This window comes from uncultured Metabacillus sp., from assembly GCF_947503125.1.
GTDB lineage: Bacteria > Bacillota > Bacilli > Bacillales > Bacillaceae > Metabacillus.
The window spans coordinates 288,358-344,552 of record NZ_CANNCR010000001.1 but is presented as its reverse complement, the minus strand read 5'-3'; the positions used below and the strand labels follow the sequence as shown (position 1 = coordinate 344,552).

The following is a 56,195-nucleotide window of genomic DNA, read 5'->3' as shown; positions in this document are numbered from 1 at the left end:
CATTCTTTTAAAAACTTAGAAATGTAATTAATTTTTGATTAAATGCATGACCTGAGAGAAGGTATGAATAATTCAGGATTTAATTATAAATTCTGCTATAACAATGATAAAAACTGGTGTAAATATTATTTTCATATAAGGATATTCTTTTAAAAATGATATTAAAAAAAGGGCAATTATGCCCTTTTTTAATCATCAAGTAAATCCAATTCTTCTTGGCTTTCTTCTGGTGAAAGAACTTCTTCATCTAACCCGTATTCCTTGCGGATTTTGTCTTGTATCTCTAAACGAAGAGATGGATTTTCTTTAAGGAATTGCTTCGCATTTTCACGCCCTTGACCTAAGCGCTCTTCGTTGTAAGAATACCAAGAGCCGCTTTTTTGAACAATGTCAAGCTCTGTTCCTAAATCGATAATCTCTCCTTCTTTAGAGATCCCTTCACCGTACATGATATCTACTTCTGCAACCTTGAAAGGAGGTGCAACTTTGTTTTTGACAACTTTAATTTTTGTCTTGTTACCAACCATGTCATTTCCTTGTTTAAGTGTTTCAGCACGACGCACTTCTAAACGAACGGATGAATAGAATTTCAAAGCGCGACCACCTGGAGTTGTTTCTGGATTTCCAAACATAACTCCAACTTTTTCACGAATTTGGTTGATGAAGATGGCGATTGTTTTCGATTTGTTGATTGCGCCAGATAGTTTACGTAATGCTTGTGACATTAAACGAGCTTGAAGACCAACATGTGAGTCACCCATCTCGCCCTCAATTTCCGCTTTTGGCACTAACGCCGCAACAGAGTCTATAACAAGAATGTCTACAGCCCCGCTGCGGACAAGCGCCTCTGCGATTTCAAGTGCTTGCTCACCAGTATCAGGTTGGGATAGCAGGAGCTCATCAATATTTACTCCAAGCTTTTGTGCATATACAGGATCAAGTGCGTGTTCCGCATCAATAAATGCAGCTTGTCCGCCCTGCTGTTGAACCTCTGCAATCGCATGTAGAGCAACAGTTGTTTTACCTGAACTTTCTGGTCCGTATATTTCTATAATTCTACCGCGAGGGTAACCTCCTACTCCTAAGGCAGCATCTAGAGCAAGGGAACCGCTTGGTGTAGTTGAAACTTTTCGATCTGTCTGTTCCCCGAGTTTCATAATGGAACCTTTACCGAATTGCTTTTCTATTTGTTTTAACGCCATATCTAATGCAGCTTGACGATCGCTCACAAATTTTCCTCCTTTAAATGAATCTATATTAAATATACCGCTTTTTCAACAGTTTGCCAAGCAATAATCGAACATTTATTCGATTATTTTCCATCGTAAAATATTCTTATATTTTCACTTTTCTTTTTAGAAAAACTTCTATTTTAGCTATATGAACTGTTGTAAAAATGAATTTTATATATTTATAGAAAGAAAATAGGATCTGCTTAAATCAGATCCTAGAAAACATATTATATCATTCTATTTCCGATAATAGTTTGACTAAATAATGACATCCATACTTTACCGTTCTTACACGAATGCCATTTCTAGATCCGGCAAAATGAAATCTATAGACCTGTGTTTCTTTTCCACTAAACGAAATACCCATAAAAACAGTACCAACAGGCTTATCTTCCAGCGGCTGTGGTCCGGCAACACCGGTAAAGCTTATGCCGATGTCGCTGTTTGATAATTTCCGAATTTGGTCAGCCATTTCCTTCGCACATTCCTCACTGACGGCTCCATTTTTATCAAGTGTTTGTTTTGAAACATTTAGCAGCTGTTCCTTCATCTCATTTGTATAGCATACAATACTGCCTTTAAATAACTGTGAGGCACCATCAAATGCTGTTATTTGTTCAGAAAACATACCGCCAGTCAGGCTTTCAGCTGCTGATACCGTCTTTTGCTTTGCAAGTAACAGTTTTTTTAATTCTTGAGGTAAAGTTGTTTGTTCATAACCATAAAAAAACTCGCCAACACGAGATTGGATTTTTTGCTCAAGTTCATCAAGTAGCTGATTTGCAACATGTTCGTCTTGATGCTTAGCTGTTAAACGCAACGTTACTTCACCATCAGCAGCTAATGGTGCAACAGTAGGATTTAGCTGCTCATCAATGATATCCTGTATGTCGGTTTCAAGCTGTGATTCGCCAATTCCAAAGTATCTGAGCACACGAGAAATAATCTTTTCTTGAAATCCAAGCTGTTTTTGAAAATATTCCCGTCCATAGTTTTGAAACATTGGTTTCATTTCACTAGGTGGCCCTGGCAGCAGCATATAAATCGTTTGATCCACATTTAAAGCCATTCCAGGAGCCATACCATAATCGTTTTTTAATATGAATGAATCCTCTAAAACAAGTGCTTGCTTTTTATTGTTTTCAGACATGATCCGTTTCGTTTGAACAAAGTATTGTTCGATGCTATCAAGGGCTTCCTGGTCAAAGACAAGCTTTTTACCGAGTGTCTTTGCAATGGTTTCTTTCGTTAAATCGTCTTTTGTAGGTCCTAAACCACCTGTAAAAATAATAACATTTGAGCGTTCCTTGGCGATTTTAAGCGCTTGCTCAAGCCGTGTTGGGTTGTCACCAACAACGGTGTGATAATAAACATTCATGCCAAGCTCGGCAAGCTCAAGTGATAAAAATTGCGCATTGCTATTCACAATTTGCCCTAACAATAATTCAGAGCCGACCGCGATGATTTCAGTGCGAATACTCATCAATATCCTCCTATGGTTTCAAGATTACTTGGAATTAACAAACACATGTTTATTTTTATTTAAATAATCCCAGCCAGATATGACAGTGAAAAAGGTAGCAACCCATAATGCGATCATGCCAAAGGGCAAATTTATGAACTCAAATGGAAGGTTATGAAGCAATAGCGCTGAAATGGCAACAATTTGTGTCCACGTTTTGATCTTACCTAGCATATTAGCTGCAACAACTTCACCTTCACCTGCTAAAATAGCTCTTAATCCTGTCACAACAAATTCACGGCTGATAATAAGAATGACCATCCAGGAAGGCGCCAGCTCCAGCTGGACTAAAATAATTAAAGCAGCTGAAACAAGAAGTTTGTCTGCTAACGGATCTAAAAACTTCCCAAGATTTGTCACCAAATTAAGTTTACGGGCATAGTAACCATCAATCCAATCTGTTGTTGAAGCAATAATAAAGATTAGTGCACCAACAAAATGGGTGACTAAAATTGATTCAGTGCCGAATGTTAATTCGCCCCAGTCCAATGGCGCAAGCATGATCACCATGAAAACAGGTATTAAGAATATTCTCGAAATCGTTATTTTATTAGGTAAATTCATCAATTTTCCCTCCAAGTAACTGTATTATGTACTAAAAAGTGAGCGTGATTAGGTCATCGGTTTGCGAAGAGAATTTCTTACTTTTAACATGTAAACAGAAAATGGGACGACCCAAAATAATGCCTAGAACCTCCTCCAACATAATAGAAGGAAGAGGTGCTTGACACGTAAACATGAATCAATCCCTATTCTTTGCTATATATAATCGTAATGTTTTGAGGTGTTGTCTTAGCATCTTCATATTGTAAAAGCTGGCCATTGATTTTTAGCTCCGTACCCGGAACATTTCCAACCCTTACTGTTATTTCTGATTCAGCTGTAAAATCAAAGGTTTGTGACTCTCCTCCAGCAATTTCTGCACCAAAGAAGCTTTTACCTTTTCCATTTTTTATACTGACCCATGTTCTGCCTTTAGCAATCACTTCTAATTGAAACTTTGCAGCACCGGAGAGATTATATGTTGTTGTCGTACCCTCTTTCCCTTTTACTGTTAAAGTTTGTGCAGGAGTTTCCGGTTCCTGTTTAACTTCTTCCTCAACAGGTGGTGTTTCTTCCTGAACCTCTTCTTCTGGGTCCTCATCTTCATTGCCTGCTGCCGTATTTTCTACATTGTTTGTATATTCATTTCCATTTTCGACTTTCGTTGCCTCTTCACCTGGATTACTATCTGCAGCGTTTTGTCTCCATACCCAAAAAACAATGGCAATAAGAATAACAGCTGCCACAATTAATAATCTTGGAAGCAGATCAAGAAACTTGGATGCAGATTTTGGTAGTTGTTTATGTGTTTTTACTCTTGAAAGCTGTTCTGGTAAATCATCATTATATGTACTCGGGATTTCATTTTTATATTCTTCAAAGATCATCTCTGGATTTAAGTTCACCGCTTCAGCATATTGCTTAATAAATGCGCGAACATAAAATTTACCAGGGATCATTGAATAATTCCCTTCTTCGATACCAAGCAAATACCGTTTTTGTATTTTGGTCATTGCTTGAAGGTCATCCAAGCTAATGTTTTTTTCTTCTCTTGCTTGTTTCAGTCGATTTCCTAATTCACTCAACCGTAACACCCCATATTTAAAAGTCAAAGCCTGAAAGACTTGAGGAATCAAACATCATATGTGGTTCTTCAGCATCTTTATATGTAATTTCCTCATCAGGCTCATTACGAATTTCTATTATATAATCAAAATCATCAATTGTATATTCTGTATTTTGTACAAAAATATCAGGATGCTCTACAACTTTCGTTGCAGACAGCCTCATAATTTCCCTTACTAGCTGAAGATGCTGCTCAGAACCTCTTCGTGTAGAAACAATTCCATCGATAATGAACACATTATCCTCACTGTATTCATCTGCAATCAACTGGCTGCGAATCGTTTGCTTTAACAAAGTGGATGAAACAAAAAGCCATTTTTTATTCGCACAAACGCTTGCTGCCACAATTGATTCTGTTTTACCAACTCTCGGCATCCCGCGAATTCCGATCAATTTATGACCGTCCTGCTTATATAATTCTGCCATAAAATCGACTAATAGTCCAAGCTCATCCCTGACAAATCGAAAAGTTTTTTTATCATCAGCATCACGTTGAATATAACGTCCATGTCGTACGGCTAATCTGTCCCTAAGCTTTGGAACTCGAAGTTTTGTCACAGTTATATGATCCATGGTGGCTAGAATCGATTCAAGCCTGCGAACTTGATCATTGCTTTCACATTTTAATAAAAGGCCGCGACGTGAATCATCTACTCCATTTATGGTGATGATATTAATAGAAAGCATCCCTAATAAAGAAGAAACATCCCCGAGAAGCCCTGGACGATTTTTTTGAATTTCATATTCTAAATACCACTCATATGGCATAATTAAGCCCCCTTTAACCAACCACTATAACCTATAATATATGATTTTCCCGAAAGAAGAAAGAACAAAAAGAAAAGGGAAGTCGTCTTGCTCAGCGACGGAAAAAAAATAATAAATTCAAGAAAAAGAATAGTGAAAAAGAGAGGATTAGCTCCTCTCTTTTTTAATGTGAACCGTTATTTTGAACAAGTTTTACCATCATACTTGCAATTGCATGTTTTTCTTGCTCTGAAGCAACACTCCAAAGATCTGCTAATACTCTTTCTTGAACGTTTTTAGGGTCAACTTGCTTAGCTAAATAGTCACCAACTTCGAATGCTAAGTTATTAATAACCTGTTCGTTCATTCCTTCGTTCTGAGCATGATGTAAACGGTCACCAAGGAAATTTTTCCACTCATCCCAATTTTCTAAAACAGACATAGGAGTACCTCCTTTATAATTGTTACAGGCTTATTGTTCCTTATGGAGGTTTATTTTATTCCGGGATTCCTCGGAAAAACAAAAATATTGTTTTCACTAATACCATCCTCCATCAACCGACAATACCTGTCCTGTAATATAAGAGGCTTTTGGTGAAGCTAAAAAAGAAACCGTTTGGGCAATTTCGTGAGGAAGACCTAATCTTCCAAGGGGAATTTCATCCTTTAGCTGTATTAATTCCTCTTCAGTAAAAGTTGAAAGCATTCGGGTATCAATCGCCCCAGGTGCAATTGCATTTACACGAATTTGACTAGGAGCAAGCTCTTTTGCCAGTGCTTTTACGAACGAATTTTGTCCACCCTTCACCATAGAGTACAACACTTCACACGATGCTCCAACAATCCCCCAAATAGATGAAATCACAATAATGTTGCCTTTTCTGCTCTTCAAGATCGGAATCAGTCTTTGAGTTAACCGAAATGGAGTTGAGATGTGCAGGTTAATCATTTGGTCGATCTCATCATCATTCATATCAGTCACTAAACCGTAATAGCTCATACCGCTTGTTAATACAAGCAAATCAATTGGCATTTGAATTTTATTTACTACATGATCACAACCATTTGGTTGAGCTAAATCTGCATGGATCGGAATAATCATTTTATGATTCCCAGATGTTTCAATCAATTGTTTAATTGCTAGTTCATTTTGATAATAGTGGACGTATACATGATAGCCATCTTCCATTAGCTGTTTCGTAATGGCTGTTCCGATTCCCCCGCTTGCACCAGTAATTAAAGCATATTTTTCCATTTTTCCCCTCTCAAAAAAGAGGCGGTCTCAATAGGCTCTAACCTCTCCAAAAAACATGAATATATAGGAATGATAGACAATTTTAGATCCTATATATTGTATTGTTGGGGGCTAACCAATTATTTTAAGACTGCCTCTTTTACTATCTTCCTTACTTAGGAATAACCTGACAAACTGTAAATAACTCCTTATCAACAGCATCCTGAAGAATCGTAGTTATTTCTTCTTTTGTTAATGATTCAAGTGTTGGTACAACGTCAAAAAGCTTCATCTCATTAAAGGCATACCTTGTAAATTGATTGGCAATATATTCAGGTGAGTTAATGGCTCTCAAAAATGCACCGATCTTTTTATTTTTTGCTGCATCAAATGTAGTGAAGTCAACACCTTCAGCTTTTGCCTTTAATAGGATGTCTTGAATACGCTCTGCAAGTTTATCTGGATCCTCGGTATCTCCGCCAATCATAGCAAAACCAAATCCTTTTTCTTCTGTATAATCATAGCTGAAGGTATCATCAATAAGTCCTTCACTGTATAGATTTTCATAATTCTTTGAGCTCTTACTAAACAACATATCAAGAATAATATTCATGGACAGCTCATATTTTAACAATTCCTGACCAGATCGATTTGGATTTTTTGCTTTTAAACCGACTAAGCATTTTGATCCTTGAACATTCATCTTTAATTTATCTATTTTTTTATAAACTTCAACAGGTTCAGACGGGAATTCTCGCTTAATCTCCGATTGAGCAGTAAAATCCTTTTTCTGCTGATTTTCCCTAACTTGCTTTAAAATGGCTTCAGGTTCAACAGCTCCAACAATAAATAACAGCATATTGCTTGGATGGTAAAACGTATTATAGCATTCATATAATGAATCTTTTGTAATTTTAGCAATCGAATCAATTGTACCAGCAATGTCAATTCTCACAGGATGATGCTGGTAAAGATTTTGAATTAAACCAAAGTATAATCTCCAGTCAGGATTATCATCATACATATTAATCTCTTGTCCGATGATGCCCTTTTCTTTTTCAACCGTTTGCTCAGAGAAATAAGGTGTTTGTACGAAATCAATTAATGTTTCCAGATTCTGTTCTACATTGCTTGTACTCGAGAATAAATAGGCCGTTCTAGTAAATGAGGTAAATGCATTAGCAGATGCACCTTGTTTACTAAATTGCTGAAACACATCACCATCTTCTTTTTCAAAGAGCTTATGCTCAAGAAAATGCGCTATTCCATCCGGAACTGTGATCATTTCATTTTGATCTAACGGTATAAAGCGATTATCAATTGACCCATATTTCGTTGTGAAGGTTGCATATGTTTTGTTAAAGCCTTTTTTAGGTAATACATAAACATCAAGTCCATTTTCCATTTTTTCATAATATAGCTCCTCTTGAAGCTGCTCAAAACGAATAGGATTTGTCATTGAGTCCCCCCCATTCCCTTTAAGAAATAAATTGTATCAAGCTCTACCTTTTCTGCAAGTTTTACAACATCCTCTTTTGTTACCTCTTCAATTCCTTGTAAATAGTCATCAAAAGGCCGATTTATTTGAGCAATAACATTATGGTAGACAATCTCAACTAATCCATACGGCGTATCAATTGTTTCTAATAATTGATTGCGGATAACGGCCTTAGTTTGTTCCAATTCTTGCTCTGAAAAATCCCCTTTTTTCATAGCCGCCATTTGTTCACGAATGATGGTGACCGCTTTTTGGTAATTTTCAACCTCAATACCTGACATAACCATGAGCAGACCTTTATGGCTCTCTACCCTTGATGCTGCATAATACGCTAAACTAGCCTTTTCACGGACATTAATAAAAAGCTTTGAATGGGAAAAGCCTCCGAAAATACCATTAAAGATTTGTAAGGCATAATAGTCATCATCACGGTACGTACTATTTGTACGATAACCAATATTTAATTTTCCTTGCTTTACATCCTGTTCTTCAATGACTTCATTTTCTTCAATCGCTTTTTTTGCAATAGCTTCACTAACGGTTTTTTCATTATTTTCAAAAGAAAAATATTGTTTTACATACCCTTCTACCTCTTGTTGATCAATATCGCCAACAACATACAAATCAATTTTATCGGAACTTATTGCTTTTTGATAATAATCGTATAAAGATGTTGCTGATATCCCTTCAACATCATCAATTTCACCATTGACATGTAATGCATATGGTTCATCTTTACACATTTCCTGGACAAGACGTAAATTTGAATACCTCATCTTATCATCATAAACAGACTGGATCCGTTGTTTTAATGTTCGTTTTTCCTGAGCTACGATTTCTTCTTTAAATGCGTTACCGTCAAGCACGGGTTCTAACAAAATTTCTGCTAACAGCTTCATTCCTTTTTCTAATAAAGGAGTTGAATCAGTAAGAAATTTTTCATTCGCTATTTCCATCCGGAAAGAAATAATATGGTTTTCTCCTTTTTTTGCAAGGTCTACATAAAGTGTTGCACCGTATAATGTATCTAAATGCTGACGCAAGCTTATGCTTGTAGGAAAACTTTTTGTCCCTCGTTGGAGTACATAAGGAAGTAAGGCTCTATATGTAACATCTTGTTTATTTAAAGGTGCAAGCATTTTTAATACAATTGTATTCGTTTTAAATTTCTTTGTTGGTACAGAATGAAGAGAAAGCCCATTTACTTTACTGAGCTGTTCATCAATAAATGCCATTTTGACCCTCCTTTTATGGTAGCTAAATTCCTTTTCATATGCTTGTAATTATATCAATACGAGGATAATAAAGGAAATAATACACATTTTTCTACTATTTATTCTTTCACTAATCGAACGACTATATACAATGAAAGGAAAACATGCTGATATAGGGAATAATCCGTATAATCAGCATGTTATGCTAGTTTAGGCATTTGCTTCGAATCAGAACCCTTTTGCGGATCATTTTTCGGTTTTATAAATAGCATGACGATCATAACAGCTAAAAAACTAACCCCTCCTGAGATATAATAGATGAGATGCTCAGAAACCGTCATGAAATAAGCATAAGCCGGGGGGCCTGCAGCTACCCCAATAAATCTCATTGAACTATAAATTGAGGTAATTGTCCCTCTATGCTCTTTTTCAATTCCTTCTGTAATGATGGCGTCAAGGCTTGGTAATGTGATCCCAATGCCGATCCCTGTGATGACTAAAAACGCAAATAAAAAAAGAAAAGAGTGTTGGACCCTTATTGCAACAAATGAAAACGTAACAAGACCCATACCGATAAGAATCACTGTTTTCATTAACTGTTTACTTTCTCCAATTTTTTTCCCCGCTACATATGAGCTGACAGAAAGAGCTAATAACGGAATGGCTAAAACCAGCCCTTTTCTAACACCATCAATTTGATAAATCTTTTCAAGCATATCAGATAAATAAAAAAGAACTCCAAATAGCACAAACATGATAATACACCCTACAATAAAAATGGCAAACAGCCACCTGCCATTTTCTTTAAATATATCTTTTATACAATGAGCAAATTTTTTAAATGATTGTTTTTCGTTCTTCTTGTTCTTTGGTACCTTTATAAGAAAAACAACTAATAACACGCTAATGAAACAAAAAAAAGGAATAAACCAAAAAGGCATAAACCATATAAAAGCAGCTAAAACAGCCCCAATTATCGGACTTAATACTTTCCCCGCTGTATTAGCTGTTTCCGTTAAACCTAATCCTGCACTAACCTCTTCATCGTCTTTGAACATATCGCCAACTAACGGTATGACAACCGGTGCGGCACCAGCAGAGCCAATCCCCTGTAAAACCCGTCCTAATAGAATAATCATAAACGGATGATCCATTTGCCAAGAAGCCCATCCAGATACTGCTCCTCCAATACCCGCTATTATTAGACATGGGACCATAACCATCTTTCTACCGAATCGATCTGATAAATAGCCTGCTATTGGAATTAATATAATCGCAACAATTGAATACACTGTTATGATTAACGAAACTTGAAATGAACTTATATATAACTTCTTTGAGATTAAAGGTAGAACTGGTATTAACATTGAATTACCTAATGTCATAACAAGTGGAACAGATGATAATGCTAATAAATCGAGCTTCTTTCCTGCTTCCATCTATGCTTCACCTTATCTGCTTTTATTTTTATTCTTTTACATTTTGTGTAGTTACGATTTAACCTATACTGGGATAAAGTAGCAACTAAAAAAAGGAATAATTGGCGTTTTAGATATCAACAGAAAAGGCTGTCTCAAATAAGGTCAAACTACCTTTTTGAAACAGCCTTTCAAAAGTATATTTAACGTTTTCCTTTTTCATAAGGAGACCCTAATGCTTTAGGAGAATCCGCACGACCGATAAATCCTGTTAACGCCAATATAGTCAATACATACGGGAGGATAAGTAGGTAAACAGATGGAATATCAGCCAAGAACGGAATTGTTCCTCCAATGATACTTAATCCTTGTGCGAGTCCAAAGAACAAAGATGCACCCATGGCTCCGAGCGGATGCCATTTACCAAATATGACAGCAGCAAGCGCCATAAATCCTTGTCCGCTTATCGTTGCATGGCTGAAATCCCGAGAAATAATCGTTGCATAAACAGCACCGCCAATCCCAGCCAAAGCACCGCTAAGCATAACTCCAATATACCTCATTTTTGTAACATTAATCCCCATTGTGTCTGCAGCCATCGGATGTTCTCCAACTGAGCGAAGTCGCAGGCCAAATGGTGTTTTGTAAATGACATACCAAACAATAACCGCTAAAAGAATGGCAATGTAAGAAGTAATATATCCACCAGAGAAAAAGATTTTCCCTATTACCGGAATATCACTTAATAATGGTACATCAAATTTATTAAAGCTTATGCTGATCCGATCTGTTTGTCCTTTTTGGTAAATGTTTTTAACCAAAAACAACGTTAGTCCTAAAGCCAAAAAGTTAATGGCTACACCGCTAACTACCTGATCAGCTTTAAAGGTAATAGAAGCAACCGCATGAAGCAAAGAGAAAACAGATGCAGCAATCATTGCAGCTAAAATGGCGAACCAAGGTGTCGCGCTGCCAAAAATTTCAGCGAAATGTAAATTAAACACAATACCGACAAATGCGCCAATGATCATTAAGCCCTCGAGACCAATATTTACTACACCTGAGCGCTCACTAAATACACCACCGAGAGCAGTGAAAATAAGTGGAGCTGCCACAAACAACGCGGTTGGAATGATGATTTCTAAAGCTTGTAAAATGCTCACTTATTTCCCCTCCTTTTTAAAACGAGATAAAATCCATCTAATGAAATAGCTTGAAGCTACGAAGAAGATAATAAGCGCAATGACGATTTCAACAAGCTCATTGGGAACACCTGCTTCTGAAGGCATGTTTAAGGCTCCGACTTTTAATCCGCCAAATAAGGCGGCAGCAAAAATTATACCTAGCGCTGAGTTTCCTCCGATCAGAGCAACTGCGATTCCGTCAAAACCAATCCCTGTAAAACCGCTTTTTACAGAAACATATTCAAATGTCCCTAAACCTTCCATTGCTCCGGCCACACCAGCAAATGCTCCTGATATAACCATGGAAAGAATAATATTACGATTTACATTCATCCCAGAATAATGTGCAGCATGATGATTAAAACCAACTGCACGCAGCTCATAACCCTTTGTTGTTTTTTCTAAAAGAAACCACATAATAAAAGCAGCTATTAGTGCAATGAAAATTCCATAGTGCATCCGTGAATAATCCGTAAATAACTCAAAAGATTCAGATCGCAAGGATGCAGTCGGAAATATGTTTTCGGTTTTATCGTCATTATCTGTAATCACATCTCGAATAAGCGCATTTGTTACATGAAGTGCAATGTAGTTCATCATAATCGTGACAATAACCTCATGTACTTTAAATCTCGCTTTTAACAACCCAGGGACAAACCCCCACAAGGCGCCAGCTAATCCAGCAGCAAGAATCGCAAGTGGAAGATGGATAATGGCAGGTAATTCAAATGCTACTCCAACCCAGACTGCTGCAAGCCAGCCAACGATTACTTGCCCTTCAACACCGATATTAAAAAGCCCAGTACGAAAAGCAAACGCCACGGCTAAACCTGTTAAGATATATGGGGTTAATTGTCTAATCGTTTCCCCAATATAATAAGATTCACCAAATATTCCATACCATAATGCACTATACCCTGCAATTGGATTGTACCCGCTAACTAACATGATGATCGCTCCGCAGATCAACCCTAATAAAACGGCGATTACCGGAATTAAGATGTTCATATACCGAGTTAGCTTCATGACCTCTCACCTGCTTTCTGACGCTTACTACCAGCCATAAGTAATCCCAACTCTTGTTCAGTTGTTTCTTTTGGATCAACAATATCGACAATTTCGCCTTCATATATTACAGCAATGCGGTCACTTACATTCATGATCTCATCTAATTCGAAAGAAATGAGAAGCACTGCTTTTCCATTATCTCTCTGCTCAATAAGACGACTATGAATAAATTCAATTGCCCCAACATCAAGACCCCGCGTAGGCTGTGCCGCAATTAATAAATCAGGATTTCGATCCACTTCTCGCCCAATAATAGCCTTTTGTTGGTTTCCACCTGACAACGCTCTTGCTAAAGTAGTTGAACTAGGTGTCCTGACATCAAATTCCTCAATTAATTTTTTGGCTTTATCATAAATCGTTTTAAAATTTAAGACACCGTTTTTAGAAAATGGGGGCTTGTAATAGGTTTGCAACACCATATTTTCACCGATCGGAAAATCAAGCACTAACCCGTGTTTGTGACGATCCTGCGGAATATGGCCAATACCTGATTCGGTTATTTTCCTTGGATGTGTATTTGTAATATCTTTATTATTTATTTTTATACTTCCAGACTCGACTTTTCTTAAGCCTGTAATCGCTTCAATTAGTTCTGTTTGTCCGTTTCCATCTACTCCGGCAATACCGACTATTTCACCTGCACGAACTGATAAATTTAATGAATTGACCATCTGCACCTGGCGATTATCTTTTACAACTAAATTCTCAATTGTTAAAACATCTTCCTTTGGTGTTGCAGGAACCTTTTCAGTTGTAAATGAAACCTCCCGGCCAACCATAAGAGATGCAAGCTCATTTGGATTTGTCTCAGCAACATTTACTGTACCGATCCCCTCACCCTTGCGAATAACTGTTACTCTGTCACAAACCTCCATAATTTCCTTGAGTTTATGTGTGATCAAAATAATCGATTTTCCTTCATTAATTAATGTTTTTAGAATTTGAATCAATTCCTTTATTTCCTGTGGTGTCAAAACAGCGGTCGGTTCATCAAAAATCAATATTTCTGCACCACGGTACAATGTTTTTAAAATTTCAACTCTTTGTTGTGCACCCACAGAAATATCAGATATTTTTGCTGTCGGATCAACAGCAAGTCCATATTTCTCGGAAATTTCTTTTACTTGTTTTTCAGCTTCTTTAATATTAATTGAAGGGCCATTTTTCGGTTCATTTCCTAATATAATATTTTCCGTGACTGTAAATGTATCGACAAGCATAAAATGCTGGTGAACCATCCCAATCCCAAGATCATTTGCTATATTTGGATTTGTAATCGCGACTTTTTTCCCTTTTACTCTAATTTCCCCTTTTTCAGGTTGATAAAGACCAAACAAAACATTCATTAAGGTTGACTTACCAGCACCATTTTCTCCGAGTAAAGCATGAATTTCTCCTTTTTTTACTTGAAGGGTAATGTTATCATTTGCGATAATGCCAGGAAATTCCTTACGAATATTCAGCATTTCAATTACATATTCCAAACTTGCTCACACTCCTTTTCCAGAACAAACTGTAATTAAAAACCATTCATTTTTAAGATAGCTGGTATGAAAATCACCAAATGCAAATTATCTAATTAGTTAGAAAATTTGCATTTATTGATTTCAGGAAGAAAGGGGTGACTCTTCAGGTGAAAACCTACTCTAACAAACTTAAATATAGGACTTTTACACTATACCCACTTAAGTTAGAGAGGTTGCACCTTTTTTAAGCCATCCCCTTAGTCTGTTGATCTTTATTTTGTTGGTACTTCGATCTCACCATTAAGTATTTTTTCTTGGTATTCTTTTACTTTTGCTTTTACTTCATCTGATAAATGTTCATCATGTGGAGCAGGCGCAATACCGATTGCTTCTTCCTCAATACCGTATTCGATCACTTCCCCACCTGGGAAATCACCTGTTGCAGCCTTTTCAGCAAGGTCTTTAACCGCAACGTCAACACGTTTTACCATTGATGTTAAAGTTATGTTAAATTCTTTCCCGTCTTTGGTTTTACCGTTCCCTTCTTCATATTGGTCTTTATCAACACCAATTACCCAAATTTCACGATCCGGATTTTCTACTTTTAAATCAATTGCTTCAGAGAAAACTCCATTTCCAGTTCCACCTGCAGCATGATAAATAATGTCTGCTCCGGCACCATACATGCTAGATGCAATTGCTTTTCCTTTATCAGCCGCATCGAATGCACCAGCATATTGAATATCTACTTTTGCTTCTGGATTTACAGCCTTAACACCTTCTACAAATCCTACTTCAAACTTTTTAATTAAGTCTGATTCTATACCGCCTACAAAGCCAACTTTATTTGTTTTTGTGGTTAAACCCGCAACGACACCAACAAGGAATGAACCTTGATGCTCTTTAAATGTGATGCTGGCTACATTTGGCTGATCTACAACACTATCAACAATAGCAAAATGTACATCCTTTTGTTGCTGAGCTATCTCTTCAATTGCCCCCTGCAATTTGTAGCCAATTCCATAGATTAGGTCATAGTCCTTACGAGCAAGTGTATTTAAGTTTGTCGCATAGTCTGCGTCACTTTGAGACTGCAGATAGTCAAAACCTTTGCCTTTTTCAAGATTATTTTCTTCACCATATGCTTTAAGCCCTTCCCAAGCTGATTGGTTGAAGGATTTATCATCTACACCGCCAACGTCCGTTACCATTGCGACAGAAAAGTTATCATCTGCAGCTTCTCCGCCGCCTTCTCCAGCTCCCTCATTTTGGCCGCCACCACAGCCTGCTAATAATGTACCTGCAGCCAATATTAAGGATAATGCAAGTCCAAATTTTTTCTTCATGTTAAAAACCCCCTAAGATTTAATGATGTTTAGTTGTTAACTAAACTTTCCTATCAGTGTGCAAATCACCTCCTCACAGGTTAAAATACCCACCATCGTCAGAAATCAACATCTAGGAGATAAGCACTAAACTATATAGATTTTGTATCAAACATTATGTACGAATTATAGGCATTTATGTATTGTTTTGTTTCGATCGATAGCCTATATCCGCTTTCTTACTACATGGAAACTAAAATGATCTGCTCTAAAATAATTTAATGAGTATAAAACTGGACGGTCTTGATTATCAAAATGCATTTGCTTTAATAAAAGCAGTGACGTTTCCGGATCACATTCTAAAATAGGTGAAATTTTTTCATGATATCCAATCGGGTCAATATGTGTGACAGCATAACTAATATATATATTAGCTTTTTCTTCCAATAATTGAAATAAGGATTCTTGCTCATGATCAAAGGTATCCGGTAAAATTTTTGTCGGAATTTTGTCAATACAATACACAACTGGCTCACCATTTGCTGTTCTTACTCTTTCCAGTAGGAATATTTCCTCTTCCTTGCCACATTTAAACCTTTTTACATCATCGTCTGTTGCTCCTGTAATAGAGGAAGAAAGAAAAATTGTACCAGGTTTATGGTTTCCTTTTTCTATCATTCCAGTTACACTGTTCAATTGTTCAATACCTGAAGTAAACCTTGGCTTTGAATTAACGAAGGTCCCTACCCCATGCCTTCTTATGATAACGTTTTCTTCCTCAAGGATGCGGAGTGCTTCCCTTAATGTTGCTCTACTTACCCCTAATCCTTTAGAAAGTTCAAATTCAGAAGGCAATTTTTCTTTTTCCCGATATATCCCTTTTTCGATATCTTCTTTAATTTTATCTATAACTTGTAAATACAAGTGACGATTGTCAGATTTAATACTCATTGGCCCGCCCCCTCCTCATTGTATAAGAGATCAGACATCTGATGTTATACACCTATCTCTAATCGAAAATACTATATCATGTTTTAATAAAGAAATAAATAAAAACTATTTAATTTTGTCGAAATTAGTAGAAAACTAAAATAAGTTCCTAAATTTAGTCTTGCACTTCAAGTTTAACGGTATTTGAAATTATTATGATCTCTTTTTATGACATTATTCTTTGTACAAAAATCATTTTACTCGATGCATGCCTTTTCTCTTTTTAAAAATTTAAGTTATTCTTAATGCATTAAGTTCATTTTTCAGGGAAAGTATAGTTTACATAATATTTTTATTGTAAAATTGGACAAGACAAACTTAAAAAAAAGACTAAACAGGATTTTAATTTTCAAAACCTGTTTAGTCTTTAACTTAACGATCAAGATGTTAGTTCTTCATGTTTTTCTTTTGATAGAAGAACATCACGAGGTTTACTTCCCTCATATGGGCCAACTACTCCCCGATCTTCCATTGCATCAATCAATCTTGCCGCACGTGTATAACCAATCCTAAATCTGCGCTGCAGCATCGAGACAGAGGCTGTTTGCATATCAACAACTAGCTGTACAGCCTCATCATATAAATCATCCTGTACTTCACTGGTTGTTTCAACTATTTCAGATGGAATCATCTCTTCTTGATATTGCGCCTTCTGTTGTCCAATAACAAAGTTAACAGTTTGTTCCACCTCTTCGTCAGATAAAAAGGCTCCTTGCACACGGACTGGTTTTGATGCACCTACAGGTAAGAAGAGCATGTCACCTCTGCCTAAAAGTTTTTCAGCGCCTCCCATATCAAGAATTGTTCTTGAATCTGTTTGTGATGATACGCTGAATGCGATTCTTGAAGGGATGTTGGCTTTAATCACTCCTGTGATAACATCAACTGACGGCCGCTGAGTCGCGATGATTAAATGAATTCCTGCGGCACGAGCCATTTGTGAGAGCCTTGTAATGGAATCTTCGACATCTGAAGAAGCAACCATCATTAAATCTGCAAGCTCATCAACGATTACGACGATATACGGTAGCTCAGGATGTAAGGCTGCTTCCTCGTGATTATTCCGTCTGATAATTTCATTGTAGCCTTCGATATTTCGTGTACCGGTATGTGAAAATAGCTCATACCGGCGTTCCATTTCATTTACGACTTTTTTAAGTGCTTGTGAAGCCTTTTTTGGATCAGTTACGACAGGAGCAAGCAAATGTGGCACACCATTGTACACATTTAATTCAACCATTTTCGGATCTATCATCATCAATTTCACTTCATGCGGCTTCGCACGCATCAGAATACTGGTAATAATCCCATTTATACACACACTTTTCCCGCTTCCGGTTGCACCTGCAACGAGTAAGTGAGGCATTTTATTTAATTCAGCTAAAACCGCATCCCCGGAAATATCTCTTCCTAAACCAATTAACAGCTTTGCATCAGGGCGATCATTTGCTTTAGACTCCAATACTTCCCGTAGAGATACCATGGCTATTTCTGAATTTGGCACTTCAATGCCGATTGCCGATTTACCTGGGATAGGCGCTTCAATTCTAATATCCTTTGCTGCCAGAGCTAAGGCTAAATCATCACTTAAATTAACAATTTTACTTACTTTTACCCCAACATCAGGATAAACTTCATATTTTGTCACTGCTGGTCCAAGATGAACTTGGGTAACCTTTGCTTTTACCCCAAAGCTTTGAAAGGTTTTTTCAAGCTTTCTGGCATTTTCATAAATATTTTTCTTATCAGCTTGTTGCGAGTTATGTTTTGGTGCTTTTAATAAATCTAGCGGCGGCAATTCATAATCTTTGTTTTCTACCTCAACAAATGTCATCGGCTGAAGCATTACTTCTTCTTGTGAAGATGGTTCTCCAGCTGATTTCTTTGCTCTTTGTTTCCGCTCTTGTTCCTCAGCAACATCTACTTGTAGTGAAGGATTGTCCATTGTATGTATAACCATTTCCTGTTGTTCTCCACGTTCAGAGAAGCTAGAGATGATTGGCTGCAGCTCTTCTTCCTCTTCAATAATATCTGAATTAAGTTCACTTGTTTCTTCCCTTTTTCTCTCTTTACGTTTTTGTTTTTTCTTCTCATGTCTTTTTTTCATCGCAGAAGGGATGCTTTTCATATCATTTTTAAACCCAATTGCCTGAGACTTAATAAACCTTCCAATTGGCACTAATATCTTGGCTAAAGTTGCTTGCAGAGAACGACCTGTAATTAAAATAATTCCGATTACGATTAAAACGATCGCGATTATTTTAGAGCCAGCTTCCGCAAAGAGGTAGTAGGATGCAGCAAATAGCAGAGCCCCTAACATACCTCCACCTAAATCAACGGTACTTGCTTCACCTCTTACATCCATCCAAAATAATTGAAGTGTATTAGAGAGTACACTCGGGGAAGCAAATGTCCCGTTATGTGAAAGCATTTTGAAAAGCGTGACATGACTTAATAATAATAAAGAAGCCGTCACACAATAAACCCCAACCATTTGTCTGTTAAATAATGAGGGAATTTGCCTTTTCCATATTAAATAAAATGAAAAAAGAACAACGCCAATGAGAAAGAGCATGTACCATTCTCCACTAAAAAAACGAAATAAATGGACGAATGTTACACCAACAAAGCCCAGCTTTGAAATGGCGATGAGAGCAATCGCCAAAATAATTAAACCTGCTAACTCATATTTTAAGATCTTTTTCCAATCATCCTTTGACTTCCTTTGTTTTCTTTTTCGTTTCGCCATAACTAATCACCTATGTATCATAAATTTCTTTAGAAATGAAGAAAGCAGCCGAAAAACTGGCTGCCTCATCGTTGTCTTCTTATTATACCATAATTCCCCTCATTGGTAGAAACGGACATGGTAATTTTTTGTCCAGGACAATATTGACTATCAAGGAAATGGCGGGGATCACTGCTTAAAACTCGTACAATTTCATATTGTGCGTTTGAACCTTCTTGAACAAGAAGCTGAACACCATTCATTTCAATGACAGTCTGTTTTTTATATTCGTCCTCTTGTGTTGGAAACATTAACTGCTCCGGCATCATTGTATAAAAGATCATTGAAGCACCTGCTTTTCACTCGTTTTTTCAAGCATGCTATTTAGCTTTTGCATCGCTTGACCAACGCCGCCGACCTCATCAATTAATCCGTATTGTACGGCATCCTTTCCAACGACATTTGTTCCAATATCACGTGTTAAATTGCCTTTTGAAAACATTAGTTCTTTAAATTTCTCTTCACTAATATTTGAGTGCTTTGTGACAAAATTAATGACTCGATCCTGCATTTTATCTAAGTATTCAAAGGTTTGCGGTACACCAATGACTAAACCTGTTAACCGGACCGGGTGAATAGTCATTGTTGCGGTTTCAACGATAAAGGAATGATCACACGAGACAGCAATTGGAACACCAATCGAATGCCCGCCTCCCAAAACAATAGAAACTGTTGGTTTAGATATCGTGGCCAGCATTTCTGCAATCGCCAAACCTGCTTCAACATCACCGCCAACCGTATTCAAAATAACCAATAATCCTTCAATGTTTGGATTTTGTTCAATTGCAACGATTTGCGGGATCACATGCTCATATTTCGTAGTTTTATTTTGCGGTGGAAGCTGAATATGTCCTTCAATTTGCCCGACAATTGTTAAGCAATGAATTTTTGACTCTTGTCCCATTTGCGGGACATTCGTTTGCCCTAATTGCTGAATTTTATCGACAATTGTGCTTTCTTTTCCTTCTTGCTTTTCACTGCCTTCATTTTGATCGTTGCCTTGTATGTAATGATCATGAGTTGCCATGTTTCATCACCCTTTCTTTTCATTCTTATTGTAGTATTTACAACCATTTGCATTTCATGCGAATGAAAGAAAATCCTACAAGGTTTCTTTTATAAAAGATGTTGTTTTTGAATAAGGCTTTTAAAATTGGCTGTTGCTTTCCTCTGCAGGCACTCATCTTAGCTGAAGAGCCTTCTTACTGCTTCCACATCTGCGGGATCTCCCCTATTCTTTTTCTACTAAAAAGAAGCTGACACCTTTTGTCAGCTTCTTTTATTTATTCACCATTCTATTATAAGCGTTTTCACCAGTATAGAATGGAATTTTGCTGAAAAAATTAAATTTCCATAATAATTGGTAAAATCATTGGTCTTCTTTTCGTTTTTTCATATAGGAATTGATTGAGTGCTTCTCTTATACTAAGCTTTAATGCTGACCATTCAATGGTATACTCCTGCATGCTTTTTTCCACGATAGAAGTAACAATTTCATTGGCATGGCCGATCAGCTCTTCTGATTCTCTTACATACACAAACCCTCTTGTGATAATCTCCGGACCAGAAATAATTTTCTTTTTCTGTTTATCCAACGTGACGACAACAATTAAGATTCCATCCTGGGATAATAAACGACGATCACGAAGGACGATGTTTCCAACGTCACCGATGCCTAGTCCGTCGATTAAAATATTGCCCGAAGGAACCTTCGCACCAGTATTTACATTATTTCCTTTAAACTCAATGACGTCGCCTTTTTCGACTAAAAAGATGTTTTCCTCATTCACCCCTACTTGCTTTGCTAGTTTAGCATGAGCCTTTTGCATTTTATATTCTCCATGAATCGGAATAAAGAATGTTGGCTTAGTAAGGTTGAGCATCATTTTTAATTCTTCTTGGTGACCATGGCCTGAAACGTGGATTTGCTTTTGCCCAAATACGACATTGGCACCTGCTCTAAATAATAAATCAATTGTTTTTGAGAAAACCAGTTCATGTCCAGGTATCGGTGTTGCCGCTACCAGAACAGTGTCCCCATGTTTTACATTTACTTGTTTATGAGACTGCTTCGCCATTCTTGATAATACAGCTAACGGTTCTCCCTGATTGCTAGTTGTAAGGATGGCAATTTCATTTTTAGGGTACTTGTCTATTTCATTAACAGAAATGATTATGTCTTCTTCAACCTCAATATATCCTAGATTAATAGCTAAATTAAGGATATTTTTCATGTTTTTCCCAACTATTGCCAGTTTGCGATTATTTTTCAATGCAGCGTTTATGACTTGCTGAATTCGATAAAGGTTGGAAGCAAATACTGCAATAATGACTCTGCCTTCTGCATCATACATTACATCAGAAATTTCACTGCCGACAATCGCCTCTGATCCTGAATAGCCAGGTTTTTCAGCGTTGATACTGTCAGATAATAAACATAATACGCCCGCTTCACCAATTTTAGCAATTGTTGCAATATCCATTAAATTTTCACCAATAGGTGTTTGATCAAATTTAAAATCTCCTGTATGAACAATCGATCCCATCGTCGTTAAAAAACTTATTCCTACTGAATCAGGGATGCTGTGATTAGTTTTAAAAAAAGAAATCTCTGAACTTGAAAAACGCAATAATGTTTCACTATCAATTTCTTTCACTAAAACATTTTGTTTTATACGGTTTTCTTTTAATTTTTCACTCAATAAAGCCAATGTTAGTTTAGTCCCGTAAATAGGAACACTTAAATTATTTAATAGATAGAAAATTCCTCCGATATTCTCATCATGACCATGTGTTAAAAAAATACCTCTTACACGTTCTTTATTTTCTTTTAAATATGTAATGTCAGGTATAACCATATCAATTCCTAACATTTCACCCTCAGGATACATCAACCCTGCATCTACGACAAAAATATCCGTGTTAATTTCCACTACAAACATATTTTTACCGACTTCACCTACGCCCCCCAAGGCAATTAATTTAATCGTTTCTGTCTTTTCCATGATTTAATAAATCCTCCCCACTGAAGTACCCGTTCAACGTCACTTAGAAACATTATAACTGATGAAAGAAATGGAATACAAGGAAATTTTGGCCGTATAGTTTTTATGTAAGTTCATTGTCAAAAAATTTCCAATAATTAATTCAGGGTCTGATCCAAGAGGATCAGACCCTGAGAAAAAGACAAACATTAATTATTTTAGATAGGTATTCATTACCTCAATTAACTCATTGCGTTCGCTGCTTGTCAATGGCACCAATGGCAAGCGCACAGATCCAACATCAATCCCTTTAACCTGCAGAGCTGTTTTTACTGGTGTTGGATTTGGAGAAGCAAATAACTGCTTTACAACCGGCAACAATGTGCGATGTTGTTTTGCTGCTGCAGCATAGTCTCCATTAATAAATGAAGAAATCATTGATTGCATTTCTGTTCCAGCAATATGGGAAGCAACAGAGACAACTCCGACTCCGCCAATTGATAATACTGGTATTGTTAATGCATCATCACCAGTATAAAGGGCAAAATCATCTTTCGTTCTTGAAATAATTTCTGACATTGCATCTAAATCACCGCTTGCTTCTTTTATTGCCACAATATTAGGAAGCTCTGATAATCTTACAATTGTATCAACGGACAAATTAATTACACTTCTGCCAGGAATATTATAAAGCATAACCGGGAGTTTAGTTGATTCAGCAATTGCTTTAAAATGTTGATAAAGCCCTTCCTGACTAGGCTTATTATAATAAGGGACAACAAGCATAATCGCATCAACGCCAGCTTCCTCAGCTTTTTTCGTTAAATGAATGGACGCTGCCGTATTATTGCTGCCCGTTCCTGCAATGACAGGAACTCTCCCATTTACTTCTTTAACTGTATGTTTAAAAAGAGCAATTTTCTCTTCTGTACTTAGTGTAGGCGATTCACCAGTTGTACCGGCAATAACCAATGAATCAGATCCATGATTGATCAAATAGTCAATTAATATTGAAGTTTTTTGAAAGTCGATATTTCCATTTTTATCAAACGGCGTGATCATCGCTGTAGAAAGCCTTCCAAAATGAATCATTCTAAACTCTCACTCCTCTTTTTGCCAACTCTTAATTTGAAAGATCGAACGCTTCGTGTAAAGCATTTACTGCTTTTATCATATCCTCTTCTTTTACCAATACCCAAATTGTCGTATGACTATCTGCGGATTGCAGAATTTGGATGCCTTTTTCGGATAATGCTGTTACAATTTTAGCTGTTACACCAGGAACCCCCATGATTCCTGCTCCAACTGTTGACACCTTTGCACAATGTCTATTTATAATTGGCTCATAACCGAGAGATCTTAATATATCAACTGCTCGATCTGTTACCTTATCTGGCACTGTATAAATGACACCCTTTGGAGTTATATTGAAAAAGTCAACACTTATACCATCCTTGGCCATCGCTTTAAATACTTCCGTCTGGACATCATATTGCCCTTCCTTTGCGTTCACTTTTATTTGAGTCACATCGGAAACATGTGCAATTCCGGTTATAAGACGCTCATAAACATCGCTTCCTCGTTTTTTCGAATGATTTGATGTTACAAGAGTTCCAGATGACTGTGAATAAGTAGAACGGACTCTAATCGGTACTTCTGATTGCATCGCAATTTCAACAGCACGAGGATGGATGACCTTGGCCCCTTGATAGGCAAGGTTAACAATTTCTGTATAAGTTACTGTTGAAAGTGGTTTTGCATTTTCAACAATTCTAGGGTCAGCGGTCATTACTCCTTCAACATCTGTGAAGATATCGACAAATTCAGCATCCAATGCCGCTCCCAATGCTGCAGCTGAAGTATCACTTCCACCTCGTCCAATTGTTGTTATATCACCTGTTTTTATAGACGCTCCTTGAAATCCGGCGACAACGACAACATCATGGTCACCGAGTGTTTCAAGAAGGCGGTCACACTTCATTTCAAGGATCTTTGCATTCGTATGCTCATTACTGGTTACAAAACCTGCCTGAGCCCCATTTAAAGCTGTAGCTTTTATTCCATTTTGATTCAACATGCTTGAAAAAACGATGGATGAAATTATTTCTCCACAGGAAAGAAGCATATCCTGCTCTCTGTTAGAAATCATCTCGACATCTCCATATAGTAATCCCAGCAATGTATCGGTTGCATATGGATCACCTTTTCTGCCCATGGCAGAAACAACGACTACTACCTTATATCCTATTTCAATCGCTTCCTGTATATGGGCTAAGGCCATTTTTCGCCCGTGGTCATCCTTTACGGACGTTCCTCCGAATTTTTGCACGATAATTTTCATTGTAACACCTCTACTATAGACGTGAGAGAAGAGAGCTGGTTATCCATGCTCTCTTCCTGATAAAGATTAAACTAATTGTAATTTAACTAGACTTTCTGCAATTTGTACTGAATTCCATGCTGCACCTTTTAAGAGATTATCGGAAACAATCCACATATGAAAACCGTTTTCGCGGTCTAAATCTTTACGAATTCTGCCCACAAAAACATCGTTTTTACCTACGCAATGAGCCGGCATTGGATAAATCTGCTGTGATGGATCGTCTTGCAGTGTTACGCCGTCTGAATCTCTTAATAATTCTTTTACCTGATCTACAGAAACATCGTTTTGATCAAGTTCTACATATACAGACTCTGAATGTCCCGTTTCAACTGGTAAACGAACACAAGTTGCCGCTACTTGCAGCTTTGGCATACTCATAATTTTTTTTGTTTCATTTATCATTTTCATTTCCTCAAATGTAAATCCATTGTCTTGGAATTTATCAATTTGCGGAATCGCATTAAAGGCAATTTGATAGTGTTTTTCATCACCTTTTACTGGAAGAATTTCCGGAGTATATTCTTCGCCATTAAGGATCGCTTGTGCTTGCTGTTTTAGTTCATTAATTGCTGCAGCACCTGCACCTGATACAGCTTGATAGGTTGAAACAATCACTTTATTTAAGCCATATTGCTTACGAAGCGGTTCAAGTGCAACAACCATTTGGATTGTAGAACAGTTTGGATTTGCAATGATTCCATTGTGGTTTCTTAATTCTTCTTCGTTTACTTCTGGTACTACGAGAGGAACATTTTCGTCCATGCGGTATGCACTTGTGTTATCAACAACAATTGCACCGCGTTTTACCGCTTCAGGTGCAAGTTGTTTTGATACACTGCCTCCCGCACTAAATAAGGCAATTTGCACTCCTTCAAAGCTGTCCGGTGTTGCCGCTTGCACAATATATTCTTCGTTTCTGAACGTAATTTTTGTCCCTGCAGAACGTTCAGACGAAAGCAAAGTTAGTTTTGAAATTGGAAAATTACGTTTTTCCAGAGTTTGAAGCATTTGCTGCCCTACTGCTCCAGTTGCTCCGACTACTGCTACATGATAACCTTTTGCTTCCATTAACCACTAGCTCCTTCCAGCTACCTTAATCAGTCATATTAAAATAGCTTCAAATCATTTACGTACTATTCTATCACATTAATTGTCGAATGGACTCATAAATTTATCATTGTTTTATTGAATTTTTAAATTATTTTTCTAAATCGCGATATTTTTCTACGACAACAGGCTGTAATTGCTTCCCCTCTAATGCTGCCAGTACAGTATCAAGCAATGAGTCCATTCTTGCAACCATTGAATTAGGTTTTTGAAGCGGAGCATCCTGACCAAAAGGAACAAAATAGATATCTTTTGTTGCCATTAACCTCATAAGATTAACACCATTTAATCCAAGAGCATCATTTGTTGAAATCCCGACTACGACCGGGCGATGAGTTCTTAATGTTGCTTTAGCAGCCATTAATACCGGTGAGTCTGTCATCGCATTTGCAAACTTACTCATAGAGTTCCCTGTTAATGGTGCAATGACCATGCAATCAAGCGGAAGCTTTGGACCTAATGGTTCCGCCTTTACGATTGAATCGATTACTTCATTCCCTGTAAGTTGCTCAATTTTTTCAACCCATTCACCGGCAGCTCCGAAACGAGTTGTTGTATTTTTAACAGTGAATGATACAACAGGGATCACGTCTGCACCTTCATCTAAAATTGATTTAATTTGCGGATATACTTCTTCATATGTGCAATGAGAACCCGTAATGCCAAATCCTATACGTTTTCCTTTTAACTTCATTAAGAAGACCCCTTTCCTTCTAATAAATCATTCAAAAGCTGTGTGAGAACATTCGCAATGATTTGGCCTGCTGTTTTAGGGGCAACAATTCCAGGTAAACCTGGTGCCAAAAGTGCTTTGATTCCCCGTTTTTCTGCATAACGAAAATCAGTACCTCCTGACTTTGATGCCAAATCAACGATTAACGTGTGTGCCGGCATACTGGAAATCACCTGCGCCGTAATGATCAAGTGTGGGATCGTATTAATACATACATCAATGTCTTTTACTTCATTTTTTAAATGTTCTAAGGAAAATGGAGTTAGCCCCATTTCCGTAATTCTTGCTAAGTGGGCAGTATCTCTTGCACCAACCTTTACATTAGCTCCTAGTGCTGAAAACGTTCTAGCTACACTCATCCCTACTCTGCCAAGACCTAAAACTGCAATTTTTGAGCCATGGATCGTGATATCAGTGTGTTGGATGACCATCATGATCGTTCCTTCAACGGTTGGAATTGAATTGTATATAGCAACATCATCTCGTTCAAAAAGCTGGATTAACTTGCGATTTGTTGTTTGAACAAGCTTATCTAAGTAAGAATTTGTTATACCGGAATAAATTACACAATGTGGCGGAGTTTGTAAAACTAAATCCTCCGTTAGCTTAACCTCTTCATTTGAAAACACTGTTTCAATAATCCCCTCTTGATTTGTTCCAGGGATAGGCAGAATAATTGCATCTATTTCTTTAAATATAACCTCATCTATCTTTGCTTTCGTAGCACCAGTAAATCCGTGGTCTAATTGGTCAAAACCGATGAGAAATAGCTTTGCGTCTAGTTCAGTTAATTTTCGGATCACTTCAAGCTGCCTTGCATCGCCACCGATAACTGCTACGTTTAATCCTGTTAACATGTTGATCGTTCACCTTCTTTTCGGCATGTTATCTGTTTTGAGTTCTTTGATTTCCTAGAATAACTTACTTCAACATACTATGTAGAAACTTCAATATGGGTGAATAACATGAGGAAATTTGATGGGAGGGACTTCGTTTATGCTCTTTTAAGGAAGACGCTTCATTTAAAAGCGATCTTACATGAATGATGAAAAGTGTTGTGTAGAAGTTAAAAAAAGGCTGTCTCAGTTAAAAGGTTTTATCCTTTCTGAGTCAGCCCAATATGGTTCTATTCAACATTTTCATTCTGATCATCTGGAATATCAAGGATGATCATATCCGTACCAATTTTTTTTATATGCTGCCATGGAACACGAATCTCCTGGCCCTGTTTCCTAAGACCAAACCACTTTAATGAAGGGATAATTAAGGTTGTGATTTGACCAGTCTGTTCATTTATTTCAAGATCTGTTTGGCCTAAAACTCCTAATCGTTCAGCACGCTTAACATCGACAATTTCTTTTCCGCTTAACTCACTTAATCTCATGGCCATTCCCCCTTTTTACTATCATATCGTTTAACATCATAAAAAAATGCCTACAATTTCTATAAAATTGCAGACATTCAATCATTTATTTTAGTTTTTCCGGCAACTGACCATCCGGACTTATTAAGGCAATCGAATAAGCATCTGAAAATAATTGATTTGCGAGCTTATTCACACTATCTTCAGTAACCTCATTGACCTTTTCAATGATCGAATCCAGTGAACGGTGGCGACCAAGCAAAAGCTCATTTTTTCCATTTCTGCTCATCCGGCTATTTGTACTTTCAAGACTAAGCATTAAGCTCCCCTTCATTTGCTCCTTGCTATTGGCTAATTCTTTTTCCGTTATTCCTTCTGCTTTTAAAGTAGCTAATGTTTCTTGAATGGTTTCAAATAACATATTCAACTGGCTGTTTCCAGTACCGCCATAAATCGTAAGCAGACCATTATCCTCATAGGATGAGTGATAAGAAAATACGGAGTATGCAAGGCCCTTTTGTTCTCTCACATCCTGGAACAAGCGGCTGCTCATACTTCCGCCTAAAATATTATTTAGAACAATCAAACTGTAAATATTATCATGTCCTACCTCCAAGCCGTTAAAGCCAATACAGAGATGCGCTTGTTCCGTATCTTTTTTTCTCGCAAGCTTTTGATCCATAAAGCTCGGCTTTTCAAATTCACGTTTTTTCGAACCAGTTTCATAAGCACCAAAAAGCTTTTCAATTTCTTTAATAAAATCTTCATTAACATTACCGGCCACTGAAACAACAACATTATCTGGTGTATAATAGTTATTCATGTATTCTCTTAACATATCGCCATTAAATGTTGCCAGCGTTTCTTCCGTTCCTAAAATAGGGTATCCAAGCGGATGATCACCATATGTAGCACGACTTAAAATATCATGTACAATATCATCTGGAGTATCTTCATACATTTTGATCTCTTCATAAACTACATTCTTTTCTTTTTTAAGCTCTTCTTCATCAAAGGTGGAATGAAAAAACATATCTGCTAATACATCTAATGCATATTTGGCATGGTCATCAAGTACCTTTGCATAATAGCATGTATATTCTTTAGAGGTAAATGCATTGACCTGGCCACCAATACTATCAAAGGACTCAGCTATTTCTCTTGCTGTTCTTGTTTTGGTTCCTTTAAAAAACATATGCTCTAAAAAGTGGGAGATCCCGTTATTTTTCAAGTTCTCATTACGGGATCCAGTCCCGATCCATATACCAATTGCAACAGAACGGACAGTTGGTATGTTTTCTAATACTATTCTTACTCCGTTTTGACAAGTATATTTTTTTATCACACTTGTTCCTCCTTCATAGGTGCTACAATTCTTCATTCGTCTAGTTTGTTATTTTTTCCAATAACTGATAATCTTTTTTCGTCAACAAGCATTGAGACAGAACCGAATGAATAGCCTTTTTCCTTTATGGATAAGATAAGTGTTTCTAAACTTTCAGCTGTCGAGGAAGTTGGATGCATCAAGATTAATGCTCCGTTATGAACCTTACTCATAACTCTTTGAACTAAAACATGTGGTTGAGGCCGCTGCCAATCTATTGTATCCACACTCCACATAATTGTACCCATATTCATTTCGTCTGCAATTTTTACAACTTCATCTTTGAAGCTACCGCTAGGCGGTGCAAACCAGGTAGGTGTTACATCTGTTACTGACTTAATCACTTCATTTGTTTTTAGCAGCTGTTCTCTAATTTTCGCCTGTGACAACTGACTCATATCAGGATGTGTATAGGAATGATTTCCAACCTCGTGTCCGGCATCAACGATCATTTTCGCCATTTCCGGATTTTCTTTTGCCCACCTTCCTTCTAGAAAGAAGGTAGCTTTTACATGGTATTTATTCAACGTCTCTAACATATCTGGAATATACTCATTTCCCCAAGCGACATTGATGATAAATGAAACCATCGGCTTATCAGGATGTCCCCGATAGATCGGCTCTGCAGGCAGATCTTCTAAATGTACAGATGGTTCAACCTGACGATAGACAAGAAGGTTTTCATCAAAGACTCCCTTTGCCTTCATTTTTTTATAGGATTGATCAAGATCTACCTCTATACCATTATAGCCTGGTGTAGCCTTCCATACTTTATGTATTTCCGCATTTTGGGCAGGGATATTATATTCTATCGCTCTTTTTGCAATCTCTTCGTACAATTCATCCTTTTGCTTTGAGACTGTTACACTTGCTGTCTTCATTTGCTCAACATAAGAAGATGTAAATGGATTTTCAATAAACCCTATGCTAACCGTCAAGATTATAAGAAATCCAACGAATTGAATAATTTTCCTTTGCATTATGTATCCCCCTTTTTACTAAAAAATATGTAAAAAGGGGACAAGGTAGAACCGAAATGCGTATGTGCCTTGATTAGGTCCGAAAATCATAAGACGAGCATGAATAGAAGGTGTACTTTGCCTACTATTCATGATTGGCTAGACTTTCGAACCTAGGCGATGGATCTAGACACCAAAAGCATTTGCAATAATTACCTATTCATAGTGAAAAATCTCATACTAAATCTCTCTATGTAAAATCGCAATACCTTCATAACCGAAAAAGAAGCCCGGTTACCCCGGCCTCCACGATCAACCTTCTTGCTTTTCTTGTTCCTTTTGTTCTTTTAAGACTGCTTTACGAGATAAATTAACACGGCCTTGCTTATCGATTTCTGTGACTTTTACTAGAATTTCATCACCAATAGAGACAACATCCTCAACCTTGCCAACACGTTCTAAAGCAAGCTCGGAAATGTGAACCAGTCCATCTTTTCCGCTAAAAATTTCAACAAATGCACCAAACTTTTCAATACGTTTTACTTTTCCGAGATACATTTGACCAACGACAACTTCACGAACGAGGTCTTCGATGATTTTCTTAGCTTTTTGATTCATTTCTTCATTAATAGATGAAATGAAAACAGTTCCGTCCTGTTCAATGTCGATTTTAACGCCTGTTTCTTCAATAATTTTATTAATTTGTTTTCCGCTTGGTCCTATGACATCTCTAATTTTTTCAGGATTAATTGTCATCGTTAAAATTTTAGGTGCATATTGTGAAAGCTCCTGCTTAGGTGCCTGGATTGTTGCAAGCATTGACTTTAAAATTTCCATACGGCCTTTCTTTGCTTGCTGTAATGCCTCTTCTAAAATCTCCCTGGAAAGACCTTCAATTTTAATATCCATTTGTAATGCAGTTACCCCTGATTCGGTACCTGCAACTTTAAAGTCCATATCCCCTAACGCATCTTCCATACCTTGAATATCTGTTAGCACTGTATAGTGTTCACCAGATTTTACAAGCCCCATTGCAATACCTGCTACAGGAGCTTTAATTGGCACACCTGCATCCATCATTGCTAATGTACTTGCACAAATACTTGCCTGTGACGTTGATCCGTTTGATTCAAGTACCTCTGACACTAGTCGGATTGTATATGGAAAATCCTTTTCAGAAGGTATAATTGGTTCTAATGCTCTTTCACCCAAAGCACCATGACCGATTTCTCTACGTCCTGGCCCTCTCATTGGTCCTGTTTCCCCGACACTAAATTGCGGGAAATTATAATGATGCATGAAACGTTTTGATTCTTCAATTCCCAAGCCATCTAAAATTTGCACATCACCTAGTGCACCAAGTGTACAAATACTTAACGCTTGAGTTTGTCCGCGTGTAAACAAGCCTGAACCATGAGTTCTTGATAAAAGCCCTACCTCTGATGATAAAGGACGGATCTCATCGACACCACGGCCGTCAGGTCTTACCTTTTCTTCAGTAATGAGACGGCGAACCTCAGCTTTTACGATTTTAGACAGGATTTGCTTTACCTGTTTTAATGTATCTTCATCAGCTTCATTCTCTTCAAATTTCATGACAACTGCATTTTTTACTTCATTGATTGCATCTTCTCTTGCATGTTTTTCTTGAACTTGAATGGCTTTTAGTAAGTCATTTTCTGCGATTTCACGAATTTGTTTTTCTAGATCAGCATCTAACTCAAATAATTCAATTGCCATTTTTTCTTTTCCAACAGCTTGAGCGACTTCTTCTTGGAAAGCGATAAGGCGTTTAATTTCTTCATGTCCAAACATGATCGCTTCTAGCATCGTTTCCTCAGGTACTTCTTTTGCACCCGCCTCAACCATGTTGATGGCATCCTTCGTCCCAGCTACCACTAGATGAATATCACTTTGTTCAGCCTGTTCAACGGTCGGATTAATGATAAATTCATTATTGATTCTTCCAACTGTTACACCAGCGATTGGCCCTTCAAACGGGATATCTGAAACACAAAGTGCTAAAGATGAACCAAACATAGCTGCCATTTCAGATGAACAATCCTGATCAACACTCATCACAATGCTGATAACTTGTACTTCATTTCGAAATCCATCTGCAAATAATGGTCTGATTGGACGATCAATTAACCTGCTCGCCAAAATCGCCTTTTCACTTGGACGACCTTCTCTTTTTATAAAACCGCCTGGGATTTTCCCGACCGCATATAAGCGTTCCTCATAATTCACTGTTAACGGGAAGAAATCAAGTGGCTTTGGATCCTTTGATGCAGTTGCTGTACTTAATACAGCCGTATCACCATAACGAACCAGAACAGAACCGTTTGCTTGTTTGGCTAATTGTCCAATTTCAACGGTTAAATTTCTGCCGGCCCATTCTATGGAAAATGATTGCTTATCTTGTCCCATAAAGTTAAAAAACCCCTCTCATATAATAAAGATTATGTATTAGTATGAACCATTTAAATTCAACATATCAATGTTGTTATTGTATGTAAATAGGTTTGTAAAAAAACGTAATAAGTTAGTTGTTAGCTTATATCATTTTTGCCTATTTATATTTAAATACACTAAAAAAGCGGGAAAAATCCCGCTTTTAAAGGTATTATCGACGTAAACCAAGCTTGTTGATTAACTCACGATAACGAGTTACGTCCTTATTACGTAGGTAAGTTAGTAAGTTACGACGTTTACCTACCATTTTTAATAGACCGCGACGAGAGTGGTGGTCTTTTTTGTGAACACGTAAGTGATCATTTAAGTTATTGATGTCCTCAGTAAGGATAGCAATTTGAACCTCTGGTGAACCAGTATCAGATTCATGTGTTCTATAAGTAGCAATTAGTTCGTTTTTACGTTCTTGTGTGATAGCCATCCTTTTCACCTCCTTAATTTCAAAAAACCCCAATTACCGAGCAAACGTTGGTGAATCGATTTGCCAAGCAATGGTTTTAAGTTACATCCATTAGAATACTATTTTTCCAAGCAAATTGCAAGGACTAAACGGTTTTTTGTCCAAAGAATTGTTCAACTGCCGCTTTGTCTTTCGCAATTTGACTGATTAGCTCCTCAACATTATTAAACTTTTGTTCACTTCTTATACGTTTAAACCATGATATTGAGATAGTTTGATCATATATGTCCTGTTGGAAATCAAAAATATGCACTTCTATGCTTGGTTTAGCAGCTTTTTCTTTATTAAACGTAGGCTTGTAGCCAATATTGCACATTCCTTTATATTCTTGGCCATTAATTAAAGCAGAAACCGCATAAACACCTGTTGGAGGCATTAAATATATATCAGGGACATCTATATTTGCTGTAGGAAAACCGATTGTTCTCCCCCGTTTATCACCATGAATAACTGTACCGGTAACAGTATGAGGTCTTCCGAGAAGATTATGTGCATATGAAACATCACCGCTTCTAATAACCTCCCGTATGAGCGAGGAGCTAATTTTACGATCACGGTCAGTTTGCTTTTCTACAGTTGTTTGCAAAAATTGCTCCCTGGAATGGAATGGCATTGTTTCCATCGTACCCTTTCCTAAGTGGCCATATGTAAAATCAAAGCCTGCAACAACATGCTTAACATTTAAGTTGATAATATAGTCATCAACAAATTGCTGTGGCAATAAAGCTGCAAACTCCTTTGTAAATTCTACAACAAATAAAATATCCACATTTAATTGACTAATTAAATGTATTTTTTCTTCAAGAGGTGTAATATAATCAATTTCCTTTTGGTTTCGCAGGACAACAAGTGGATGGGGATTAAAGGTCATGACTGCACTTTTCCTCCCAAGTCGATCAGCAATCTCTTTTGCTTTTAGGATTACTTTTTGATGTCCTTTATGAACTCCATCAAAATACCCCAATGCAAGCACCATTTCATCAAAATCATCTTTGTTAAAATGATGTGGTTGAGACAGTTTTATTAGTTTCACGGTCACTTCACCTTTTCTCACTTATAACATATTAAGTTTCATTATATAGCACCTTCACAGGCTTCATTAGATAATCCTTGGCAGGGTGCTTAGAATAGATAGCAATACAGCGGCCATCCTCAGCATAAATGGCAATAGGAGAGCCTGCTTTAATGTCTTGAAATGTTTCAGGCAATTCAAGTACTGCTCCATTTTTAACTTTCTCTGCTAGCGTATCATGGATAACTAGATTCGGCAAATCTTTTAATGCCTGACCAATTGTCAATAATTCACGTTGAAGTGTACCTTTTTCGATTGCAGCTTCGATTTGCTCAAAGGTTAAACAATTGGACAAATCAAATTGCCCGGATTTCGTACGAATAAGATGTGACATATGCGCCGGATATCCAAGTCTTTCGCCGATCATGACAGCCAACGTCCGAACGTATGTACCTTTTGAACAAGTGACACGGAACTTGAATTTAGTTAAACCGGCATCGTTCGTAATGCCACTTATAAGCACTAGTTCAGTAATTGTAATCTTTCGTGCTGGTCTTTCCACCTCAATACCCGCTCGAGCATACTCATAGAGCTTTTTTCCGTTCACTTTTACAGCAGAATACATCGGTGGTATTTGCTCGATCGTACCAACCATCGCATTTAAAACCCGTTCAATCTCTTCTTTTAAAATAGGTGGATTTACAGGTTTTCTTACAACTTCTTCACCTGAAGCATCTTCCGTTGTTGTAGAATAACCAATCGTTATTTCAGCTTCATATGTCTTTGAAGCTGCTGTTAAATATTCAACAATTTTCGTTGCTTTTCCCAGACAAATTGGCAATACACCTGTTACATCCGGGTCAAGTGTACCCGTATGACCCACTTTTTTCGTTTTAGCAAGCCTGCGCATCTTTGCAACACAGTCATGGGATGTCATGCCAACTGGTTTATTTAATAATAGCACACCTTCCATTTAAAAGACCTCCTAGGGCATCTTTTCATTTTTACATACAGAAAGGGATAGACGAAGGTGTCTATCCCTTTAAAAAAGGAGTTATTCCTCCTCTTTATTTTGAACATTTAACTCATGAATAAGTGTCTCAATACGATTTCCGTAATCGATTGATTCATCAAATTCAAATTGAATTTCAGGCGTTTTTCTTAGTCGAATGCGCTGTCCGATTTCAGAACGAATAAAGCCTTTTGCCTTTGCTAACCCTTTTAGTGTGTTTTGTCTTTGTTCTTCGTCTCCCAATACAGAGATATACACCTTTGCAATTTGGAGATCACCAGATACATTTACATCTGTTACTGTCACAAAGCCAATACGCGGGTCCTTTATTTTTCGGCCGATAATATCGCCCAATTCTTTTTTCATTTGTTCGCCGACACGGTTTGCTCTTAAGCTCATGTCATCACCTCTTCATTAAAACCATTCAAACGAAGTAACAGTTCTTTCAATTTCAGGAAAGGAATCGATGAATTGCAATACCCTTTGCAATTCCCTTTCAGTTTGAACCTTATTGGAACTTACGGCAACAATTCCAAATTTTGTATGCTGCCATGTATCCTGAAAGTCAATTTCTGATATTGACACATTATACTTTTGTTTGGTTCTTGTTAATACTCTTTGTAAGACAGATCTTTTATCTTTTAATGAATGTGAGTCATAAATCATGCATTCACACTCTACATATCCGATCATTTACGTTCGATTTCCTCCATCACAAATGCTTCAATAATATCGCCTTCTTTAATATCATTAAAGTTTTTAATTGTGATTCCACATTCATAGTTGCGCGCAACTTCTTTTACATCGTCTTTGAAGCGTTTCAATGTATCAATTTCACCCTCATAAATGACTATTCCATCACGGATTAATCTTATCCCACTGTCACGGGTGATTTTACCTTCTGTTACGTATGCTCCTGCAATTGTACCGATTTTAGATACTTTAAATGTTTGGCGAATCTCAACTTGACCGATCACTTTTTCTTCAAATTCAGGGTCAAGCATTCCTTTCATTGCCGATTCAATTTCTTCAATAACCTTGTAGATAATACGGTGTAAACGAATATCAACTTCTTCAACGTCTGCTGTTTTCTTCGCACCACTATCAGGGCGGACATTAAAGCCAATGACAATTGCATTTGAAGCAGCTGCAAGGATAATATCAGACTCAGTTATCGCACCTACACCAGTATGGATAATTTTTACGCGAACACCTTCAACATCAATTTTTTGTAAAGCTGCAGTCAAGGCTTCAACAGAACCTTGGACATCTGCTTTCACAATTAAATTAATGTCTTTAATTTCACCTTGTTTAATTTGTTCAAACAAGTCATCTAGGCTTAGTTTTGAGCCTTCACTTCGTTGAGCATCAAGCTGCTTTTGCGCTCTTGCTTCACCTACTTGACGTGCTTGTTTCTCATCTTCAAATACCATAAATTGATCCCCAGCTAAAGGTACATCATTTAAACCTGTAATTTCAACAGGTGTTGATGGTGCAGCCTCTTTAACACGACGGCCAATATCATTTACCATTGCACGAACACGTCCATAGGTATTACCTACTACAATTGGGTCACCAACTCGAAGAGTACCGTTTTGTACAAGTAGTGTTGCTACTGAACCGCGGCCTTTATCTAATTGCGCTTCAATTACTGTACCAGTTGCTCGTCTGTTTGGATTTGCTTTAAGCTCTTCAACTTCCGTCACCAATAGGATCATTTCTAGAAGCTCATCAAGTCCTTGACCTGTTAGTGCAGAGACAGGTACAAAGATAGTATCTCCACCCCAAGCCTCTGGTACTAGACCATGTTCTGTTAATTCCTGCATAACACGATCAGGATTTGCTGTTGGCTTATCAATTTTATTTACGGCAACAATAATAGGCACTTCAGCAGCTTTGGCATGATTTATCGCTTCTATTGTTTGCGGCATTACTCCGTCATCTGCTGCAACAACTAGGATCGTAATATCTGTTACTTGAGCACCGCGAGCACGCATTGTTGTGAACGCAGCATGTCCTGGTGTATCAAGGAACGTAATTTTTTGATCATTCGCAACGATTTGATAGGCACCAATATGCTGAGTGATTCCGCCAGCTTCTCCCTCAGTTACTTTTGTATTTCTGATTGAATCAAGAAGTGTTGTTTTACCATGGTCAACATGACCCATGATCGTTACAACCGCAGGTCGAAGCTGAAGATCCTCTTCACGATCTTTTTCTTCATATTTTTCAAATTCTGTTTTTTCAAATACAATTTCTTCCTCTACTTCGACACCATACTCACCGGCAATTAATTCAATTGAATCTTTATCAAGCTCCTGATTAATTGTGGCCATTGTGCCTAGGAGAAGCAGCTTTTTAATAATTTCAGAAGGTTCTTTACCAAGCTTTGATGCTAATTCACCTACTGTCAAACTGCCTGTAAATGTAATTTTGCTTGGCAGTTCCTTTTTAGGTTTAGGCTGTGCCTGCTGTTGGAAATTCCCTTTATTTTTCTTATTATTTTTCTTGCCTTTGTATTGGTTAGAAGGTTGATTAGTTGGTTGATTTTGCTTTTTGTTATTTGAATGATTTGGAGTATGCTTTAGTGATTTGTTTTTAGCAGGTTTTTCTCCATTATTTGATCTGACATTTTCTGTATTATTTTGTTTTGTTTTATTCACTTGTTTCCCCAGTTTCTGATTTGATTCATTATTTTTTTTCTCTTGATTTGCTGTTTTGAATTTTTTGTCAAGCTTAATAATCACATCATCTTCAATTGTTGACATGTGATTGTTAACCTCTACATTCATCTCTTTTAACGTAGAAATAATGTCTTTACTAGATACATTTGTTTGTTTTGCATATTCATATACTCGCATTTTTGTCATACGTTCACCCCCAAGAATATTAATCGAGCAAGGTTTTTAACTTTGCAGCAAAGCCTGCATCATTTATCGCTACAACGACTCTCGCTTCTTTACCAATTGCTTGACCTAACTGGTAGCGATTTTCTACTATCATAAAGGGGACCTGATAAAACTTACATTTATCTGTTACCTTTTTCATTGTGTTAGCAGATGCATCCTGAGAAAGAAGAACAAGCTTAGCCCGTTTTAGCCGAACCTCTTTTACAACTAGTTCCTCTCCTGAAATAACTTTTCGTGCTCGATTTGCTAAGCCCAATAAGGACGTCCATTGTTGCTGCTGTTTCATGTTATCGATTATTTCTCCTTCTCCGCCAATTGAAGAAGCTCTTCGTAAACTGAATCTTCAATATTTGCCTTTAAATGATTAGCAAGTGTGTTTTTCTTTTTTGCTTGGAGAATACACTCCTTATCGAGTGTGATATATGCACCGCGTCCATTTTTTTTGCCGGTCAGGTCGATAGAAACATCGCCTTCTTTAGAGCGAACAACACGGATTAATTCTTTTTTTGCTTTCATTTCCCCTGTTACAACACATTTACGTAAAGGAATTTTGCGATTGTTCATGTGATTTCACCTCTTATTCAGCAAGCTCATCATTTACACTTGTTAAAAGTGGTTCATCATCAATATCGGATCCAGATGATTGAAGCGGATAAATCCCGGCTTTTTCAGCATCTGATTCGCTTTTAATATCTATTTTCCAACCGGTAAGTTTAGCAGCAAGACGTGCATTTTGTCCGCGCTTACCGATTGCTAAAGATAATTGATAGTCAGGAACAATGACCGTTGTCGCTTTTTCTTCTTCATTGACAAGAACCTCCACTACTTTAGAAGGACTTAAAGCATTAGCAACAAATTCGATCGGATCCTCTGACCAGCGGACAATATCAATTTTTTCCCCTTTTAATTCATTTACAATTGCTTGTACGCGTTGGCCCTTAGGTCCCACACATGAACCAACCGGATCAACTTCGGGATTATCGGAATGAACAGAAATTTTAGAGCGATCCCCTGCTTCACGAGAAACGGATTTAATTTCAACTGTTCCATCATAGATTTCCGGAACTTCAATTTCAAACAACCTTTTTAAAAGACCTGGATGTGTTCTTGATACGAAAATTTGCGGACCTTTTGTTGTTTTTTCTACCTTTGTAATAAAAACTTTAATCCGATCATGCGGCTTATACGTTTCGTTTGGCATTTGCTCACTTACAGGTAATAATGCCTCGATTTTTCCTAAGCTCACATAGATAAATTTTGAATCAATGCGTTGAACGATTCCTGTCATAATATCTTCTTCACGGTCAATAAATTCGCTGTAGATAACACCACGTTCAGCTTCACGAACACGTTGGGTAACAACCTGTTTAGCAGTTTGCGCTGCAATCCGGCCGAAATCCTTTGGTGTAACCTCCATTTCAATGACATCATTTAACATATAATTAGGATTGATTCCTTGTGCCTCACTAAGGGAGATTTCAAGACGAGGATCATAAACCTCTTCAACAACATCTTTTCTTGCAAAAACCCTCATGGTGCCTGTTTCACGATTTAAATCAACGCGTACATTTTGCGCTTGATTAAAATTTCGTTTATAAGCAGAGATTAATGCAGCTTCAATTGCTTCAATAATAACTTCCTTGCTAATGCCCTTTTCCTTTTCCAATATCGTTAAGGCATCTAATAATTCACTACTCATTTCAACGGCTTCCCCCTTAAAAAATTAGCTAAATAAAATTTCTATTTGCTTCTCCATACTTCTTTTAGATAATGATAAGAATGATTCATTCGCAAGATATTGTGACCGTGAGCGGATTTGTAAGTCAGATCCCTGGAGATAACAATTTCATTAGTTGAATGTGACGGCTAATCTTGCTTTGGCCACTTTCTCATAAGGGATTTCAACCTGTTTTTTTCTAGTCTTTACCGTTACTGTAACTGTAACCGTTTGACCGTCAAAATCAGCTAAGACACCTTCTAAGGTCTTTTCTCCATTAATTGGTTCATATGTTTTTATATGGACATGTTTTCCTATTGCTTTTTTGAAGTCATCTTCTTTTTTTAGCGGTCTCTCCGCACCTGGTGATGATACCTCTAAAAAGTAATTATGTGGAATAGGATCTAATTCATCAAGCTTTTCGCTTAATCGCTCACTTACGATTCCACATTCTTCGATATCAATACCTGTCTCGGAATCAACAAATAATCGAAGAAACCAATTAGAGCCTTCCTTCACATATTCAATGTCGACTAATTCCAATTTCATTTCATCTAAAATTGGTGTAACTAATTGTTCGACAATTTCCGTAACTCTTTTGCTCATTCTCTTCCTCCTTATAAGAAAAGCGGAAGCGCCTGCTCAGCGACTTATGAACTGGATCACTCCGTATGAGATAAAGCGAGACTTATCAGACCTTTACGGGCAGTGTTGTCAACACATACTGCTATACCTTTTCTCTCCAATACTGCACGTTAAAGTGCGGCAAAGGAAACAAGAAGAGCGAGAGCGATTCGATGTTGACTTACGCATGCGAGGAGTGTGAAGTTCATTAATCGCTAGGCGCTGTAGCTAGACACTAAAACTAAGTTCAATAACTTTTTATTTTAGAAATACAAGCTTCTGCGACTAAAACAGCAGTTTTTAATTCCTTTTTAATTGCTGAAAAACCCTGCCTTTTGAGCAGGGAATGGTATGTACTACACTATCCGAATTGCGAGGACGATTACAATACGAAAGAGTGGGTTTCCCCACTCTTTTCCTCTGCTTATCGTTAGCATTTCCAAATAAAGCATAACATAACCGTCATTTTTATGCAAATTAGAATAGCGATAACTGGTTTTGATCTGGCAGTTCATCTAAACAGCCTTGTGTATCAAGATATTCAAGAATTGTTTTTGATACCTTTCCTCGTTGCTGTAAATCTTCTTTTGATAAAAATTCTCCATCTTTTCTAGCTTTCACAATATTTAATGCTGCATTTGTTCCTAAGCCAGGAATAGAATTAAATGGCGGAATCAAGCTATTCCCATCAATAATAAAGTCTGTTGCACTAGATCTGTAAAGGTCTACTTTTTGAAAGCTAAATCCTCGTTCACACATCTCTAACGCTAATTCTAAAACGGTTAGTAAGCTTTTTTCTTTAGGGGCAGCATCCAATCCCTTTTGATTAATTTCTTCGATTTTGGCCCGAATAGAAGTGGACCCTTTTACCATAGTTTCGATATCAAAATCATCAGCACGAACAGTAAAATATGCTGCGTAATAGAGTAATGGAAGATGTACTTTAAAATAAGCAATCCTAACAGCCATTAAAACATATGCTGCCGCATGCGCCTTAGGAAACATATATTTTATTTTCAAGCAAGAGTCGATATACCAGGCTGGTACTTCCTGCTTTTTCATTTCTTCTTCCATCTCTTCAGTCAGCCCTTTTCCTTTACGGACAGACTCCATAATTTTGAAGGCGAAAGAAGGTTCTAGACCTTGATAGATAAGATAAACCATGATGTCGTCACGACAACCGATAACTTCGCTTAGTGTACAAATATTATTGTGAATTAATTCTTGTGCATTTCCTAGCCATACATCAGTACCATGCGAGAGTCCTGAAATTTGGACAAGTTCAGAGAAGGTTGTTGGTTTTGTATCTTCAAGCATCTGCCTAACAAATCGCGTACCAAACTCTGGAATTCCAAGGGTCCCTGTTTTACACATTATTTGTTCCTCTTTGACACCTAATGACTCGGTACCGCTGAATATTTTCATAACCTCTGGGTCATCTGTCGGAATTGTTTTTGGATCGATGCCGCTCAGATCTTGAAGCATACGAATGACGGTCGGATCATCGTGTCCAAGGATGTCAAGCTTCAATAAGTTATCATGAATGGAATGGAAATCAAAATGAGTCGTCCGCCATTCAGATCCTGTTGCATCAGCAGGATATTGAATCGGGGAAAAATCATAGATGTCCATATAATCAGGGACAACAATAATTCCTCCAGGATGCTGCCCTGTTGTCCTTTTCACCCCTGTACAACCTTGAACAAGACGATCTATCTCTGCTCCTCTTAAGGTGAGATTATGATCATTTGCATAGCCTTTTACATAACCATAGGCAGTTTTTTCTGCAACTGTACCAATTGTTCCTGCACGATAAACATTGTCCTCACCGAAAAGGACCTTTGTATAGTTGTGGGCGGTAGGTTGATATTCACCTGAAAAGTTCAAATCGATATCCGGAACTTTATCCCCTTTAAAGCCAAGGAAGGTTTCGAAAGGAATATCATGTCCATCTTTTTGGTATTGCGCCCCGCAATTCGGGCATTCTTTATTAGGTAAATCAAAGCCTGAGCCGACAGAACCATCATTAAAAAACTCTGAGTGCTTACAATCAGGGCAAACATAATGTGGTGGCAGCGGATTTACCTCTGTGATTTCCGTCATGGTTGCAACAAATGATGAACCGACAGAACCACGTGAACCAACGAGATACCCATCATCAAGTGATTTTTTAACGAGCTTATGTGAAATAAGATAGATAACGGCAAACCCATGACCAATGATACTTTTTAACTCTTTCTCTAATCGTGCTTCGACAATCTCAGGAAGATTCTCTCCATAAATGCTTTTTGCCCTTGAATAGCTCATTGCCCGTATTTCTTCATCTGCACCTTCAATTTTAGGTGTGTAAAGATCATCTTTAATCGGTTTAATTTCTTCAATTATATCGGCAATTTTATTTGGATTCTCTATGACAATTTCCTTTGCTTTATCTTTTCCAAGGAACGAGAAACAATTAAGCATTTCATCGGTTGTGCGAAAATGAACATTTGGCAGTTCATGACGATTTAGCGGATTGGCACCACCTTGAGAACTGATTAATATTTTTCGGTAAATTTTATCAACCGGATTTAAATAATGGACATTTCCTGTTGCAACAACCGGTTTTTCCAGTTTGTCACCAAGCTTTATAATATTCGTAACAATTTCTTGCAGGGCATGTTCATCCTTCACATAGTCTAATTGAATAAGATGATGGTAAACCTCTAATGGATGGACCTCTAGATAATCATAATAAGCAGCAATCTCTTCAACTTCTTCAGGAGATTTTTGCATCATCCCTTCAAAGACCTCACCCTTGTCACACGCAGACCCAACAATTAAACCTTCTCTAAATTTATTTAGAACAGACCGCGGAACTCGCGGGACCCGGTAAAAATACTCGATATGAGAGATGGATACGAGTTTAAATAAGTTTTTCAAGCCCTTTTCATTTATGGCAAGAACTGTTGCGTGGTATGGACGTGACCTTTGATAGGCATTCCCCTTACCCATATTGTCATTAAACTGGTTATGGTAGACAATGCCCTTTTCTTCGGCATCGTTTAACATCTTAATAAGCAAATATCCCGTTGCTTCAGCATCATAGATCGCTCTGTGGTGCTGGGTTAATTCAATATCAAATCTTTTACAAAGAGTATTTAGTCGATGATTTTTTAATTCAGGATACAAGAACCTTCCCAGCTCCAATGTATCAATTACAGGGTTTTTAGCATTTTCTTCACCAAGTAGCTTCTTAAAGCCTACATTAATAAATCCCATATCAAAGCTGGCATTGTGTGCGACTAAAATATCATTTGCGATCCAATCCCTAAATTTACGCAACACCTCATCGACATTTGGTGCATCTCTAACCATATCATCGGTTATCCCGGTTAAATCAATGGTCGTCGCCGATAATGGATGATGGGGATTTGCAAATGATTCAAAACGGTCAATGATTTCCCCGCCGCGCACCTTTACAGCAGCCAATTCAATGATCGTATCATATACGGCAGAAAGACCAGTTGTCTCCACGTCAAAAACAACATAGGTTTCTTCAGGTAAATACCGATTATCATCGTTGTATGCAATCGGTACTCCGTCATCTACTAAATTAATTTCGACTCCGTATAACACCTTTATGCCGTTTTTCTTTCCTGCTGAAAAGGCTTCAGGAAAGGATTGAACAACTGCATGGTCGGTTAGAGCAATTGCCTTATGGCCCCATTTTTTAGCTTGTTCAATATACTTGCTAACTGATGTTACGGCATCCATTTGACTCATTGGTGAGTGAAGATGGAGCTCAACCCGTTTTTCATTTTCAGGTGATTGATCAATTCGCTCAATTGCTTTTACTTCATTGATATCATTTGCAATCATCACCAAGTCTCTAACAAAGGTGTCATTTTGAATACTCCCTCGCACCTTAAGCCACATACCTTTTTTTACAGCTTGTACCAATCCCGCATCCTCTTTATCTCGCGCAAACATTTTAACGAGAATGGAACTTGTATAATCGGTAATTTTAAATGTGAGGAGTGTTCGTCCACTTCTTAACTCTTTTGTTTCAGCATGGAACACATATCCCTGAATTGCAATCCTTCTTTCTTCATCCTCTATAGAAGCAAGCGTTCTAATTTCCTCATCATTTTTAATCGTATAACCGATTGTCAATGGACCCGTTATTTCAGTTGGATTAGCTTCTTCCTTGTCAGCATTCTCCATATCTACGAGTGCCTGCAAGCCTCTTTCCTTATCTTCCAGCAGCTTTTGTTCATTAAATTTCTTAATTTCCTCTTCTGTTACGGCCACAGTTGTATCCAACTGAAAAATCGGAAACCCGAGCTGCTGGAAGCTCGCTTGAATTAGCGGTGCATATTTTCGTTTGATTGTTAAAGCTTCGGTATCGTTCTTCGTTTTAACGATGACCTTTACTCCTTGTACAGATGGTGTTTGCTCATTTAAAAGGGCAAGCATTGGCGGTGATATCCCGTCCATTTGCTGAATACAAATTGACCAATAATCCTGGATCAATTTTTCATCGAAAGTCTGATCCCTTGATTCAATTGTAAATGTAACATCTGCAATATGAGAAAATGCCTTGACTAGTTTGCTGTGAAACAGCTGATACACATCAAAAGGAAGAATTTTTTCAAACTGAAAATGGAAATGCCATTTTTTTGTTTGTTTATGAACGGTCAACTTGGCAATTGTACCGTTTCTAAAATGGACAACTGCTGCATCTTCAGTTAAGTTTATCTGCTGAAGCAGTAGTTGAAATCGTTCGATTTGGTTAGTCTGATCAGTGCCCATTATCTTTCCCCTCCCCCACTACTAATTTCGTTTCATGGTTTCTAGTAAAATACGTAAATGATTTAACTCATGTTACTTTTTGGATAATCGTTATCACAATTGAAGAGGCTGCCTCCTGTAATAGACAAGGATTTATAAACAACGAGTGTATATAAAGTCATGTCTATTTTTTCGAGTCAGCCTCTTCACGGTATTACACTTGTATTATTTTATCATGCTTTGCAGCTTACTGTAACCTTTTTTAGTTGCCAAGAATTTGCTTCACTTTATCATAAAGCTCTTCAACGGTAACTTCAAATGATTCACCTGTTTTACGAATCTTCACTTCAACAATGCCTTCTTCCGCTTTTTTACCAACGGTTATCCGAACAGGAAGACCAATTAAATCAGAGTCAGCAAATTTAACACCAACACGTTCCCCACGATCATCAAGCAAAACTTCGTATCCGTTTTGGTAAAGTTCTTGATAAAGCTTCTCTGATAAATTCCTTTGTGAATCATTTTTCATATTTACTGGAATTACATGAATTTGAAATGGTGCCACAGCTTCTGGCCATACAATACCATTTTCATCATGATGCTGTTCGATGATGGCAGCTAATGTTCTTGAAACCCCAATACCATAACAACCCATAATCATTGGCTGTGTACGGCCATTTTCATCCAGGAAGGTAGCATTCATTGCTTCACTGTATCTAGTACCAAGCTTAAATACATGTCCAACTTCGATTCCTTTGGCAAATTTAATGATACCTTCACCATCTGGAGATTTGTCCCCTTCTTGGATAAAACGGAGATCAGCAAATTGCGACACAGCCGCATCTCGTGCAATGTTAACCCCTTTATAATGGAATTGTTCCTCATTTGCTCCGCAAACTCCGTTTACAATTGCAGCAACAGCATGATCTGCAATCACTTCAACACTTTCAGATACATTTATAGGGCCAATAAAGCCAGGCGCACAATTCATCACCGTCTTCGTATCTTCTGGTTCAGCTAGTTCAACAACCGATGCTCCAAAGAGATTCTTTACTTTTATATCATTAACTTCATGGTCTCCACGTACAAGCACTAAAACAAAACGATCATCAACCTTGAACAGCACAGATTTGATACACTCTTCCTTTGATACCTGTAGAAAATCTGTGATTTCTTCAATTGACTTTTGATTAGGAGTTTCAATTTTTTCTAAATCCACCAGCTCTTCAGTACTTTTTTCATACGTAGTAATAACTGGCGCCATTTCAATATTTGCTGCATATTGTGACGTATCGGAATAAGCAATCGTATCTTCACCGATATCTGATAACACCATAAATTCATGGGTATCAGTTCCACCCATAGCCCCGGAATCTGCAATAACAGCTCTGAAATCTAGTGAACAACGCGTGAAAATATTTTGATAGGCTGTAAACATTTTTTCATAACCTTCATCCAGACTCTCCGATGTTGCATGGAACGAATAGGCGTCCTTCATAATAAATTCACGTCCGCGCAATATACCAAAACGGGGACGCTTTTCATCACGGAATTTCGTCTGAATTTGATATAAGGCAAGCGGAAGTCGTTTATATGATTTAACCTCATCACGGATCAAGCTGGTAATCATTTCCTCATGTGTTGCACCTAATGCGAACTCGCGGTTATGGCGATCATGCAATCTCATTAGCTCTGGGCCATAGGAATACCAGCGGCCAGATTCCTGCCATAATTCTGCTTGTTGGAGAGCTGGCATTAATAATTCTGCTGCACCGGCTTTTTCCATTTCTTCTCGGACAATTGCTTCAATTTTCTTTAATACTTTTTGTGCCAAAGGTAAATAGCTGTAAACACCACTTGTGTTTTGTCTAATAAACCCTGCCCGCAGCATAAGCTGATGGCTTTTTACTTCAGCATCAGCTGGAACTTCTCTAAGGGTAGGAATAAACGTCATACTTTGTTTCATAACGAGCACCTCTATTTTATCTCAAACTTTTTATTTTTTAAAGGAATAAACGTTGAATATCATTCCAGGTCACTACAAGCATCAACAGCATTAATAACGAGAAGCCAATAAAATGAACAATTCCTTCTTTTTGCCGATCAATTGGCTTTCCTCGAAGTGCTTCAATAAATAAGAACAACAGGCGGCCTCCGTCTAATGCAGGAATCGGTAATAGATTGACAATTCCTAAATTGATGCTTAATAATGCTGCCCATCTTAGCAAATTGATTGTTCCAGATTCTGCAACTTGGTCTGTAATATCATAAATCCCCACTGGACCTGAGAGCATATCAATTGAAAATTGGCCGGTCACCAAATGACCAAATCCGATTAATATTTCCTTTGTCCATGTATAAGTTTCGACAAAGCCATATTTTAACGAGCTTCCAAACGATTTATCTACCGGATTATAGGCACCAATTCTCCCCATCGTTTGTTCGCCTACTTTCGTTGATTCTGGAACAACTTCAAAGGTAAGAATATCTCCATCACGTTCTACTTCAAAGGTTAGTTCTTTTTCAGGATTATCACGAATAATGGTAACAACCTCTTCCCAAGTGGATGTAGGCTGTCCATCAATTGACTGAATAACATCGCCTTCCATCAGCCCAGCTTCCTTTGCAGAACCGTCACTTGTTAACTCTCCTAATCTTGGATCATTGACAGGAGCTCCTTGAATTAAGCCTAGTGCAAACAAAATGACAAACGCAAGTAAAAAATTCATGAATGGCCCTGCAAAAATAGCTGCAATTCTCTGTCCAACTGTTTTTGACTGGAATTGACGGTTATACGGAGCTATTTGAACCTCCTGACCATCTACAATAAAGTATAACGTTTCACTAACTTCAAATCGCTTGATAAACTCTTCTTCCCCATGCTCATAGCCGGATATAAACATGCTATGCTCTAAATCAACATTCTCCACTTCAATGATGCGTGCCTGAGGATATTTTTCTTTATTATTTAAAATAATCTTTTCAACCTTATTCTCTTGGTTAAAAAGCAAGCCTACATTATGACCAGGCTTTACCTCAATCACTTCAGGATCCTCGCCGGCCATTCTTACAAATCCGCCAATAGGCAATAAACGAATGGTATAGACTGTTTCATTCTTTTTAAAAGAGAGAATCTTTGGACCAAATCCAATCGCGAATTCTCGACATAAAATGCCGGCACGATTTGCAAGGATGAGATGTCCTAGCTCATGAAAAAAAACAAGGGCACCGAAAATGAGGATAAACGCTATCACTGTATTCATTTTTGTATGACCACCTTTATGAGATTAATGTTTGTACAAAATTACGTGTTAGTTGATCAACTTCTTGAATTTGCTCCAAACAAGGATCGGCGATATTAACATGATGATCCATCGCTCTTTCAATACAATCTTCAATCTGAAGGAATGAAAGATCTCCCTGTAAAAATGCAGCAACAGCTACTTCATTTGCAGCGTTTAAAACAGTCGGCATTGTTCCTCCTATTTTACCTGATTCAAAGGCAAATTTTAAGCATCGGAATCTGTTAAAATCTGCTTTTTCAAAATGTAATTTGCCAACTTCCCACAGCTCTAATCTTTTAGAATTTTTTAATGGCATTCTATCTGGATAGGTTAAAGCATACTGAATTGGAACCCTCATATCTGGTGTACCTAGCTGAGCAAGAACACTGCTGTCTTTAAATTCAACTAAGGAATGTATAATACTTTCTTTATGTAATAAAACATCGATTTTTTCATAGGAAATATTGAAGAGCCAGTGGGCTTCAATCACTTCTAACCCTTTATTCATCATCGTAGCAGAATCGATCGTGATTTTCGCACCCATCGACCAGTTTGGATGGTTCAAAGCTTGTTCAACAGTAACCCCAACAAGCTCCTCCCTTTTTTTATCACGAAAGCTCCCGCCGGATGCTGTCACGATCAGACGCTCGATTGCCTTCGGATTCTCACCCTGTAAGCATTGAAAAATAGCAGAATGTTCACTGTCAACTGGCAATAAATCAACTTTATATTTTTTGGCATGCTCTGTAACTAAATGCCCTGCGGTAACAAGCGTCTCCTTATTTGCTAGTGCAACTGTTATATTATTTTCAATAGCTTTTAGCGTTGGAACAAGTCCTACGCTCCCAACCACTGCATTGACTAAACATTCCACTCCATCATAAATGGCAGCTTCAATAAGCGCATCTTGTCCATAACCAAACTTCACATCATTATTTGAAAACTCCTGTAAAAGGATTTCATATGTTTCTTTATCCTTAACAGCAACAAATTCAGGTTTGAATCTCTTTATGATTTCCCTTCCAGATTGATAATTACTTCCGAAAGACATGGCTACAAGCTTAAATTGTTCTTGATGGGCTTCAATCACGTCAAGAGTTTGAATTCCAATTGAACCAGTAGCTCCTAACAAGCTGATTTTTTTCACAAAGTCACTTCCAATCAAAACGGTTTAAAAAATAATTCTTAAAAAATGTAATAATGGTAACACAAATAACAAGCTGTCGAAACGGTCTAATATTCCTCCGTGTCCTGGAAGGATGGTACCAGAATCTTTTACTTGGTAGTGACGTTTTAGTGCAGATTCAACAAGGTCTCCCATTTGACCAAAGACTGATAGGAAGATCGTCATAAAAGTTACGACAAGATAATTATCAAGTACCCCTGTGAAATAATGGTAGATCCAAGAAAAGATTACTGCAAAGACTACGCCTCCGACTGCACCTTCAATGGTTTTATTGGGACTGATTTCCGGCCACAATTTTTTCTTACCCATTGCACGTCCAACAAAATAAGCTCCTGAATCAGTTACCCATATCAATATTAATGCATAAAAAACAAGTTCTAGACCACTTGGATGAAGGTTTCTCGTTTCGATTAGAAAATAAAAACCAATTCCTAAATAAAAAATCGCAATAACAACAAAACCTACATCATCGAATGTAAACTTATTTTTCGTTACAACCGTATAGGTTAATAACAGAAGCAGAGCTAATAATGCAAATTCCGCTTTAGAAAATTTAACAAAAATCTCAATATAAGCAGAAGGGATTAAAAGAACCCATAAAATGACTAAACTGACTAACCCAGGTATACTAGCCAACGAGATTTTTTTCATCCTTAATAATTCATGTAAAGCAATTGTAGCTAATAAATAAACAAAAATCGTAAACGGAAGTTTTCCGTAAATAACGAATGGAAGAAAAATAGCTGCAGCCAATACTGCAGTTAATATTCGTTGTTTCATTGTACATCATCACCTTTTATACGCCGCCAAATCTGCGTCCTCTTTGTTGATATGTGTGAATTGCTTCAAGTAAGTTTTGTTCAGTGAAATCCGGCCAAAGGACATCAGTAAACCAAAATTCAGTATATGCCAGCTGCCACAACATGAAATTACTTAATCGTATTTCACCACTTGTTCTTATTAATAGATCAGGGTCCTTTAGCGGGTTTGTCATTAAGTATTCAGAAAAAAGCGACTCATTGATTGCCGTTTCATCGATTCGCCCGTTTTTTATGTCATTCGCAATTTTTTGCACGGCTGAAATAATCTCGGATCGACTTCCATAATTCAATGCAAAATTTAATATGAGTCCAGTATTTCTCTCTGTGTCGCTCATTGCTTTTTCAACTGCTCTTAACGTATGTACCGGTAGTCTATTTTTTTCACCGATAATTCGGACTTGTACATTTTCCTCTATCAATTCTGGTAAGAAGGTATTTAAGAATTCTTCGGGCAGCTTCATTAAATATTCAACTTCTGTTTTAGGTCTTTTCCAATTTTCAGTAGAGAATGCATATAAGGTTAGAGCTTTAACACCAAGTTCATTCGCCTGTCTAGTAATTCTCCGTACAACCTTCATTCCCTCATGGTGTCCCGCAATCCTTGGAAGAGCACGTTTTTTTGCCCATCTTCCATTCCCATCCATAATGATCGCAATGTGTTCAGGTATTTCTCCCTTTAAAACATCCTCTTTGACTATCGTTTCTTCTTTAGTGGTTTGAGAACTTCCTTTCCACTTTTTTAATATGTTGAGCATGTGTTTCCTCCATCACCCAATAATTCATGATCTCTTTTTACCATGATGATGTTAACAGTATTAACAAAAAAACCCCCTGTAAACATTAGAGGGTCTTTCACATATCTATTGTACCTATTTTTTATTGTTTAGGAAACTATAAATTTCCTTGTACTATGGATTAGCGTACGTGACATCCAGCTCTAGCGACTATTGAACTTCACACTCCTCGCATGCGTAAGTCAACACCGAATCGCTATCGCTCTTCGTGTTTCCTTTATCTCATACGGAGTGCTCTTTTTTCTACGTCGCTGAGCAAGGCGCTTCCGCTTTTGAATTAAACTTCCATGATTTCTTTTTCTTTATCTTTTGCTACATTATCTACTTTAATAATGTATTCGTCCGTTAATTTTTGGACGTTTTCTGTATTGCTTCTTAATTCATCTTCGGTTATTTCGCCATTTTTTTCAAGCTTTTTAAGGTCATCGTTTCCATCTCGTCTAATATTACGGATGGCAACTTTTGCATCTTCTGCATATTTTTTCACTAATTTTACAAGTTCTTTACGTCTTTCTTCTGTAAGAGCAGGTATAGAAAGACGAATTAATGAACCATCATTTGCAGGTGTTAAGCCTAAGTCAGACTTAAGAATCGCTTTTTCAATATCACCTAAAATAGACTTATCATAAGGTTGAATAACAAGAAGACGTGCTTCTGGAACACTGATAGAAGCAAGCTGATTAACCGGTGTAGGAGCACCATAATAATCAACTGATATCTTATCTAATAAGTTAGCACTCGCTCTGCCAGCTCTTACGGATGCTAATTCACGAGTTAAAGACGCAACTGCTTTTTCCATTTTCTCTTTTGTGTTTGCCAATACTTGTTTAGCCAAGATTATTTCCCCCTTACGATTGTTCCAATATTTTCGCCTATAACAGCCCGTTTAATATTCCCTTCTTCCATAATGGAGAAGACAATTAACGGTATATCATTATCCATACATAAAGAAGATGCTGTTGAATCCATTACCGCAAGACCTTCTTTTAGTACATCTAAATATGATAAAGTATCATATTTCACGGCATCTTTATCCACACGAGGATCAGCGTTGTAAACACCATCCACATTGTTTTTTGCCATTAAAATAACATCCGCCTCGATTTCAGCGGCACGTAAGGCAGCTGTTGTATCTGTTGAGAAGTATGGATTTCCTGTCCCAGCTGCAAAAATAACAACGCGTTTTTTCTCTAAATGTCGGATCGCTTTTCTTCTTATGTAAGGCTCAGCAACCTGTCTCATTTCAATAGAAGTTTGAACACGGGTTTGAATACCTAATGTTTCAAGACTGTCTTGTAAAGCAAGGGAATTCATAACAGTTGCCAGCATTCCCATGTAATCGGCAGTCGCACGATCCATACCCATTTCACTACCTATTTTTCCTCGCCAAATGTTTCCTCCGCCTACGACTACTGCAACTTCAACATCTAATTCTGCAATTTCCTTTACCTGTTTTGCAATTGATTGAATAACTGCAGGGTTTATACCAAAGCCGCTGTCACCCGCAAGTGCTTCTCCGCTTAATTTTAGAACAATACGTTGATATTTTGGTTTACTCATAATTACCTCCAACTTTGCTTTTGTTACATTTAAAATTTGAAAGAAATAGTATGTATCTCCAAAAGAAGGGAACACAGCCTTGTGTTCCCTTTTTCATTTTAAGAAATGATGTATAATCAATACACACAAACACTATAAGCTATAATGAGAGTGATCGATAATTATACTTATTTTTTCACTTGATTCATTACTTCTTCAGCAAAGTTGTCTTGGCGTTTTTCAATACCTTCTCCAACTTCATAACGGATAAATGTTTTCACAGTACCGCCTTTTGATTCAACAAATTGTTTAACTTTTTGATCTGGATTCTTAACAAAGCTTTGATCAAGTAAGCAAATCTCTTCAAAATATTTTCCTAAACGGCCTTCAACCATTTTCGCTACAATATTTTCAGGCTTGCCTTCGTTAAGAGCCTGTTGAGTTAAAATTTCACGCTCATGCTCAGCTTCTTCTGCAGAAACTTGATCACGTGACACATATTTAGGGTTAACAGCAGCAACATGCATTGCAACATCTTTCGCTGCTTCTTCATCAGTTGTTCCTTCTAATAACGTTAGAACGCCGATGCGTCCTCCCATATGTAAGTAAGCACCAAATGCATCGTTATCTGTTTTATTAACAATAGTAAAGCGGCGAAGAGTGATTTTCTCACCAATTTTGGCAATTGCAGCGTTAATATAATCTCCAGCAGTTTGACCATTGTCCATAGTTTCTGCAACAGCTGCATCAACATCAGCTGGTTTTTTTGCTAATAAGAAATCGGCTAAACCGTTGATTAGCTCTTTGAAGCCTTCATTTTTCGCAACGAAGTCTGTTTCAGAGTTTACTTCTAAAATAACTGCTTCATTGCCGTTAACTTTTACTAATGTAGAGCCTTCAGCTGCGATACGATCAGCTTTTTTAGCTGCCTTTGCAATACCTTTTTCACGTAGGAAGTCGATTGCTTTATCCATGTCGCCATTTGTTTCAGTTAACGCTTTTTTACAATCCATCATTCCTGCGCCTGTTTTTTCACGTAGTTCTTTTACCATTTGTGCAGTTACTGCCATAACGGTATTCCTCCTTAAGGGTCAATTTTTATTGTTATTTGTCATTGAGTGCTTTATGTAAATATGGCTTAAAAAAAGGTGATAAAAGGCCAATTCCCCTTATCACCTTTTGCACATTAAGCAGGTGTTGTTGTTTCTTCACCTTGTTTAGATTCTAAAATTGCATCAGCAATTTTTGCAGTTAACAGCTTAACAGCGCGAATTGCATCATCATTTGCTGGGATTACGTAATCAATCTCATCCGGATCACAGTTAGTATCAACGATACCAACGATTGGGATATTTAATTTACGAGCTTCAGCAACAGCGATACGCTCTTTACGAGGATCGATAATGAATAATGCATCTGGTAATTGCTTCATGTCTTTAATTCCGCCTAGGAATTTTTCAAGACGCTCAAGCTCTTTGTTCAGTTGAACAACTTCTTTTTTAGGAAGTACTTCAAAAGTTCCATCTTCCTGCATTCTTTGAATATCTTTTAAACGTTTGATACGTTTTTGGATTGTTTCAAAGTTTGTTAACGTACCACCTAACCAGCGTTGGTTAACATAGTACATTCCAGAACGTTCAGCTTCTTCTTTCACTGAATCCTGTGCTTGTTTTTTTGTACCAACGAATAGGATTGTACCGCCTTCAGCTCCAAGTTCTTTAACGAATTTGTAAGCTTCTTCAACCTTTTTAACCGTTTTTTGAAGGTCGATAATGTAGATACCGTTACGCTCAGTAAAGATGTAACGTTTCATTTTTGGGTTCCAACGGCGTGTTTGGTGACCGAAGTGAACACCAGCTTCAAGCAATTGCTTCATAGAAATTACTGACATGTGTTTGTTCCTCCTAATGGTTTTTGATCTCCTCCGCTTACATCATCTTTAAGCATAACTGTTAAAAGAACTAACAGCACCAATGCTTAAATCTATAAGCGTGTGTATTAACACCAAAAATTAATATACCATATCAAAATATGACAATCAAGGCTAAAGTTCAACTTCTTTAGATTTGTTTAGTTCTGTCGAAATTTAAGAAGCAGCTCAATTTCTGTCTTGCCCCTATTTAATTTTTTTGCAATCTGTTCAAGAGTATAACCTTTTTCATAAAGATTTATAGCCTCCATTTCAAAAGGAAGACTTTTTTCCTGTGAAAAATGAGATAGTTCAATAATATCTTCGATTTTATTTACACTGTTTAAATATTCAGGAAGCTCTTTCTGAGTTTTATCCATTTCCGTTCCATGTTCAAGTAGTTTTTTTGAAGAAACTTCTCCCCTTTCTTCTGATACGGTCAATTTCTCTTGCTGTTTTAATTCGGAGAGGAGCCGTTCGTTCTCATCCTTTATTTCGATTAAAAAGCCTGTCATCGCTTCTTCCGTTTCCTCAAGTAATTTTTTCTGAGTATTTGCAAGATCTTTTATTGTAGAGTACTTTGTAAACAAAACAATAATAAAATAAAATGAAACAATATGTAGCAGTAAACTAATGATGAAAAGTAAGATTGTCATTTTCAACCTCCCTTGGAATAATCTTCGGTACCCTATTTCAAGGATTGGTATTAAAATCTATTTAATATTAATGAATCACGTTTGCTAAAATTTTTCTTAATTTAAATAATGCCTTTGAATGGATTTGCGAAATTCTTGATGTAGATAAGTTCATTACTTGACCTATTTCAGTTAACGTTAGTTCTTCTTTGTAAAAAAAGCTAATGACAAGCTGCTCCTTCTCACTCAACTCATTTATCACTTCAGCTAATTGGCAGATAAGTTCATCTTTTAAAATCATTTCTTCTGGACTTGGCTGCTGTTCATCCTTAATGGTAAATCCAATGCCCTCTCCATCATCCTGGTCAAATAGCTGATCATCAATTGAGAGTACATTAGCAAAAAATCCTTCATTCATAACAGTTATTACCTCGCTTTCAGAAAGACCCAGTTCAGAGGCAATTTCTTTTGAGGTAACATTACGAAGATGCTTTTGCTCCAATTTTTCAATGGCAGCTTCCACTCGCTTTGCTTTTTCCCTTGTGCTGCGCGGTAACCAATCTTCTTTTCTCAGTCCATCAATAATGGCTCCTCTTACTCTGAAGGAAGCATATGTATCAAATTTCAAATCACGATTTGGATCAAATTTTTCTAATGCATCATATAAACCAAATAAGCCTAAGCTCATTAAATCATCTTTATTCACGTTTTTTGGAAGTCCTACAGAAATTCTTTGTACATGATAAGAAACAAGGGGCATGTACCGTTTAATGAGGAT

The 56,195-nt window shown here is 37.3% G+C and carries 50 protein-coding genes (1 of these 50 running past the window's edge); all 50 read right to left on the bottom strand.

The features are described 5' to 3' along the window. Positions 1-188: 188 nt before the first annotated feature. Entirely contained in the window at positions 189-1,229 is a 1,041-nt protein-coding gene (recA, locus tag Q1B07_RS01660; protein WP_299090213.1) for a recombinase RecA, read from the bottom strand. Positions 1,230-1,464: 235 nt separating this feature from the next. Next, positions 1,465-2,721, bottom strand: coding sequence for a competence/damage-inducible protein A (locus Q1B07_RS01655; RefSeq protein WP_299090221.1), 1,257 nt, complete (start codon positions 2,719-2,721; stop codon positions 1,465-1,467). Between the two features lie 18 nt (positions 2,722-2,739). Then, positions 2,740-3,321 carry a CDP-diacylglycerol--glycerol-3-phosphate 3-phosphatidyltransferase gene (pgsA, locus tag Q1B07_RS01650; protein ID WP_299090211.1) on the bottom strand — a complete coding sequence of 194 codons (582 nt, stop codon included), beginning with the start codon at positions 3,319-3,321 and terminating at the stop codon, positions 2,740-2,742. Between the two features lie 182 nt (positions 3,322-3,503). Beyond that, positions 3,504-4,391, bottom strand: a complete 888-nt coding sequence (locus Q1B07_RS01645) for a RodZ domain-containing protein (protein WP_299090218.1) — start codon at positions 4,389-4,391, stop codon at positions 3,504-3,506. A 7-nt stretch (positions 4,392-4,398) separates the two neighbouring features. Continuing rightward, the gene (locus Q1B07_RS01640; RefSeq protein ID WP_299090216.1) at positions 4,399-5,193 is read right to left on the bottom strand and encodes a DUF3388 domain-containing protein; all 795 of its coding nucleotides are present in this window, start codon (positions 5,191-5,193) and stop codon (positions 4,399-4,401) included. Between the two features lie 160 nt (positions 5,194-5,353). Further along, entirely contained in the window at positions 5,354-5,611 is a 258-nt protein-coding gene (locus tag Q1B07_RS01635) for a DUF3243 domain-containing protein (protein WP_299090210.1), read from the bottom strand. Positions 5,612-5,707: 96 nt separating this feature from the next. After that, entirely contained in the window at positions 5,708-6,424 is a 717-nt protein-coding gene (locus tag Q1B07_RS01630) for an SDR family oxidoreductase (protein WP_299090209.1), read from the bottom strand. A 151-nt stretch (positions 6,425-6,575) separates the two neighbouring features. Beyond that, positions 6,576-7,862: a pitrilysin family protein gene (locus tag Q1B07_RS01625; protein WP_299090207.1), complete on the bottom strand. Its 1,287-nt coding sequence runs from the start codon at positions 7,860-7,862 to the stop codon at positions 6,576-6,578. Beyond that, a complete protein-coding gene (locus Q1B07_RS01620; protein WP_299090205.1) occupies positions 7,859-9,136 on the bottom strand; it encodes a pitrilysin family protein in 1,278 nt (425 codons plus the stop codon). Before Q1B07_RS01620 ends, Q1B07_RS01625 begins: the two co-directional genes overlap by 4 nt. 179 nt (positions 9,137-9,315) lie before the next feature. After that, a complete protein-coding gene (locus tag Q1B07_RS01615; protein ID WP_299090203.1) occupies positions 9,316-10,554 on the bottom strand; it encodes an MFS transporter in 1,239 nt (412 codons plus the stop codon). Positions 10,555-10,736: 182 nt separating this feature from the next. Then, positions 10,737-11,696: an ABC transporter permease gene (locus Q1B07_RS01610; protein WP_299090200.1), complete on the bottom strand. Its 960-nt coding sequence runs from the start codon at positions 11,694-11,696 to the stop codon at positions 10,737-10,739. Continuing rightward, on the bottom strand, positions 11,697-12,743 hold the full coding sequence (locus tag Q1B07_RS01605) for an ABC transporter permease (RefSeq protein ID WP_299090198.1): 1,047 nt from the start codon (positions 12,741-12,743) through the stop codon (positions 11,697-11,699). Beyond that, positions 12,740-14,269, bottom strand: coding sequence for an ABC transporter ATP-binding protein (locus Q1B07_RS01600; protein ID WP_299090196.1), 1,530 nt, complete (start codon positions 14,267-14,269; stop codon positions 12,740-12,742). The genes Q1B07_RS01605 and Q1B07_RS01600 overlap by 4 nt, the downstream gene beginning before the upstream one ends. Positions 14,270-14,523: 254 nt before the next feature. After that, positions 14,524-15,597 (bottom strand): BMP family protein, encoded by a 1,074-nt coding sequence (locus tag Q1B07_RS01595; protein ID WP_299090194.1) that lies wholly within the window; start codon positions 15,595-15,597, stop codon positions 14,524-14,526. A gap of 204 nt (positions 15,598-15,801) precedes the next feature. Continuing rightward, positions 15,802-16,527 carry a GntR family transcriptional regulator gene (locus Q1B07_RS01590; protein WP_299090193.1) on the bottom strand — a complete coding sequence of 242 codons (726 nt, stop codon included), beginning with the start codon at positions 16,525-16,527 and terminating at the stop codon, positions 15,802-15,804. A 418-nt stretch (positions 16,528-16,945) separates the two neighbouring features. Next, positions 16,946-19,315, bottom strand: coding sequence for a DNA translocase FtsK (locus tag Q1B07_RS01585; RefSeq protein ID WP_299090192.1), 2,370 nt, complete (start codon positions 19,313-19,315; stop codon positions 16,946-16,948). Between the two features lie 65 nt (positions 19,316-19,380). Beyond that, the gene (locus Q1B07_RS01580) at positions 19,381-19,638 is read right to left on the bottom strand and encodes a YlzJ-like family protein (RefSeq protein WP_299090190.1); all 258 of its coding nucleotides are present in this window, start codon (positions 19,636-19,638) and stop codon (positions 19,381-19,383) included. Beyond that, the gene (locus Q1B07_RS01575) at positions 19,635-20,381 is read right to left on the bottom strand and encodes a ClpP family protease (protein ID WP_299090187.1); all 747 of its coding nucleotides are present in this window, start codon (positions 20,379-20,381) and stop codon (positions 19,635-19,637) included. Before Q1B07_RS01575 ends, Q1B07_RS01580 begins: the two co-directional genes overlap by 4 nt. A gap of 316 nt (positions 20,382-20,697) precedes the next feature. Further along, positions 20,698-22,359, bottom strand: coding sequence for a ribonuclease J (locus Q1B07_RS01570; protein ID WP_299090184.1), 1,662 nt, complete (start codon positions 22,357-22,359; stop codon positions 20,698-20,700). A 192-nt stretch (positions 22,360-22,551) separates the two neighbouring features. After that, positions 22,552-23,430: a 4-hydroxy-tetrahydrodipicolinate synthase gene (gene dapA / locus Q1B07_RS01565; protein ID WP_299090181.1), complete on the bottom strand. Its 879-nt coding sequence runs from the start codon at positions 23,428-23,430 to the stop codon at positions 22,552-22,554. Positions 23,431-23,461: 31 nt separating this feature from the next. Then, positions 23,462-24,679 (bottom strand): aspartate kinase, encoded by a 1,218-nt coding sequence (gene dapG, locus Q1B07_RS01560; RefSeq protein WP_299090178.1) that lies wholly within the window; start codon positions 24,677-24,679, stop codon positions 23,462-23,464. A 66-nt stretch (positions 24,680-24,745) separates the two neighbouring features. Beyond that, a complete protein-coding gene (gene asd / locus Q1B07_RS01555) occupies positions 24,746-25,789 on the bottom strand; it encodes an aspartate-semialdehyde dehydrogenase (RefSeq protein WP_299090175.1) in 1,044 nt (347 codons plus the stop codon). 130 nt (positions 25,790-25,919) lie between these two features. Then, a complete protein-coding gene (locus tag Q1B07_RS01550) occupies positions 25,920-26,522 on the bottom strand; it encodes a dipicolinate synthase subunit B (RefSeq protein ID WP_299090171.1) in 603 nt (200 codons plus the stop codon). Continuing rightward, the gene (dpaA, locus tag Q1B07_RS01545; RefSeq protein WP_299090169.1) at positions 26,522-27,418 is read right to left on the bottom strand and encodes a dipicolinic acid synthetase subunit A; all 897 of its coding nucleotides are present in this window, start codon (positions 27,416-27,418) and stop codon (positions 26,522-26,524) included. Before dpaA ends, Q1B07_RS01550 begins: the two co-directional genes overlap by 1 nt. A 269-nt stretch (positions 27,419-27,687) precedes the next feature. Further along, positions 27,688-27,945, bottom strand: coding sequence for a YlmC/YmxH family sporulation protein (locus Q1B07_RS01540; RefSeq protein ID WP_299090167.1), 258 nt, complete (start codon positions 27,943-27,945; stop codon positions 27,688-27,690). Positions 27,946-28,030: 85 nt separating this feature from the next. Next, on the bottom strand, positions 28,031-29,269 hold the full coding sequence (locus Q1B07_RS01535) for a pitrilysin family protein (protein ID WP_299090165.1): 1,239 nt from the start codon (positions 29,267-29,269) through the stop codon (positions 28,031-28,033). Between the two features lie 32 nt (positions 29,270-29,301). Further along, a complete protein-coding gene (locus Q1B07_RS01530) occupies positions 29,302-30,288 on the bottom strand; it encodes a polysaccharide deacetylase family protein (RefSeq protein ID WP_299090163.1) in 987 nt (328 codons plus the stop codon). A gap of 291 nt (positions 30,289-30,579) precedes the next feature. Then, positions 30,580-32,697 (bottom strand): polyribonucleotide nucleotidyltransferase, encoded by a 2,118-nt coding sequence (pnp, locus tag Q1B07_RS01525; RefSeq protein ID WP_299090160.1) that lies wholly within the window; start codon positions 32,695-32,697, stop codon positions 30,580-30,582. A gap of 196 nt (positions 32,698-32,893) precedes the next feature. After that, the gene (gene rpsO / locus Q1B07_RS01520) at positions 32,894-33,163 is read right to left on the bottom strand and encodes a 30S ribosomal protein S15 (RefSeq protein ID WP_299090158.1); all 270 of its coding nucleotides are present in this window, start codon (positions 33,161-33,163) and stop codon (positions 32,894-32,896) included. Between the two features lie 124 nt (positions 33,164-33,287). Next, positions 33,288-34,235, bottom strand: a complete 948-nt coding sequence (gene ribF / locus Q1B07_RS01515) for a bifunctional riboflavin kinase/FAD synthetase (RefSeq protein ID WP_299090156.1) — start codon at positions 34,233-34,235, stop codon at positions 33,288-33,290. A gap of 31 nt (positions 34,236-34,266) precedes the next feature. After that, on the bottom strand, positions 34,267-35,187 hold the full coding sequence (gene truB, locus Q1B07_RS01510) for a tRNA pseudouridine(55) synthase TruB (protein WP_299090154.1): 921 nt from the start codon (positions 35,185-35,187) through the stop codon (positions 34,267-34,269). Positions 35,188-35,268: 81 nt separating this feature from the next. After that, positions 35,269-35,625 (bottom strand): 30S ribosome-binding factor RbfA, encoded by a 357-nt coding sequence (gene rbfA, locus Q1B07_RS01505; RefSeq protein ID WP_299090151.1) that lies wholly within the window; start codon positions 35,623-35,625, stop codon positions 35,269-35,271. A gap of 15 nt (positions 35,626-35,640) precedes the next feature. Further along, complete coding sequence (locus tag Q1B07_RS01500; RefSeq protein ID WP_299090149.1) at positions 35,641-35,919, bottom strand: DUF503 family protein; 279 nt, start codon at positions 35,917-35,919, stop codon at positions 35,641-35,643. Next, positions 35,916-38,096 (bottom strand): translation initiation factor IF-2, encoded by a 2,181-nt coding sequence (gene infB, locus Q1B07_RS01495; protein ID WP_299090147.1) that lies wholly within the window; start codon positions 38,094-38,096, stop codon positions 35,916-35,918. The genes Q1B07_RS01500 and infB overlap by 4 nt, the downstream gene beginning before the upstream one ends. Positions 38,097-38,115: 19 nt before the next feature. Further along, the gene (locus Q1B07_RS01490) at positions 38,116-38,421 is read right to left on the bottom strand and encodes a YlxQ family RNA-binding protein (protein WP_299090146.1); all 306 of its coding nucleotides are present in this window, start codon (positions 38,419-38,421) and stop codon (positions 38,116-38,118) included. An 8-nt stretch (positions 38,422-38,429) separates the two neighbouring features. Then, positions 38,430-38,699: a YlxR family protein gene (locus tag Q1B07_RS01485; RefSeq protein WP_299090144.1), complete on the bottom strand. Its 270-nt coding sequence runs from the start codon at positions 38,697-38,699 to the stop codon at positions 38,430-38,432. Between the two features lie 13 nt (positions 38,700-38,712). After that, positions 38,713-39,834 (bottom strand): transcription termination factor NusA, encoded by a 1,122-nt coding sequence (gene nusA / locus Q1B07_RS01480; RefSeq protein WP_299090143.1) that lies wholly within the window; start codon positions 39,832-39,834, stop codon positions 38,713-38,715. Between the two features lie 150 nt (positions 39,835-39,984). Next, positions 39,985-40,458 carry a ribosome maturation factor RimP gene (gene rimP, locus Q1B07_RS01475; protein WP_299090141.1) on the bottom strand — a complete coding sequence of 158 codons (474 nt, stop codon included), beginning with the start codon at positions 40,456-40,458 and terminating at the stop codon, positions 39,985-39,987. A 495-nt stretch (positions 40,459-40,953) separates the two neighbouring features. Next, positions 40,954-45,270: a PolC-type DNA polymerase III gene (locus Q1B07_RS01470; RefSeq protein WP_299090140.1), complete on the bottom strand. Its 4,317-nt coding sequence runs from the start codon at positions 45,268-45,270 to the stop codon at positions 40,954-40,956. Between the two features lie 241 nt (positions 45,271-45,511). Continuing rightward, positions 45,512-47,215, bottom strand: a complete 1,704-nt coding sequence (locus tag Q1B07_RS01465; protein ID WP_299090138.1) for a proline--tRNA ligase — start codon at positions 47,213-47,215, stop codon at positions 45,512-45,514. 37 nt (positions 47,216-47,252) lie between these two features. After that, on the bottom strand, positions 47,253-48,512 hold the full coding sequence (gene rseP / locus Q1B07_RS01460) for an RIP metalloprotease RseP (RefSeq protein ID WP_299090137.1): 1,260 nt from the start codon (positions 48,510-48,512) through the stop codon (positions 47,253-47,255). A 16-nt stretch (positions 48,513-48,528) separates the two neighbouring features. After that, positions 48,529-49,680, bottom strand: coding sequence for a 1-deoxy-D-xylulose-5-phosphate reductoisomerase (gene dxr / locus Q1B07_RS01455; RefSeq protein ID WP_299090135.1), 1,152 nt, complete (start codon positions 49,678-49,680; stop codon positions 48,529-48,531). Between the two features lie 24 nt (positions 49,681-49,704). After that, positions 49,705-50,499, bottom strand: coding sequence for a phosphatidate cytidylyltransferase (locus Q1B07_RS01450; RefSeq protein WP_299090133.1), 795 nt, complete (start codon positions 50,497-50,499; stop codon positions 49,705-49,707). Between the two features lie 16 nt (positions 50,500-50,515). After that, on the bottom strand, positions 50,516-51,295 hold the full coding sequence (locus tag Q1B07_RS01445; RefSeq protein WP_299090132.1) for an isoprenyl transferase: 780 nt from the start codon (positions 51,293-51,295) through the stop codon (positions 50,516-50,518). A gap of 316 nt (positions 51,296-51,611) precedes the next feature. Further along, the gene (gene frr / locus Q1B07_RS01440; protein ID WP_299090131.1) at positions 51,612-52,169 is read right to left on the bottom strand and encodes a ribosome recycling factor; all 558 of its coding nucleotides are present in this window, start codon (positions 52,167-52,169) and stop codon (positions 51,612-51,614) included. A gap of 2 nt (positions 52,170-52,171) precedes the next feature. After that, the gene (gene pyrH, locus Q1B07_RS01435; protein WP_046515046.1) at positions 52,172-52,894 is read right to left on the bottom strand and encodes a UMP kinase; all 723 of its coding nucleotides are present in this window, start codon (positions 52,892-52,894) and stop codon (positions 52,172-52,174) included. A 167-nt stretch (positions 52,895-53,061) separates the two neighbouring features. Beyond that, complete coding sequence (tsf, locus tag Q1B07_RS01430) at positions 53,062-53,943, bottom strand: translation elongation factor Ts (RefSeq protein WP_299090129.1); 882 nt, start codon at positions 53,941-53,943, stop codon at positions 53,062-53,064. 116 nt (positions 53,944-54,059) lie between these two features. Continuing rightward, entirely contained in the window at positions 54,060-54,764 is a 705-nt protein-coding gene (gene rpsB, locus Q1B07_RS01425) for a 30S ribosomal protein S2 (protein ID WP_299090128.1), read from the bottom strand. Positions 54,765-54,943: 179 nt separating this feature from the next. Next, complete coding sequence (locus Q1B07_RS01420) at positions 54,944-55,438, bottom strand: Swarming motility protein SwrB (RefSeq protein ID WP_299090127.1); 495 nt, start codon at positions 55,436-55,438, stop codon at positions 54,944-54,946. A 67-nt stretch (positions 55,439-55,505) separates the two neighbouring features. Further along, positions 55,506-56,195, bottom strand: partial view of a FliA/WhiG family RNA polymerase sigma factor gene (locus tag Q1B07_RS01415; RefSeq protein WP_299090125.1) — the 3' portion only. It continues 78 nt past the right edge of the window; 690 of the gene's 768 nt are visible here — the last part of the coding sequence; its start codon lies off the right edge, out of view; the stop codon is at positions 55,506-55,508.

What these genes read in the sequence shown, in the direction of transcription:
- Q1B07_RS01420 (WP_299090127.1), bottom strand. Translation starts at nt 55,438, where the DNA reads ATGACAATCTTACTTTTCATCATTAGTTTACTGCTACATATTGTTTCA.
- Q1B07_RS01540 (WP_299090167.1), bottom strand. Translation starts at nt 27,945, where the DNA reads ATGAGATTAAGTGAGTTAAGCGGAAAAGAAATTGTCGATGTTAAGCGT.
- truB (WP_299090154.1), bottom strand. Translation starts at nt 35,187, where the DNA reads ATGGAAGGTGTGCTATTATTAAATAAACCAGTTGGCATGACATCCCAT.
- pyrH (WP_046515046.1), bottom strand. Translation starts at nt 52,894, where the DNA reads ATGAGTAAACCAAAATATCAACGTATTGTTCTAAAATTAAGCGGAGAA.
- Q1B07_RS01450 (WP_299090133.1), bottom strand. Translation starts at nt 50,499, where the DNA reads ATGAAACAACGAATATTAACTGCAGTATTGGCTGCAGCTATTTTTCTT.
- tsf (WP_299090129.1), bottom strand. Translation starts at nt 53,943, where the DNA reads ATGGCAGTAACTGCACAAATGGTAAAAGAACTACGTGAAAAAACAGGC.
- Q1B07_RS01530 (WP_299090163.1), bottom strand. Translation starts at nt 30,288, where the DNA reads ATGCAAAGGAAAATTATTCAATTCGTTGGATTTCTTATAATCTTGACG.
- Q1B07_RS01490 (WP_299090146.1), bottom strand. Translation starts at nt 38,421, where the DNA reads ATGAAACAGCAGCAACAATGGACGTCCTTATTGGGCTTAGCAAATCGA.
- Q1B07_RS01625 (WP_299090207.1), bottom strand. Translation starts at nt 7,862, where the DNA reads ATGACAAATCCTATTCGTTTTGAGCAGCTTCAAGAGGAGCTATATTAT.
- Q1B07_RS01590 (WP_299090193.1), bottom strand. Translation starts at nt 16,527, where the DNA reads ATGAGTATTAAATCTGACAATCGTCACTTGTATTTACAAGTTATAGAT.
- Q1B07_RS01635 (WP_299090210.1), bottom strand. Translation starts at nt 5,611, where the DNA reads ATGTCTGTTTTAGAAAATTGGGATGAGTGGAAAAATTTCCTTGGTGAC.
- Q1B07_RS01620 (WP_299090205.1), bottom strand. Translation starts at nt 9,136, where the DNA reads ATGGCATTTATTGATGAACAGCTCAGTAAAGTAAATGGGCTTTCTCTT.
- infB (WP_299090147.1), bottom strand. Translation starts at nt 38,096, where the DNA reads ATGACAAAAATGCGAGTATATGAATATGCAAAACAAACAAATGTATCT.
- Q1B07_RS01630 (WP_299090209.1), bottom strand. Translation starts at nt 6,424, where the DNA reads ATGGAAAAATATGCTTTAATTACTGGTGCAAGCGGGGGAATCGGAACA.
- Q1B07_RS01470 (WP_299090140.1), bottom strand. Translation starts at nt 45,270, where the DNA reads ATGGGCACTGATCAGACTAACCAAATCGAACGATTTCAACTACTGCTT.
- Q1B07_RS01445 (WP_299090132.1), bottom strand. Translation starts at nt 51,295, where the DNA reads ATGCTCAACATATTAAAAAAGTGGAAAGGAAGTTCTCAAACCACTAAA.
- Q1B07_RS01595 (WP_299090194.1), bottom strand. Translation starts at nt 15,597, where the DNA reads ATGAAGAAAAAATTTGGACTTGCATTATCCTTAATATTGGCTGCAGGT.
- dapG (WP_299090178.1), bottom strand. Translation starts at nt 24,679, where the DNA reads ATGAAAATTATCGTGCAAAAATTCGGAGGAACGTCCGTAAAGGATGAC.
- dpaA (WP_299090169.1), bottom strand. Translation starts at nt 27,418, where the DNA reads ATGTTAACAGGATTAAACGTAGCAGTTATCGGTGGCGATGCAAGGCAG.
- Q1B07_RS01575 (WP_299090187.1), bottom strand. Translation starts at nt 20,381, where the DNA reads ATGGCAACTCATGATCATTACATACAAGGCAACGATCAAAATGAAGGC.
- rpsB (WP_299090128.1), bottom strand. Translation starts at nt 54,764, where the DNA reads ATGTCAGTAATTTCTATGAAGCAATTGCTTGAAGCTGGTGTTCACTTC.
- dapA (WP_299090181.1), bottom strand. Translation starts at nt 23,430, where the DNA reads ATGATTCATTTTGGAAGGCTTTCTACAGCGATGATCACGCCGTTTGAT.
- rseP (WP_299090137.1), bottom strand. Translation starts at nt 48,512, where the DNA reads ATGAATACAGTGATAGCGTTTATCCTCATTTTCGGTGCCCTTGTTTTT.
- rpsO (WP_299090158.1), bottom strand. Translation starts at nt 33,163, where the DNA reads ATGGCTATCACACAAGAACGTAAAAACGAACTAATTGCTACTTATAGA.
- Q1B07_RS01585 (WP_299090192.1), bottom strand. Translation starts at nt 19,315, where the DNA reads ATGGCGAAACGAAAAAGAAAACAAAGGAAGTCAAAGGATGATTGGAAA.
- Q1B07_RS01465 (WP_299090138.1), bottom strand. Translation starts at nt 47,215, where the DNA reads ATGAAACAAAGTATGACGTTTATTCCTACCCTTAGAGAAGTTCCAGCT.
- pnp (WP_299090160.1), bottom strand. Translation starts at nt 32,697, where the DNA reads ATGGGACAAGATAAGCAATCATTTTCCATAGAATGGGCCGGCAGAAAT.
- rbfA (WP_299090151.1), bottom strand. Translation starts at nt 35,625, where the DNA reads ATGAGCTTAAGAGCAAACCGTGTCGGCGAACAAATGAAAAAAGAATTG.
- Q1B07_RS01550 (WP_299090171.1), bottom strand. Translation starts at nt 26,522, where the DNA reads ATGAAGTTAAAAGGAAAACGTATAGGATTTGGCATTACGGGTTCTCAT.
- Q1B07_RS01615 (WP_299090203.1), bottom strand. Translation starts at nt 10,554, where the DNA reads ATGGAAGCAGGAAAGAAGCTCGATTTATTAGCATTATCATCTGTTCCA.
- Q1B07_RS01485 (WP_299090144.1), bottom strand. Translation starts at nt 38,699, where the DNA reads ATGAACAATCGCAAAATTCCTTTACGTAAATGTGTTGTAACAGGGGAA.
- Q1B07_RS01570 (WP_299090184.1), bottom strand. Translation starts at nt 22,359, where the DNA reads ATGGAAAAGACAGAAACGATTAAATTAATTGCCTTGGGGGGCGTAGGT.
- Q1B07_RS01605 (WP_299090198.1), bottom strand. Translation starts at nt 12,743, where the DNA reads ATGAAGCTAACTCGGTATATGAACATCTTAATTCCGGTAATCGCCGTT.
- Q1B07_RS01500 (WP_299090149.1), bottom strand. Translation starts at nt 35,919, where the DNA reads ATGATCGGATATGTAGAGTGTGAATGCATGATTTATGACTCACATTCA.
- asd (WP_299090175.1), bottom strand. Translation starts at nt 25,789, where the DNA reads ATGGAAGCAAAAGGTTATCATGTAGCAGTAGTCGGAGCAACTGGAGCA.
- rimP (WP_299090141.1), bottom strand. Translation starts at nt 40,458, where the DNA reads ATGAGCAAAAGAGTTACGGAAATTGTCGAACAATTAGTTACACCAATT.
- nusA (WP_299090143.1), bottom strand. Translation starts at nt 39,834, where the DNA reads ATGAGTAGTGAATTATTAGATGCCTTAACGATATTGGAAAAGGAAAAG.
- Q1B07_RS01580 (WP_299090190.1), bottom strand. Translation starts at nt 19,638, where the DNA reads ATGATCTTTTATACAATGATGCCGGAGCAGTTAATGTTTCCAACACAA.